Source organism: Agrobacterium sp. CFBP 3001 (genome assembly GCF_027871605.1).
GTDB lineage: Bacteria > Pseudomonadota > Alphaproteobacteria > Rhizobiales > Rhizobiaceae > Agrobacterium > Agrobacterium leguminum.
Window position 1 is genome coordinate 1 of the sequence record NZ_JAQAHD010000027.1, and the last position, 48897, is coordinate 48897.

Annotated in this window: 49 protein-coding genes, 1 tRNA gene and 1 pseudogene; 29 read left to right on the forward strand and 22 right to left on the reverse strand. The window is 58.8% G+C overall.

Annotation, left to right across the window (positions count from 1 at the left end; all coding sequences use genetic code 11):
- Positions 1-250 precede the first annotated feature (250 nt).
- The 8 genes from era to rpoZ form a co-directional block, all read right to left on the reverse strand.
- Entirely contained in the window at positions 251-1201 is a 951-nt protein-coding gene (gene era, locus PH605_RS22640; RefSeq protein WP_161987998.1) for a GTPase Era, read from the reverse strand.
- Between the two features lie 77 nt (positions 1202-1278).
- Complete coding sequence (rnc, locus tag PH605_RS22645; RefSeq protein ID WP_078054122.1) at positions 1279-1998, reverse strand: ribonuclease III; 720 nt, start codon at positions 1996-1998, stop codon at positions 1279-1281.
- Positions 1995-2741 (reverse strand): signal peptidase I, encoded by a 747-nt coding sequence (lepB, locus tag PH605_RS22650; RefSeq protein ID WP_003496938.1) that lies wholly within the window; start codon positions 2739-2741, stop codon positions 1995-1997. The genes rnc and lepB overlap by 4 nt, the downstream gene beginning before the upstream one ends.
- A 209-nt stretch (positions 2742-2950) precedes the next feature.
- Positions 2951-3355, reverse strand: a complete 405-nt coding sequence (acpS, locus tag PH605_RS22655; RefSeq protein WP_142846288.1) for a holo-ACP synthase — start codon at positions 3353-3355, stop codon at positions 2951-2953.
- Positions 3352-3930, reverse strand: a complete 579-nt coding sequence (locus tag PH605_RS22660; protein WP_142846286.1) for a DUF2062 domain-containing protein — start codon at positions 3928-3930, stop codon at positions 3352-3354. Before PH605_RS22660 ends, acpS begins: the two co-directional genes overlap by 4 nt.
- Positions 3931-4373: 443 nt before the next feature.
- A complete protein-coding gene (locus tag PH605_RS22665) occupies positions 4374-4520 on the reverse strand; it encodes a hypothetical protein (protein ID WP_003496944.1) in 147 nt (48 codons plus the stop codon).
- A gap of 197 nt (positions 4521-4717) precedes the next feature.
- A complete protein-coding gene (locus tag PH605_RS22670) occupies positions 4718-6952 on the reverse strand; it encodes a RelA/SpoT family protein (RefSeq protein ID WP_142846284.1) in 2235 nt (744 codons plus the stop codon).
- A gap of 132 nt (positions 6953-7084) precedes the next feature.
- A complete protein-coding gene (gene rpoZ, locus PH605_RS22675) occupies positions 7085-7474 on the reverse strand; it encodes a DNA-directed RNA polymerase subunit omega (RefSeq protein WP_003521126.1) in 390 nt (129 codons plus the stop codon).
- A 392-nt stretch (positions 7475-7866) separates the two neighbouring features.
- Between rpoZ and PH605_RS22680 the strand changes: the two genes are divergently transcribed.
- Positions 7867-8436, forward strand: a complete 570-nt coding sequence (locus PH605_RS22680; protein WP_004440903.1) for a LabA-like NYN domain-containing protein — start codon at positions 7867-7869, stop codon at positions 8434-8436.
- 215 nt (positions 8437-8651) lie between these two features.
- Positions 8652-10151: a globin-coupled sensor protein gene (locus PH605_RS22685; protein WP_142846283.1), complete on the forward strand. Its 1500-nt coding sequence runs from the start codon at positions 8652-8654 to the stop codon at positions 10149-10151.
- Between the two features lie 194 nt (positions 10152-10345).
- On the opposite strand, the gene smpB is transcribed toward PH605_RS22685, so the two are convergent.
- Complete coding sequence (smpB, locus tag PH605_RS22690; RefSeq protein WP_003524122.1) at positions 10346-10828, reverse strand: SsrA-binding protein SmpB; 483 nt, start codon at positions 10826-10828, stop codon at positions 10346-10348.
- A 161-nt stretch (positions 10829-10989) separates the two neighbouring features.
- Positions 10990-11874 (reverse strand): 4-hydroxy-tetrahydrodipicolinate synthase, encoded by an 885-nt coding sequence (gene dapA / locus PH605_RS22695; protein WP_003524121.1) that lies wholly within the window; start codon positions 11872-11874, stop codon positions 10990-10992.
- Between the two features lie 465 nt (positions 11875-12339).
- Between dapA and PH605_RS22700 the strand changes: the two genes are divergently transcribed.
- Complete coding sequence (locus PH605_RS22700) at positions 12340-14412, forward strand: lytic transglycosylase domain-containing protein (protein ID WP_161987997.1); 2073 nt, start codon at positions 12340-12342, stop codon at positions 14410-14412.
- Between the two features lie 333 nt (positions 14413-14745).
- On the opposite strand, the gene PH605_RS22705 is transcribed toward PH605_RS22700, so the two are convergent.
- Positions 14746-15792, reverse strand: a complete 1047-nt coding sequence (locus tag PH605_RS22705) for a porin (protein WP_142846281.1) — start codon at positions 15790-15792, stop codon at positions 14746-14748.
- A 602-nt stretch (positions 15793-16394) separates the two neighbouring features.
- Positions 16395-17507, reverse strand: coding sequence for a porin (locus tag PH605_RS22710; protein WP_142846279.1), 1113 nt, complete (start codon positions 17505-17507; stop codon positions 16395-16397).
- Positions 17508-18339: 832 nt separating this feature from the next.
- Here PH605_RS22710 and PH605_RS22715 point away from each other — a divergent pair.
- The 12 genes from PH605_RS22715 to PH605_RS22765 all read left to right on the forward strand — a co-directional run bounded on the left by PH605_RS22715 (position 18340) and on the right by PH605_RS22765 (position 28228).
- Positions 18340-19509 carry a tyrosine-type recombinase/integrase gene (locus PH605_RS22715; protein ID WP_142846275.1) on the forward strand — a complete coding sequence of 390 codons (1170 nt, stop codon included), beginning with the start codon at positions 18340-18342 and terminating at the stop codon, positions 19507-19509.
- Positions 19510-19741: 232 nt separating this feature from the next.
- Entirely contained in the window at positions 19742-19942 is a 201-nt protein-coding gene (locus tag PH605_RS22720) for a helix-turn-helix transcriptional regulator (protein WP_142846273.1), read from the forward strand.
- A 2-nt stretch (positions 19943-19944) separates the two neighbouring features.
- On the forward strand, positions 19945-21042 hold the full coding sequence (locus PH605_RS22725) for an AAA family ATPase (protein WP_142846271.1): 1098 nt from the start codon (positions 19945-19947) through the stop codon (positions 21040-21042).
- A 188-nt stretch (positions 21043-21230) separates the two neighbouring features.
- Complete coding sequence (locus PH605_RS22730) at positions 21231-21488, forward strand: hypothetical protein (RefSeq protein ID WP_078052976.1); 258 nt, start codon at positions 21231-21233, stop codon at positions 21486-21488.
- A gap of 604 nt (positions 21489-22092) precedes the next feature.
- Positions 22093-23757, forward strand: coding sequence for a terminase large subunit (locus tag PH605_RS22735; RefSeq protein WP_142846269.1), 1665 nt, complete (start codon positions 22093-22095; stop codon positions 23755-23757).
- 183 nt (positions 23758-23940) lie between these two features.
- On the forward strand, positions 23941-24192 hold the full coding sequence (locus PH605_RS22740) for a hypothetical protein (protein ID WP_142846267.1): 252 nt from the start codon (positions 23941-23943) through the stop codon (positions 24190-24192).
- Between the two features lie 218 nt (positions 24193-24410).
- Positions 24411-25571 carry a phage major capsid protein gene (locus PH605_RS22745; RefSeq protein WP_161987996.1) on the forward strand — a complete coding sequence of 387 codons (1161 nt, stop codon included), beginning with the start codon at positions 24411-24413 and terminating at the stop codon, positions 25569-25571.
- A 1-nt stretch (position 25572) separates the two neighbouring features.
- A complete protein-coding gene (locus tag PH605_RS25415) occupies positions 25573-25851 on the forward strand; it encodes a head-tail connector protein (RefSeq protein WP_142846263.1) in 279 nt (92 codons plus the stop codon).
- Entirely contained in the window at positions 25848-26387 is a 540-nt protein-coding gene (locus PH605_RS22750) for an HK97 family phage prohead protease (RefSeq protein WP_237680958.1), read from the forward strand. Before PH605_RS25415 ends, PH605_RS22750 begins: the two co-directional genes overlap by 4 nt.
- A complete protein-coding gene (locus tag PH605_RS22755; RefSeq protein WP_142846261.1) occupies positions 26374-27579 on the forward strand; it encodes a phage portal protein in 1206 nt (401 codons plus the stop codon). The genes PH605_RS22750 and PH605_RS22755 overlap by 14 nt, the downstream gene beginning before the upstream one ends.
- Positions 27576-27920 carry a phage head completion protein gene (locus PH605_RS22760; protein WP_142846259.1) on the forward strand — a complete coding sequence of 115 codons (345 nt, stop codon included), beginning with the start codon at positions 27576-27578 and terminating at the stop codon, positions 27918-27920. The genes PH605_RS22755 and PH605_RS22760 overlap by 4 nt, the downstream gene beginning before the upstream one ends.
- Positions 27917-28228 (forward strand): hypothetical protein, encoded by a 312-nt coding sequence (locus PH605_RS22765; protein ID WP_142846257.1) that lies wholly within the window; start codon positions 27917-27919, stop codon positions 28226-28228. The genes PH605_RS22760 and PH605_RS22765 overlap by 4 nt, the downstream gene beginning before the upstream one ends.
- Positions 28229-28602: 374 nt before the next feature.
- Here the strand turns inward: PH605_RS22765 and PH605_RS22770 are convergent.
- Positions 28603-28693, reverse strand: a tRNA-Ser gene (locus tag PH605_RS22770).
- A 162-nt stretch (positions 28694-28855) separates the two neighbouring features.
- Here PH605_RS22770 and PH605_RS22775 point away from each other — a divergent pair.
- Positions 28856-29197 (forward strand): hypothetical protein, encoded by a 342-nt coding sequence (locus tag PH605_RS22775; RefSeq protein WP_142846255.1) that lies wholly within the window; start codon positions 28856-28858, stop codon positions 29195-29197.
- Between the two features lie 89 nt (positions 29198-29286).
- On the forward strand, positions 29287-29463 hold the full coding sequence (locus PH605_RS22780) for a hypothetical protein (protein ID WP_162856870.1): 177 nt from the start codon (positions 29287-29289) through the stop codon (positions 29461-29463).
- Position 29464: 1 nt separating this feature from the next.
- On the opposite strand, the gene PH605_RS22785 is transcribed toward PH605_RS22780, so the two are convergent.
- A complete protein-coding gene (locus tag PH605_RS22785) occupies positions 29465-30265 on the reverse strand; it encodes an aldolase/citrate lyase family protein (RefSeq protein WP_127758296.1) in 801 nt (266 codons plus the stop codon).
- Between the two features lie 7 nt (positions 30266-30272).
- Positions 30273-31490 (reverse strand): NAD(P)/FAD-dependent oxidoreductase, encoded by a 1218-nt coding sequence (locus PH605_RS22790; RefSeq protein ID WP_142846253.1) that lies wholly within the window; start codon positions 31488-31490, stop codon positions 30273-30275.
- A 306-nt stretch (positions 31491-31796) separates the two neighbouring features.
- On the opposite strand from PH605_RS22790, the gene PH605_RS22795 reads away from it, so the two are divergent.
- The 3 genes from PH605_RS22795 (at position 31797) to PH605_RS22805 (ending at position 33726) form a co-directional block, all read left to right on the forward strand.
- Positions 31797-32144: a hypothetical protein gene (locus PH605_RS22795; RefSeq protein WP_035240153.1), complete on the forward strand. Its 348-nt coding sequence runs from the start codon at positions 31797-31799 to the stop codon at positions 32142-32144.
- Positions 32145-32302: 158 nt separating this feature from the next.
- Positions 32303-33415, forward strand: a complete 1113-nt coding sequence (locus tag PH605_RS22800) for a pyridoxal phosphate-dependent aminotransferase (RefSeq protein WP_142846251.1) — start codon at positions 32303-32305, stop codon at positions 33413-33415.
- Between the two features lie 116 nt (positions 33416-33531).
- Positions 33532-33726: a hypothetical protein gene (locus PH605_RS22805; protein WP_161987995.1), complete on the forward strand. Its 195-nt coding sequence runs from the start codon at positions 33532-33534 to the stop codon at positions 33724-33726.
- 123 nt (positions 33727-33849) lie between these two features.
- Here PH605_RS22805 and PH605_RS22810 read toward each other — a convergent pair whose 3' ends face one another.
- On the reverse strand, positions 33850-34113 hold the full coding sequence (locus PH605_RS22810; protein WP_003524109.1) for an SEL1-like repeat protein: 264 nt from the start codon (positions 34111-34113) through the stop codon (positions 33850-33852).
- Between the two features lie 599 nt (positions 34114-34712).
- Between PH605_RS22810 and PH605_RS22815 the strand changes: the two genes are divergently transcribed.
- The 6 genes and pseudogenes from PH605_RS22815 (at position 34713) to vapC (ending at position 38628) form a co-directional block, all read left to right on the forward strand.
- Positions 34713-35051 (forward strand): DUF2147 domain-containing protein, encoded by a 339-nt coding sequence (locus tag PH605_RS22815; RefSeq protein WP_003524108.1) that lies wholly within the window; start codon positions 34713-34715, stop codon positions 35049-35051.
- A 161-nt stretch (positions 35052-35212) separates the two neighbouring features.
- Positions 35213-35807 (forward strand): annotated as a pseudogene (locus PH605_RS22820) (hypothetical protein).
- Positions 35808-35965: 158 nt separating this feature from the next.
- Positions 35966-36148, forward strand: a complete 183-nt coding sequence (locus PH605_RS22825) for a hypothetical protein (protein ID WP_020809511.1) — start codon at positions 35966-35968, stop codon at positions 36146-36148.
- 291 nt (positions 36149-36439) lie between these two features.
- Positions 36440-37945, forward strand: a complete 1506-nt coding sequence (gene amn, locus PH605_RS22830; protein WP_142846249.1) for an AMP nucleosidase — start codon at positions 36440-36442, stop codon at positions 37943-37945.
- A gap of 66 nt (positions 37946-38011) precedes the next feature.
- The gene (locus PH605_RS22835; RefSeq protein WP_003524105.1) at positions 38012-38242 is read left to right on the forward strand and encodes a type II toxin-antitoxin system VapB family antitoxin; all 231 of its coding nucleotides are present in this window, start codon (positions 38012-38014) and stop codon (positions 38240-38242) included.
- The gene (gene vapC / locus PH605_RS22840) at positions 38239-38628 is read left to right on the forward strand and encodes a type II toxin-antitoxin system VapC family toxin (protein WP_142846247.1); all 390 of its coding nucleotides are present in this window, start codon (positions 38239-38241) and stop codon (positions 38626-38628) included. The genes PH605_RS22835 and vapC overlap by 4 nt, the downstream gene beginning before the upstream one ends.
- A gap of 3 nt (positions 38629-38631) precedes the next feature.
- Here the strand turns inward: vapC and PH605_RS22845 are convergent, their stop codons facing one another.
- The 3 genes from PH605_RS22845 to PH605_RS22855 all read right to left on the reverse strand — a co-directional run bounded on the left by PH605_RS22845 (position 38632) and on the right by PH605_RS22855 (position 41728).
- The gene (locus PH605_RS22845) at positions 38632-39102 is read right to left on the reverse strand and encodes an OsmC family protein (protein WP_142846245.1); all 471 of its coding nucleotides are present in this window, start codon (positions 39100-39102) and stop codon (positions 38632-38634) included.
- A gap of 59 nt (positions 39103-39161) precedes the next feature.
- Entirely contained in the window at positions 39162-40538 is a 1377-nt protein-coding gene (locus PH605_RS22850; protein WP_161987994.1) for an aspartate aminotransferase family protein, read from the reverse strand.
- A gap of 281 nt (positions 40539-40819) precedes the next feature.
- On the reverse strand, positions 40820-41728 hold the full coding sequence (locus PH605_RS22855; protein WP_142846242.1) for a diacylglycerol/lipid kinase family protein: 909 nt from the start codon (positions 41726-41728) through the stop codon (positions 40820-40822).
- A gap of 235 nt (positions 41729-41963) precedes the next feature.
- On the opposite strand from PH605_RS22855, the gene PH605_RS22860 reads away from it, so the two are divergent.
- Together PH605_RS22860 and mgtE are read left to right on the forward strand one after the other, a co-directional pair.
- Positions 41964-43208: an MFS transporter gene (locus PH605_RS22860; RefSeq protein ID WP_142846240.1), complete on the forward strand. Its 1245-nt coding sequence runs from the start codon at positions 41964-41966 to the stop codon at positions 43206-43208.
- 248 nt (positions 43209-43456) lie between these two features.
- Entirely contained in the window at positions 43457-44833 is a 1377-nt protein-coding gene (gene mgtE / locus PH605_RS22865; RefSeq protein ID WP_065654152.1) for a magnesium transporter, read from the forward strand.
- 232 nt (positions 44834-45065) lie between these two features.
- Here mgtE and PH605_RS22870 read toward each other — a convergent pair whose 3' ends face one another.
- Positions 45066-45902 carry an undecaprenyl-diphosphate phosphatase gene (locus PH605_RS22870; RefSeq protein WP_065654153.1) on the reverse strand — a complete coding sequence of 279 codons (837 nt, stop codon included), beginning with the start codon at positions 45900-45902 and terminating at the stop codon, positions 45066-45068.
- A gap of 120 nt (positions 45903-46022) precedes the next feature.
- Entirely contained in the window at positions 46023-46412 is a 390-nt protein-coding gene (locus PH605_RS22875) for a winged helix-turn-helix transcriptional regulator (RefSeq protein ID WP_142846238.1), read from the reverse strand.
- A gap of 103 nt (positions 46413-46515) precedes the next feature.
- On the opposite strand from PH605_RS22875, the gene PH605_RS22880 reads away from it, so the two are divergent.
- The gene (locus tag PH605_RS22880; RefSeq protein ID WP_142846236.1) at positions 46516-47532 is read left to right on the forward strand and encodes a zinc-binding alcohol dehydrogenase family protein; all 1017 of its coding nucleotides are present in this window, start codon (positions 46516-46518) and stop codon (positions 47530-47532) included.
- Positions 47533-47619: 87 nt separating this feature from the next.
- On the opposite strand, the gene PH605_RS22885 is transcribed toward PH605_RS22880, so the two are convergent.
- A complete protein-coding gene (locus PH605_RS22885) occupies positions 47620-48360 on the reverse strand; it encodes a pentapeptide repeat-containing protein (protein WP_020808663.1) in 741 nt (246 codons plus the stop codon).
- Between the last annotated feature and the right edge of the window lie 537 nt (positions 48361-48897).

Sequence of the window (48897 nt, forward strand, 5' to 3'; positions counted from 1 at the left end):
GGAAAACCCTTCAAACTAGCCATCGTCGCAACAATCCGGAAGCTCGTCACTATCCTCAACGCCATCGCAAGGACAGATCCAGCATTTGCTTGATCATCCACGGTTGCTTGAGCCGGAATCCAGTCGACGCGCGTCGGCGCGGCGAGAGGCCCTCTTTTCAGCCCAAGGACTTGGGCTGGCTGGATTCCGGCTCAAGGCCGGAATGACGGAAGCGGGTGTGGTTTCGCGCCGCGCATATCGTGCCTGCGCGTTACCCCCGCGGGAACTCCAGTCCCATTTCACGGAAGCGCTCGGGGTCGTCGCCCCAGTTCTCGCGCACCTTGACGAACAGGAAGAGATGCACCGGCTGCTCTAGGATTTCCGACAGCTCCTTGCGCGAGGCGGTGGAGATGGCCTTGATCGCATCGCCGTTCTTGCCGAGCGCAATCTTTTTCTGGCTGTCGCGCTCGACATAGATCACCTGCTCGATGCGCACGGAGCCGTCCTTGCGTTCTTCCCACTTTTCGGTCTCGACATGCGAGGCATAGGGAAGCTCCTGATGCAGGCGCAGGAACAGTTTTTCGCGGGTGATTTCGGCGGCGAGCTGGCGCATCGGCAGATCGGAAATCTGGTCTTCCGGATAATACCACGGGCCTTCCGGCAGTTCGGCGGCCAGATAGTTCATCAGGTCGGCGCAGCCCGAACCGTTGGTCGCCGAGATCATGAAGGTGCGGTCGAAAGCGACCGTCTCGTTGGCGGCGGCGGCGAGTTTCAGAAGGTCTTCGCGCTTCACCTGGTCGATCTTGTTGAGGCAGAGGATCTTCTTCTGCGGGACATCCTTCAGACCTTCGAGAATGGTTTCCGCGTCGCCTTTCAGGCCACGTTCGCTGTCGATCAGCAGCAGGATGAGATCGGCATCCTTCGCGCCGCCCCAGGCGGAGGTGACCATGGCGCGGTCCAGCCGGCGGCGCGGCTTGAAGATGCCGGGCGTGTCCATGAAAACGATCTGGGCATTGTCGTGAATGGCGATGCCGCGCATCACGGCGCGCGTCGTCTGCACCTTGTGGCTGACGATCGAAACCTTGGCGCCCACCAGACGGTTCACCAGCGTCGACTTGCCGGCATTTGTGGGGCCGATGAGGGCCACGAAGCCGGAGCGGGTCGGAAGGGTTGCATCTTCGCCAGTGATGGCGGGGTTTTCGTGATCGGTCATGATATCCATTCAAGGTCAGAGGTATTCAACATGCGGCCAAAGGGCCCGTCATGCGCTCGATGTTCAGCATCCGGTTCGCCGGGCGCTCAGTTCCGGGTGGAGGTCTTCTGCCAGACGCCTTCGCGTTCCAGCAATCTTGTTGCCGCCACCTGCTCGGCCGCGCGCTTGGAGCGCTCGACACCGGTTTCCGGCTTCACGCCGGGAATTTCGACAGTTACCGTAAAGCGGGGATCGTGATCCGGTCCCGAGCGATCGTCAACCCGGTAAGAGGGCGTCACCGCAAATCTGGCATGCGCCCATTCCTGCAACTCGGTCTTGGCGTCGCGCCGACCGGCATCCACGCTGGTTGCGCGGCCCTGCCAGTATTTCAGAATGAATTTGCGCGATGCTTCCAGCCCGCCATCCAGGTAGATGGTGGCGATCAGGCTTTCGACGACATCGGCGCGCACGTTCAGCATCGCCTTGCCGGTCAGTTTCTTCACATCCGAGCCCGTGCGAATGAAATTATGCAGGCCCATCTCGTCACCGATCGCGGCGCAGGATTCGGCGCTGACGAGCTGGTTCAGACGCACCGAAAGCTCGCCTTCGGTGGCGTTGCGGAAGGTGGAGAACAGCAATTCGGCAACGCAGAGACCGAGAACACGGTCGCCTAGAAATTCCAGCCGCTCGTAATTGCCGGCCGCCGCCGAGCGGGCACTGGCATGGGTCAAGGCCCGGTCGAGCCGGGCCTTTTCCTTAAATTCATATCCGATCAACGCTTCCAGACGGGAAATCTCGTCCGCCGAAAGCGGCTTGGTCTTGCTCATTCCACAACCTTGAAGAGGCGGTCCCAACGCATGTTGGCCGGCCATTCCCAAATGCGGCTGAACGGCGTGTCATTGCCCAGCGAGAAGAAGATGACGCTGGCGCGGCCGATCAGGTTTTCTTCCGGTACGAAACCAACGTCGAAACGGCTGTCGAGCGAATTGTCGCGATTGTCGCCCATCATGAAATAATGGCCTTCCGGCACCACGAATTCGCGGGTGTTGTCGCCACGCGAATCAGGCGACTGGTCGAGCGTGTCGTAGGTGACGCCATTGTCGAGCGTTTCGCGGAAGACAGGTACATTGGCGCCTGGATCGGCGCGATAATCTGATGTGAAGGTGCCGTCGGGCTGCTTTGGAACCGGCTGGCCGTTGATGAACAGCACGCCGTTCGTCACCTGGATGCGATCACCCGGCAGGCCGACGAGGCGCTTGATATAATCGACTTCAGGATTGGGCGGCAGGCGGAAGACCACGACATCGCCGCGCTTGGGCTTGCTGAATTCCAGAATGCGGCCCGAAAACAGGTTCGGCGAGAAAGGCAGCGAATATTTCGAATAGCCGTAGGAGAACTTGTTGACGAACAGATAGTCGCCAACCAGAAGCGTCGGCATCATCGAGCCGGACGGGATCGTGAAGGGCTGAAACAGCACGGTGCGGATGACCATGGCCAGCAGCAGCGCCTGAATGATGACCTTGACGTTCTCCCAGAGGGCGTTCTGCTTCTTTTCAGCTTTTTCCGACACTTAAAGACCTGCCTGATTGTTTCCCGGCTTCTTCGGTTTCACGAAGGCGGCCGGGCCGTTGTTTTATCGCATATGCGGCGGGCAAGCGGTTTTTACGCAGCCGGCAACGCTTTCATATTTCTGCGACTTCTCTAGAACCTTTCCAGCCCGAAGGGAAGCGCTTCTGTGACACGTCCGCAAATAGGACGCCAATGCGGCTTCACCGGGTCTTACCCGTTCACGGGAAGCGCCTCGATAATCACGAATGCCTGAGCGTAAGGAAAATCGTCCGTGATCGTCAGGTGAATATTGGCGCGGTGGCCGGCGGGCAGCAGCGCCGCCAGCCTGTCCCCTGCCCCATTGGTCAACACCATGGTCGGCTTGCCGCCCGGCAGATTGACGACGCCCATATCCTTCCAGAAAACGCCGTTCGCAAGGCCTGTTCCCAGCGCCTTGGAACAGGCTTCCTTGGCGGCGAAACGTTTGGCATAGGAAGCGGCGCGGTTCTTGCGGCCATCGGATTTGGCGCGCTCGATATCGGTGAAACAGCGATGGGTGAAGCGCTCGCCGAAACGTTCGATCGACTTTTCAACGCGGCGAATATCGATCAGGTCGCTGCCCAATCCAATGATCATTTCAACATCTCCAGAGAAGCATTCTTGTTGGCGGCGCGATGCGCGAGGTTTTCCATCTTGCGGCGCTGGAAACCGCTGATGAGACCATAAACCGCGATATAGGCGATGATTGCGCTGATAACGGCAGGAAGCAGCGCACCGATGGTCATGGGTTCCAGCACCGGCGTCCATATCTGCCGGAATTCGAGATGGCTGAATAGCGCCACGAAATCCACATGCGCAGCGCTTTCCGTCTTGTGCCGACCGAGGATGAAGTGCCCCAGTTCCCAGGTGGATGCCCAGATGAAGGGAAATGTCAGCGGATTGGCGAAGGTGGTGCCGAGCGCTGCCGCCACGAGATTGACGCGCATTAGAAAACCCAGCGCCATGGCGATGATGATGTGAACGCCGAGAAACGGTGTCCACGCCACGCCGACACCGAGAGCGACACCGGCGGCAACCGAATGCGGAGAGGCGGAAAGCCGCAGAAGGCGCAGCTTCATATAGCGCAACGAACGGGAAAAACCCGTACGCGGCCAGAAGAGGTCGCGAATCTTCTCTGAAAAACCAACGGGTTCACGGCGGCGAAAGGGCATGGGGGCAGTCTATTTCATCGCCCCGGCCGCGCCAAGAGCATCATAGACGGCACAGGGATTTCTTTTGCAGGTGTATTCTCCGCGTCCGTCATTCCGGCCTTGGGCCGGAATCCAGCCGACGTGCGTCTGCGCGGCGAGAAGACTCTTTCCAGCCCAAGGACTTGGGCTGGCTGGATGCCGGATCAAGTCCAGCATGACGGACGCGGGATGTCACGAATAAAGTGAATATCGAGCCTTCGATATCAGTCCCAATTTAGTGTCGTCTATTGTGACAGGGGACTGAACCGGGATTTTTCGCGACGTATTTGTCAACCAGTTTGGGACAACCGCTTGAAGCGCGCATTCACAAAGTTTTGCAGGATACAGGGGCGAGCGTGCCAACAACGGCCATGCACCCTTCGAGTCTCATACGCATGGCAATGGACTGCCATGCGCTGAGTGCATTACCGGCGGAACAGGCCGCGGTCGATTTCGCGCTGGCGGAATTCCAGGTCGACATTCGATACCGAGCCGCTGAGATATTCGAATTCGCGTTCCTGGGTGGTCTTGCCACGAACGGCACGGGCGATCTTGCGAAGCGGAGTAAACATGATTTTCGGTCCTTTCGGTTTGGAACTGGCGTTTCTCATCGGTGTTCATCCACCGGCACGCCGCGTTTCCTTCTCTTCAATTTCTGAGAAGAAAATAGTCACAAACCGCCTCCACCACCAGAGACAGGAAAAGGCCGCTGCCATGCGTTCAATGCATAACAGCGGCCTTTTAGTATTTGCAAAGGATCAAAAATGCCTCAATCGAAGGCACGCGTCACGGTCGAGACGCAATCGAGATCCTTGAGCTGCGACAAAAGCTGGTTCAGCTGCCTGAGATCCCAGACTTCGACATCCAGCGCCAACTCGGAGAAATCCGTGCCGATGCGGACCATGTTGAGGCCGCGAATATTGACGTCCAGCGTGGCGATGGACTGAGCCACCGAGGCGAGCGTGCCCGGCTCGTTCAGCGCATTGATCATCACCCGCGCCATGAAACGCGACTTGTTCGCCTCATCGAGATCCCAGCGCACATCGATCCAGCGCTCCGGCTCGTCGTCGAAGCGTTGCAGCGCCGGCGCCTGAATCGGATAGATGGTGATGCCCTTACCTTTTTCCATGATGCCGACGATGCGGTCACCCGGAACGGCGCCGGCAGCACCGAAATGCACGTCGACATTGCCGGAGAGACCACGGATGGGCAGCGGGTCCGGTCCATCCAGCATCTCGGCCGCACCGTCGTCCTCAAGCACCGAGCGCGACTTGCCGGGGATCTTGAAGACCATGCCGGAGGCGCTGCGCATGTTGAACCAGCCATCGTCGCCGGTCATCTTCACCGTGACACGCTCGTCCTGATAATCCGGGAACACCGCGCGCAGGACATCGAGCGAGGAAACCTCGCCACGGCCGACGGCGGCGATGGCATCTTCCACGTCCTTCTGCGCCAGACGATGCAGCACGGGCTTTAGCGCTTCACGGGAGAAGGCCTTGCCGGCGCGCTCGAAGGTGCGCTCCAGAATGCGATAACCGAGGCCGGAATATTGCTTGCGGATGGCCATGCGGGTGGCGCGGCGGATAGCCGAGCGCGCCTTGCCCGTCACCACCACCTCTTCCCATGCGGCAGGCGGCACCTGCACGCCGGAGCGGATAATCTCCACCTCGTCGCCGCTATTCAGGCGAGTGACGAGCGGCATGATCCGGCCGTTGATCTTCGCGCCAACCGTGGTGTCACCGATATTGGTGTGCACCGCATAGGCGAAATCGATGGGGGTTGCGCCGCGCGGCAGGGCAATCAGCTTGCCCTTCGGCGTAAAGCAGAACACCTGGTCCTGGAAAAGCTCGAGCTTGGTGTGCTCGAGGAATTCTTCCGGGCTGTCGCCTTCGGCCAGCGATTCGATGGTGTGGCGCAGCCAGGAATAGGCGTTCGATTCTGGCGAGAGCAGATCGCCCTCCCCGTTTTCGCCATCCTTGTAAAGCGCATGGGCGGCGATACCGAATTCGGCGATCTCGTGCATGCGCTTGGTGCGGATCTGCAGCTCGATACGCTGGCGCGACGGGCCGACGATGGTGGTGTGGATGGAGCGATAATCGTTCTGCTTGGGTGTCGAGATATAATCCTTGAAGCGGCCCGGCACGACGCGCCAGCGGGTATGCACGACACCCAGCGCCCGGTAGCAGGATGGAATGTCATCCACCAGAATGCGGAAACCGTAGACATCGGAAAGCTGCTCGAATGAAAGCGACTTCGACTGCATCTTGCGGAACACCGAATAGGGTTTCTTCTGCCGCCCTTTGACATTGGCGCCGACCAGACCATTCGCCACGAGAAGCTCGCGCAGCTCGTCCTCGATCTTTTTGATCAGCCCCTCATTGCGCGTTTCCAGTTCCTGCAGGCGGTTCGTCACCGTGCCATAGGCTTCCGGGTTGAGATATCGGAAGGACAGGTCCTCCAGCTCGTCGCGCATATCCTGCATGCCCATGCGGCCGGCGAGCGGCGCATAGATTTCCATGGTTTCTTCGGAAATGCGGCTGCGCTTGTCGGCCGGCATATATTCCATGGTGCGCATATTGTGCAGACGGTCGGCGAGCTTCACCAGAAGAACGCGCACGTCGTCGGAAATGGCGAGCAGCAGCTTGCGCAGGTTTTCCGCCTGCTTGGCCTTGCGGGTGACGAGGTCGAGCTTCTTGAGCTTGGTCAGCCCCTCCACCAGCCGGCCGATATCTTCGCCGAACAACTCGTCGATTTCGGCGCGGGTGGCGGTGGTGTCCTCGATCGTATCGTGCAGCAACGCCACCGCGATGGTCGATTCGTCGAGATGCATTTCGGTGAGGATCGCGGCAACTTCCAGCGGATGCGAAATATAGGGGTCGCCATTGGCCCGCTTCTGCTGGCCGTGTTTCTGCATGGCGTAAACATAGGCCTTGTTCAGCAGGGCCTCATTCGCATCCGGTTTATATTTTTGAACCCGCTCGACGAGTTCGTATTGCCGCATCATGCGATATTCCACAAAAAGAAAGCGCGCCAACCTGAGGGTCGGCGCACAATGCTGCATCAATAGGGATCAGATTATGACGGCAACTATTGACAGACGGTAACCGCCGCCTGCCAAAGGCATCATAAAATCCTATCAATAGTCGTCATTTTTTTCCGGCGGCACAAGGCCTTCGATACCGGCCAGCAGTTCTTCTTCCGACATCTGGTCGAAAGTAACGGTTTCCGGCTGATCGTCTTCTTCGCTGTCGGCAGCGGCGGCGGCGAGCGTGACCGGATCGGGCTCGGGCTCGTCCACTTCCACATGCTTCTGCAGCGAGTGGATCAGGTCTTCCTTCAGATCGTCGGGAGACAGCGTCTCATCGGCGATTTCGCGCAGCGCCACAACCGGGTTCTTGTCGTTGTCGCGGTCAACCGTGATGGAGGACCCTTGAGAAATCTGGCGCGCACGGTGGCTGGCGAGAAGCACCAGCTCGAAACGGTTGTCTACTTTATCAATGCAATCTTCAACTGTGACGCGGGCCATTGCCTGTCCTTTGCGGGTCGTAATGTCGTGGATCAGAGCGCCGTGCGGTGTTCGGGGTGCACAAGGGTTGCTCTAACCTATTGAATCTGCGCTTCGTGCCTTGCGAAAAACATTCAAGATTTCTCGCGACGATGCTTTCCAGCTTCCGATACAGCCATTGGCCGCGGAATTCAAGTTTTTCCTGTCTTTGGCGTCTTTTGGCACCTTATTGCCCACCTTTGGCGTCTGATGAACAAAATGTCTAGAAGAATTGTCTTGGAATAAGGGGGAAGGTAGCTTACTTAAAACGCAACGGCGGTACGCAAAGCTCGTTGATACGACATGTTTTTTTGCGTTATCGACCGGAAATAAAAGCCAGATAATGGCCTTTCCAAAAAAAGGAATGGGATGGAATGTTCGATCCACGGGAGAAAATTGCGCTCTTCATAGACGGAGCCAATCTTTATGCAGCATCGAAAAGCCTGGGATTCGATATCGACTACCGCAAGCTCCTGAAGGCGTTTCAAAAGCGTGGATACCTGCTGCGCGCCTATTATTACACCGCGCTCATCGAGGATCAGGAATATTCCTCGATCCGCCCGCTGATCGACTGGCTGGATTATAACGGCTACAAGGTCGTGACGAAGCCGGCGAAGGAATTCACCGACGCTCTCGGCCGCCGCAAGATCAAGGGCAACATGGACATCGAACTGGCAGTCGATGCCATGGAACAGTCCGAGACGGTCGATCATCTGGTGCTCTTCTCCGGCGATGGCGATTTCACCACGCTGGTAGACGCGCTGCAGCGCAAGGGCCGCAAGGTTTCCGTGGTTTCCACCATGGCCACGCAGCCCGCCATGATCGCCGACGACCTGCGCCGCCAGGCCGATCACTTCATCGATCTGATGACGCTGAAGGCCGAGATCGGGCGCGACCCGAACGAGCGCCCTGCCCGGCACGCCGAGGGTCCTGAGACGGTCTGATCCCAGCTTTTGCTGCGAAGACATCATCAACGCGTCCGTCCAACAGACGGGCGCGTTTTTGTTTGGCGAGACGCCGGCGCGTTAAAAATTCTTTGTAGAATTAACAAACATCAAATTCGATAAGTCAAAATTATGACTTGGTTAATTTTAGAGGTGTCTAAAAGATGTAACGGCGCCAACGATATGATTTCGGTGCCAAATCAGGATGTTTAGACATGCATGGCCAAGCAAAAACCGACCGACAACTCGACGAAAGACTGAATTTTCTGGGGCTCGGCCACGAGCAACGGAAAAATCTCTCCGAGATGAAAGGTGTTATCACCGGCTCTCTCGATGCGTCTCTCGATCGTTTTTATACGAAGGTTCGCTCGGTGCCGGAGACGGCAAAGTTTTTCTCCAGCGAGGCCCATATCCACCACGCCAAGAGCATGCAGCTCAAACACTGGGAGAGGATCGCCTCCGGCACATTCAATGCGGATTATACCGACGCCGTAACCGCCATCGGCCGCACCCATGCGAGGCTGGGGCTGGAGCCGAGATGGTACATCGGCGGTTATGCCCTGATGCTCGACGGCATCGTCAAGGCCCTGATCGAGTCCGAATTGAAGGGCTTTTTCGTGGAAAAGAAGGCCAAAAAGGTGAAGGACGCCCTGTCGGCCACCATCAAGGCCGCTCTTCTCGACATGGATTATTCGATCTCCGTCTATCTCGACGTGCTGGCCGCCGAGCGGCAGAAGGTGGAAGCCGAACAGGCGCAGATGAAGAAGGAACAGGAGCACGTTCTCGCACTGCTCAACAGCGCCCTCGACAGGCTGGCCAATGGCGACCTCACCTCCAGCATCGGCGAAAATACCGCACCGCAATTCGAAGGGCTGGTCGCCAATTTCAACGCGGCGGTCGGCAATCTCTCCGGCGCATTTGCGCAGATCGTCGAAGAGGCGAACAAGATTTCCGGCAATACGCGCGAGCTGACATCCGCGACCGACGACATGGCCCGCCGTACGGAGCAGCAGGCCGCCGCCCTTGAGGAAACCGCCGCCGCCGTCGAGGAAATCACCACCATTTCCAAATTGTCGGCGCAGCGTTCAGAAGAAGCCAAGGCCATTGTCGAAAGCTCGGCCGTTGAAGCCGCGCGCTCACGCGATGTTGTGACGGAAGCGGTGAAAGCAATGGGAGCCATCGAGGACTCATCGCAGAAGATCACCCAGATCATCTCCGTCATCGACGAGATTTCTTTCCAAACCAACCTTCTGGCGCTGAATGCCGGTGTGGAGGCCGCGCGCGCCGGCGAGGCCGGCAAGGGTTTCGCCGTCGTCGCCCAGGAAGTGCGTGAACTCGCACAGCGCTCCGCCACCGCCGCCAAGGAAATCAAGACGCTGATCGCCAAGTCTTCGGAAGACGTGATGCAGGGTGTTTCGCTGGTCAACAAGACGGGCGAATCCTTGAATACGATCGGCAACAAGGTGGATCATATTCAGGAACATATCGCCTCGCTGACCAAGGCAGCGCAGGAACAGTCCGTCGGCATTCAGGAAATCAATGCCGCCATCAACAGCATGGACAATCTGACCCAGAAGAATGCGGCCATGGTGGAAGAGACGAATGCGGCGACGCATAATCTGAGCGATGTCAGCGCCAATCTGGCGGCGCTTGTCAGCCGGTTCAGCGTTTCGACGACGAAGGCGCATGTGGAACGGACGTACCGGGCGGCGTGACGGGCGCAGCGGGCAGCAACACACTCCCGTCATCCCGGCCTTGAGCCGGGATCCAGCCAGCCCAAGTCCTTGGGCTGAAAGGACTCTTTCCACGGCGCAGACGCGCCGTGGCTGGATGCCGGATCAAGTCCGGCATGACGGAAGAACAAGTGGCGAAAGGCCGCTACCCTCTACGCAGCGAAATCTCCTGCCGCTTAGGCGTTGCCACCCTTCAGCAACCGCGATTTCTGCCGGTTCCAGTCGCGTTCCTTCTCCGTCTCGCGCTTGTCGTGCAGTTTCTTGCCCTTGGCGAGCGCCAGTTCCAGCTTCGCGCGGCCCCTGTCGTTGAAATAAATCTTCAAGGGCACCAGCGTCATGCCTTCACGGTTGATGCCGGCGCGCAGACGGTTGATCTCGCGCTTGCTCAGGAGCAGCTTGCGGCGGCGGCGCGGCTCGTGGTTGAAGCGGTTGGCCTGCAGATATTCCGGCAGGTGGGAATTGATGAGCCAGATTTCATCACCCTCGTCCGATGCGTAGGATTCGGCGATATTCGCCTTGCCTTCACGCAGCGACTTGACCTCGGTACCAGTCAGCACGAGCCCTGCCTCATAGGTGTCGATGATTTCGTAGTTGAAGCGAGCCTTGCGGTTTTCCGCAACGATCTTGTTCACCACGCGCTGGCTGCCTTTGGGGGCCATGATATTTCAATCCCTTGTTTTTCTTATTGCGCCTTCGGCTTACCGCCGAGAGCGGTTTTCGAACCCCTATTTAATGTTGTCGCCGCGAAAAGAAAAGGCGCGCCGAACGGCTTCTGTTGCGAAGCGGTTCATGGCGCGCCTTAAACGCTTTCGGGCCTGTCTCAGTTCATCAGGCCGGCGTGCTTCAGCGCCGCATCGATGGCCGCCTCCGTTGCCGGTTCCAGCGTGCTCATCAAGGGCGAGCGGACCCGGCGATTGCCGCCGCGCGTCTTCGACAGCGCATATTTGGTGCCGCAAACACCGGGCTCCATGAAGATCGCCTTGTGCAGCGGCATCAGGCGATCCTGATAATCCAGCGCCTTGGCATAATCGCCGGCGAGCATCGCCGCCTGGAACTCCGAACAGAGGCGCGGCGCAACGTTAGCGGTAACGGAAATGCAGCCGACGCCGCCATGGGCGTTGAAACCGAGCGCCGTGCCATCCTCGCCCGAAAGCTGGATGAAATCCTTGCCGCAGGAAATGCGCTGTTCGGAAACGCGGTCGATCTTGCCCGTCGCATCCTTGACGCCGACGATGTTCCTGTGCGCCTTGACCAGTGCACCCATGGTTTCCGGCGACATATCCACCACCGAGCGCGGCGGGATATTGTAGATGACGATAGGCAGCTTCACCGCTTCGGCGACAGCGGAGAAATGGGCGAACAGGCCCTTCTGGGTCGGCTTGTTGTAATATGGGGTGACAACCAAGAGCGCATCCGCGCCGGCTTCCTGCGCGTGCAGCGCAAGCTCGATCGCCTCATCGGTATTGTTGGAGCCAGCGCCCGCAATGACCGGAACCCGTTTCGCCGCTACCTCGATGCACAGCTCGACGACACGTTTGTGCTCGTCGTGGGACAGGGTTGGAGATTCCCCCGTCGTGCCCACGGGCACAAGTCCGTTGCTGCCTTCGGCGATCTGCCATTCCACATGGGCGGCAAATGCCTGTTCGTCCACGGCGCCATTGTCCGTGAACGGGGTAATGAGGGCGGGAATTGATCCCTTGAACATGCAAAGCTCCTGGCGCCGAGCCGGTTCATGCTTCGGCCGCATTCGATGGTTAAAACCGGCACACATTAGAGCCAGCCCTTGGCGCCGACAAGCGCAAAGGCAGGGTATTTTGTCCGAAATTGTCGGAAGTGTGACAGTCTCCGGGCCGCAATCGGCAAGCAAAAAAAGCAGGCGCCGAAATGAGACGCCGCTCGCGGGACGGTGAATAAAAGTTGATTGAATTGCAGGGCGGCGATTAACATTTCATTAAGCCTGAAATCCCAAGATTTCCGGGTGGGACATCAGACCGTTTTCGGCAATCCCGCTGCAATGAAATGATATTAGAGCATTTCCAGTAAAAGTGCGTAGCGGTTTTACGTCCGGAAAATGCGGAAAAACAAAGAGCCAGAGCATGTCGAACGATTCCGTCTAACAGGACGTGCTCTGGAAGAAAGTCGGCAACTCCGTTACACGATGAAGAACGGCATGAAAAAGACAGTCTGGGGATTGATGGCGGCGGGCCTTGCCGCAACCGTTTGGAACGCATTGGCCGGGCCGCTGCCGGAAGGTGCGGCACCGCTTCCCTATGTCAAGCCGAATGCGCCGACCGTTCCGGCTTTCATGCCGGCCTCGCCCGAGATCACCGGGGCCATACCCCGCCTCGACCGCCCCGATGATACAAGCCAGTTGAAGGCCGGCCTCGACGCGCTTTCCAGCCGCGATGCGGCCCGGGCGATTGCGTTGCGCAACACCATGCCGACCGGCAGCCTCGACCGCCATATCCTCACCTGGGCCATCGCCGTTTCCGGCCAGAAGGACGTCGCTTCGGCCGAAATCGCCGCAGCCCAGCGCGAGCTCTCCGGCTGGCCGGGTGCCGCCACCCTGCGCGCCAATTCCGAAAAAGCGCTTTACCGCGAAGATCCACCGGCATCGCAGGTGCTTGCCGCCTTCGGCAATAGCCGGCCGGAAACCGCGGAAGGCAGCGTGCTGCTCGCCAAGGCGCTCGCCTCCTCCGGCAAGGGTGCGGAATCGCAGCGTCTCATTCGCCAGCTCTGGGTGAGCGAAGGCATGGACAAGGACATGGAAGACCGTGTGCTTGCCGAGTTTCCCACTTATCTGACTCCCGCCGACCACAAGGCGCGCATGGATTATCTGATGTATCGCAGCCGCATCAGCCAGGCGAAGCGTTTCGGCGATCTCGGCAAGGCGCAGTCGCTTTACAATGCCTGGGCGGCCGTGTTGCAGCGATCCACAACTGCGACTGCGCTGCTCGGCAAAGTCGACGCCTCCTGGCGCAGCGACCCCGCCTATCTTTTCGCGCGGGTGGAAAACCTGCGCAACCAGCAGAAATATTCCGAAGCCGCCGTGCTTTTGCGGCAGGCCCCGAAGGAAACGGCCAAGCTCGTCAATCCGGGCGAATGGTGGAACGAGCGGCGCATCATCGCGCGCGGCGTCGCCGATCTCGGCGATTTCGCCGAGGCCTATCGCATCGTCGCCAATCATTCGGCCACCTCTGCCGTCGATACCGCAGATGCGGAATTCCATGCCGGCTGGTATGCGCTAAGAGCGCTGCGCGATCCGGCCACGGCTTCACGTCACTTCAACACGCTGCTTCAGACTTCGAACCGGCCGCTTTCGGCGTCGCGTGCCTATTATTGGCTCGGGCGGGCGGCGGAAGCGGGCGGACCGGGGGATGCCCGCGATTTTTTCACCAAAGCCGCCGCTCATCCCGGCACGTTCTATGGCCAGCTTGCCGCCGCGCGAATCGGCGCCAAGACACTGAATGTCACCTATCCAAGCCCCAGCAGCGGCGACCGCGAACGTTTCGCCGGCCGCGAAGCAGTGCGCGCCATCGACCGGCTGGAAGCAGCCGGTTACGGCTGGCGAGCCGACAGCCTTTACCGGTCGCTGGCGGAACAACTCGACAGTCCCGGCGAGCTTGCCATTCTGGCGGCGCGGGCGGAGGGCAACGGCAATCATCAGGTTTCGCTGCAGATCGGCAAGACGGCTTTCAGCCGCGGCATCGATGCGGCCGCACTCGCCTATCCGCTCGGCGTCATTCCCGCCAGCGCTAATATTGCCGGCTCCGGCAAGGCACTTGCTTATGCGATTGCCCGGCAGGAAAGCGCCTTCAACCCGGCCGCCGTCTCCGCCGCCAATGCGCGCGGTCTGCTGCAACTGCTGCCCGGAACCGCCAAGGGTGTGGCGGGACGCCATGGCCTGCCCTATACCCAGGCGCGACTGACCACCGATGCGGGTTATAACGCCACGCTCGGCGCGCATTATCTCGGCGAGCAGATCGACAGTTTCGGCGGTTCCTACATCCTCACCTTCATCGCCTATAATGCCGGGCCGAAGCGCGTGCCGGAATGGATCTCCCGCTATGGCGACCCGCGCGGCAAGCCGATCGACGAGGTGGTCGACTGGATCGAGCGCATCCCCTTCCCTGAAACCCGCAATTACGTGCAGCGGGTGATGGAGAATTATCAGGTTTACAAGACGAGGCTCGGGCAACAGGCCGATATCGTTGACGACCTGCGCCATGGGCGTGCGGGGTAAAGGCCGCTTCCCCGGCTGACGAGCGGAGCATTCAAGCGCCTGCCGGCCAGCGCTTCTGACCGCTGAAAAAGCCTGAAGTTCTCTTCCGTTATGCTCGGGCCTGTCCCGAGCATCTGCGACGTTTAGATTTCATGCGACGTGATTGGATCACTGGGACGAGTCCCGGTGATAACGTCGACGGCTTGGGCAGATTTGCCGATAAGCGCGAGGCCGGCTGGTGGATGCTTCAAAGCATAAGCAATTCCCGAAAGACTTATATTTCCACCCGAGCTTCAAAACGAAAAACCCCGGCATTTCTGCCGGGGTTTCCATCACTGACAATGTCAGATCAGATTAGAACGAACGCTGAAGGCGAACGAAACCGGTCCAGCTGTCGCCATTCGGACCATCGATGTCCTGATAGTTGGCAGCAACCTTGGCAGCCAGACCCTGGGTGATCTGGTAGTCAACCGTCAGACCAGCGCGCCATGCGTCGCGGTCGCCCGTGAAGTCACCGTCCGGAGCGATATCGATCGTGCCGAGGTACTGAGCGCCGGGGGTGATGGTCAGCTTGTCGGTAGCCTTGATGGCGTATTCAGCAGCAACGGCCCACTCGGATTCTTCGTAGTAGTAGTTCGCGCCAGAAGCCCAAACGCCGGAGATACCGAAGGTGCCCGGACCGATGTCAGCCGTAACGATTGCACGGATTGCACCATTTTCCTGGTCGGTGTCGTAGGAGCCGAGCAGGTTTGCGCTGACAGCACCGAACTTGGCACCGATGATACCGCTTACGCCAACGTTATTCGGGCCTTCAAAGAAGCCGCCCTTTACGATGCCGAGGTTCGACCTAACATCGCGGGTGGCGTCAAGCTCTTCAACGCTGATACCTGCGTAGAACGAACCGGCGTCGTAGGTGTAACGCAGAGCATTGCCACGAGTGGTGTTCGAAGACAGGATATCGGTTTCGCCGGAGAGATCGTCATCCCACCAGGTGTACATGTAACCGACCTTGAGGCCGCCGAGCTCGATGAAAGCCTGATCGACGTTGACGCCACGGTCGCTATCGTTGTTGGCTTCGCCACGCAGACCAATGTAGCCACGCAGAGCGCCGAGCTCGGTGTCGGTGCGGGTGTCGATGTTGAACTGGGCGCGCGTGAACGAGTTCCAGTCAGACGTGCCGGACTTGTCACGGCCGAAGTCGGTCTGGAAACGGATGTAACCGTCGAACTTCAGGCAGGTTTCGGTGCCGGGGATGTAGAAGAAGCCGGTGCCGAAAGCGTCGCAAACGCGAACGTATTCCAGGGGCTCGGGCTCAGCAGCGACGATAGCGTCAGCGGCCTGTGCGCCGGATACTGCTGCGAGAGCCGCAGCGGAGCCGATGAGAAGGCTCTTGATGTTCATGGTTGACCTCCAGTCAAACGCTTAATCTTCTAAGCAGCGGGTGGGAAAGCACTTCAGAAATGCGTGCCGCTTATGAAGATGATTAGAGCCAAAACCGGTCGCTCAGGCAATCGTAATCATGACAGAAGGAAGACAGTAAGGTGTCCTTAGTTTTTCATTGTTGCGAAATAGCTACAATTCTAACCGACGCGACCCCATTCGTTAAAAAATCGTTAATAACTTATGTTTTTCAGTCACTTAACAATAGGCTCGAAAAATCGGCCGTGAGAAAACCTACGAGATCACCTCAATCTGGACACGATCAGGCCACTGGAAATTGTTCAAAAGACGATTGCAATATGCATAGTATCCTACTTCTGCAAGAAAAAACCGACCGAAAGCAAAAACCACATCCTCGGATTCGTTAAGCGACTCAAGGCTCCCGATACCGAGCGAATCGATGGGCATGTGTAGCGGTCTGCTCCGAGCATCAACCCGCGGAAAATCGGAACGCCGCCACGATCTCGTCACCTGTAGCGATGCCTGCCCTATCAAGATGCCATTCAAACAAAAAAGCCCGGCTCGAGAGCCGGGCTTTCCATCACTGACAATGTCAGATCAGATTAGAACGAACGCTGAAGGCGAACGAAACCGGTCCAGCTGTCGCCACCGCCGTTAACACCTTCGGTGCCATCGACGTCCTGGTAGTTAACAGCAACCTTCGTGGAGAGACCCTGGGTGATCTTGTAGTCAACCGTCAGGCCAGCGCGCCATGCATCGCGGTCGCCGGTGAAGTCGCCGTCCGTACCGATGTCCAGCGTACCGAAGTACTGGAAGCCGGGGGTGATGACGAGCTTGTCGGTTGCCTTGATGGCGTATTCTGCAGCAACTGCCCACTCAGACTCTTCGTAGTAAGCGTTTGCGCCAGAAGCCCATACGCCAGAGAGACCGAAGGTGCCGGGGCCGATGTCGGCCGTCAGGATGCCGCGGATAGCGCCGTTTTCAGCGTCGGTGTCGTAACCGCCGAGAACGTTGAGGTTCACGCCGCCGAACTTGGCGCCGATGATTGCGCTCACGCCAACATTGTTGTCGCCTTCGCCGTTCAGGGCGGTCCAGTTCAACTGGTTCACACCAAGGTTGTTGCGCTGAATGGTTACAACGCCGCCAGACGTCGTGATCGAGTTACCAGCGATAACGCCTTCGAGTTCTTCAACAGCAACGCCAACGTAGAAGGAGCCAGCGTCGTAGGTGTAACGGATGGCGTTCAGACGAGTGGAGTTCGAAGAAAGGATATCGGTTTCGCCAGAGAGACCGTCATCCCACCAGTTGTAGTAGTAACCAACCTTCAGGCCGCCGAGCTCGATGAAAGCCTGGTCAACGTTCACACCACGGTTGCTGTCGTTGTCAGCATCGCCACGGAAGCCGATGTAGCCACGCAGAGCGCCGAGCTCGGTGTCGGTGCGGGTGTCGATGTTGAACTGGGCGCGGGTGAACGAATCCCAGTCAGACGTGCCGGACTTGTTGCGGCCGAAGTCGGTCTGGAAACGGATGTAACCGTCGAACTTCAGGCAGGTTTCGGTGCCGGGGATGTAGAAGAAGCCGGTGCCGAAAGCGTCGCAAACGCGAACGTATTCCAGGGGCTCAGGCTCAGCAGCGACGATAGCGTCGGCAGCGTGAGCGCCGGATACTGCTGCGAGAGCCGCAGCGGAGCCGATCAGAAGGCTCTTGATGTTCATGGTTGACCTCCAGTCAAAGTTTTTAAGTGGGTCTGGGTACTTTCGCTGAAGGACAGCATTCCCTGCCCCATTCCCGTGTTCTTAGAAGCCAAACGATCCACCGCCTCGCTTCTGGTGGTGAAAATACAAAAGGTTTCGCCGCTTGCAATCGCCAACATCCGATAAATAGCATTTACGTATATGCTTCATTTCGGTTTGTTGCGGAAACAACACACAGTGCGCAGCCGGCCCGCAGTCGGCTTTACCATGCGTTAAGAAATTGCTTGAAAATCCGTTAGTTAGCGAGGTTAACAAGGTCTTTCTAAACTAGCGGCTTTTTCGGCGAAGCCTTGCCTCGCCGGGCAAGGATGATGGAAACTTTTGCTTCCTCACACCCCTGCACCTGACACTCCTTCGCAGCGCGCATGAAGAACGATGGAAAAACCCATGCCGTTTGCCGCCCGATTCCCCGCAGAACGATTCGAAAGACTCGCCGCATGTCGGTTACGATACCGATACGCCGCCACCCGCCCGGTTTGCCGTGAGAACTGATTTGATGACGTGACCTCGCGTTTGACGATTGTCCGTCAATATCGGCAGCAGCCGATTTGTCGCGCGTGTCAATTCGAAACAGACGGAAGAACAAGCGACATGCGGAGACCGTCGCCAAAGCGCTCCGGCGGTGGCTTGGTACTGGGAACGATGGGGCTTTGATTTTCCGGTCTTGCGCCGAAGTGGCGGAGAGGATGTCCGCTTGTTCCCGTAAGATATTGAAATTACGTATGCATTAGACTTGTAAATGGCCATAATTTCCGTATTTTTCATACTCAAGTTATGACGATGGGAAACGGCAATGGCTATCAACAAGCTCACAGAGACCAAAATCAAGAAGCTGGACAAGCCCGGTATTTATTCTGATGGAGGCGGTCTGTTTCTGCGAGTGCGTGCCGGTGGGTCTAAGAATTGGGTCTTTATATACAAGCGTGAAGGCAAGCGCACAGAGCTTGGCCTTGGCGGGTATGCTGGCAACTCAACGGCCCCGGTGTCGCTGGAAATTGCCAGAGAAAAGGCACAGGCGATTCGTGATAGGCTTGCAAGGGGTGAGCAGCTATCCAAGGGCAAGACCTTCGCGGACGTCATGGAGGACGTAATAGCGGTAAAGCTTGAGGGCTTCCGCAATGAGAAGCACAAGGCGCAATGGCGCATGACGCTCGATACATATGCCGCGCCCCTCCATAATAAGCCGATTTCCACGATCACGCGCGATGACGTGGTTGAGACGCTCAAATCCATCTGGACAGAGAAGCCCGAAACCGCCGACCGGACTCGCATGCGCATTGCAGCCGTGATCGACCATGCCAAGGCGCGCGGCCTATATACCGGCGATAATCCTGCCGACTGGCGCGGAGGCCTGAAAGAGTTGCTCCCGGCCCGCAACAAGCTTTCTCGCGGCCATCATGCGGCGGCTGCATACAAAGACATGCCCGCCATCATGAAGCACCTACGAGCCAGTGACGCCGTTTCCGCTGCCGCTGTGGAATTCACGGCATTGACGGCTGCTCGCTCTGGCGAGGTCCGTGGTGCTGTATGGGATGAAATCGATTTCGCGGCGGCATTGTGGATTGTTCCGGCTGTCCGCATGAAGGCGGGACGTGAACATAGAGTACCGTTGACGAAGCGCATGATTGAGATTCTTGAAGCCCGCAAGGAATTGGCAACGGGTGCGCTAGTCTTTGAAGGTGGCAAAGAAGGTTCGGCCATTTCAGATACGGCAATGACAAAAAGCCTTCGGGCAGCTTCAACGGATAAAACCATCACCCTTCATGGACTTCGATCCAGTTTCCGTGATTACGCCGGAGATCATACAGAACATCCCCGTGACGTGGCTGAAGCCGCCCTCGCCCATTCTGTTGGTGACGCAGTAGAAAAAGCCTATCGACGTTCTGATGCGCTGGAAAAAAGACGCCAGCTTATGCAGGATTGGTGCGATTATTGCCAATCAACGCCCGCCAATCGGAAATAACAAAGTCTTTTCAACGAAATTTCTAAATTTTTCTTCGGGCATCAAAACGTCAAGCAATAAACGTAAAAATATACATTGGCGTATTTTGCATTTTTTGGTTGCTGAGTTGAAATACTTGGAGTTATAACCCCGTTGTCGCCAGCGAATGGCGGCATTCCATAACAATCAGGCGTTTTCGCACCGGCCAAGGAGGTCCGGTAATAGCGAAGTGCGTCCATCGAGAGGAGATTACATGTCAAAAGAACTTCCGCGCCTCATGTCGCCAAAGGAGGCTGCCGCCGAAACCACATTTTCCGCGATGCAGCTTGGTATTCTAAGCGCGACCGGCCATTTCCCTAAGCCGGTCCAACTATCGGCGCGCCGCATCGCTTACGTTCGGTCCGAAGTGACGGCTTGGCTTGATGAACGCATTGCATCGCGCACCACGCATTAAAGATGGAACCGCATGCAGAAGACGAGTCCCCCGGTTGGGGCGGGAAGTTCAATTTCGAGAAGATTGGTAGAAGGCGGGCCGCCTTTAGCGCGCCAGCGCGAAAATCAAAGCCAAAGCCGGAATCGGAACCGGAAGACGAGCCTGAAGAAGTCAGACTGACAGCAAAGCAGTTGATGCGGCGGCGATTTGAGAGGCCGCGCCAGATTGTGGAGGGCTTGTTCCCTGCCGGTTGCCTTCTTCTTGTCGGTCCTCCGAAGCAAGGGAAATCTTGGCTCTCTCTACAATTGGCCCGTTGCGTGGAAGCCGGAATCCCGTTCATGGGGCATCGAACCGAACAAGGTGACGTTCTGTATCTGGCGCTGGAAGACGGTTTCATTCGCCTTCAGGACCGCTTGGGAAAGCAGGAAATCGAAGGCGCGGAATCCTTCACCGATGCGCTGGATTTCCAAATCCAGATACCCACGGCGGAAAAGGGCGGCCTGAAGGAGTTGGAGGAATGGCTGATAGCTCACCCCGATGCATCCTTGGTAATTGTCGACGTTCTGAAAATGTTTCGAGAGCCGCGCAAGGGCAAGGTTGACCCCTATGAGCGTGATTACGGCGATGTGCGGCCTTTGACGAAGCTGGCGAACAAGTATCGGGTGTGCATCGTCATCGTCCACCATACGAACAAGGGTAGCGCCAGCGCGGTCGATCCTTTCGACCGTGTGAGTGGCACGGGGGGCATTTCGGGTGCGGCAGACGGGACGATTTTGCTTGTCCCAAATGAAGACGGCGATTTGGGGCTTTATGGCCGTGGGCGCGACTTTCAGGAGTTTGACTTCAGGGTGCGGTTCGACCCCGATGCTTGTGTTTGGGAGATCGACACCGAAAGCGACGAAAGCGACCGCCAAGGCTACGGTGACGTGACCGGCAAGATATTGCAGCAGCTTGGATTCATGAATGGCAATCCTATTGGCCCTAGCGAACTGGCGGCAGTCATCCACGAAAAGCCGCTTGACGTTTCGAAGAGCCTGAAACGGTTGAGTGCCAGCCGGAAGGTTACGAGGATCGGGCGCGGCAAATGGGTTCTTCGGGGCCTAGAGCCGAAAAGCTCATGACGAACGAAACTACCATACCATGCAGTAGCAACGGTAGTTACGGTAGTTTCGCAATTGCTAATATGAGGACAGTCTAGCTAAGTCCTTCTAGCATCACATTAAATAGTATCGGTAGTAAGGGTATTTCGGTTTGTGCAAACTACCGAAACTACCGTTTGTACCTATCATATAGACGAAGGGAGAAACGAATGAACGAAAGGACACACACCGAAAATATGCAGGTCATCAACGCGCTGGTAGGGAAGCCGGTCGCATGGAGTGGTTTGCCAAAGCCAGACGAAAAGGTTCTTGCCCTCCTACGGAAGCGGTCAATACCGGCAGCACCTATGATCTTGTCACGGCTGACGGGTTACGGGCGTCACGAAGTCAATGAGGTGCTGCTGCGCCTGAAGCGCCATGGTCTGGCCAAAGCCGTTGGACACGGTGAATGGGTGGCAGTGCAATGAAACTGATGCACCAAAACCGGCAGGTGTTTGCACGTCTGAGCCGTATCGATCCGGTGCGGAAACAGCCTATCCCGGTCAAGCCGCAGGTTGTTAAGGCTCGGCCCTTGGCCTCGGCTGCCCGCCCCTCATGAGCAGATGGCCGTATAACACGGCTCAGTGGCAACGGCTGCGCATAGCCAAGCTGATGGAATGCCCAGTCTGTGAGCCGTGCCGTGCGCGTGGTGTGATCGAACTGGCAAATACGATTGACCACGATCTAGCCATCAACGCAGGCGGCTCAGCCTTCCCACCATTGGAAGGTTTAACCAGCATGTGCAAGGGTTGCCACGATAGGAAGACAGCAGCCAAGGACCGCCCCAATAGTCGGACAGGTAAGAGCAGCGGCTTCAGGCGGGCGTGGGCTGGCTTTGACGTGGAAGGAAACCCTATCGACCCTGAAGGCTGGACCGACCGCCCCTGACCTTCTGTGAGGCCGGGGGGGCATCGAAAGACGGGCGTCAACGTCTCAGGGATCGATGAGGGGCAATTGGAGATACTAAGTTTCAAATATTGAACGACGAAAAGGAAATCGTCATGAAAAAATGAACAATGAAAGGAGGCATTAATGGGCCGTCGTGGACCCGGCGCGAAGCCGAAAGCATCCCGTAAGACCGGGGATATTATGAGTGGGGCGGGCAGCAAGCACCGTCAGGTGCTCCCTTGGGAGGTCGAAGGCCTCACAAGACTTGAAGCCGTCGTCGCATTCGTCAATGACATGAAAATTACGCAGGGCAAACTTGCGGGCCAAAACATGCAGTTGCGTGACTGGCAGATAGAAGAGTTTCTTGCGCCGATCTACGCCACGGACGAACATGGACGCCGCCCGGTGCGAACCGCCGTCCTATCTATGGGCCGCAAGAACGGAAAGACAGGACTGAGCGCGGCGCTTGCCCTTTGCCATCTGGTAGGCCCTGAAGCCGAGCAGCGCGGCGAATTGTACTTCGGTGCGATGGATAAGATTCAGGCCGGTAAGGCTTGGGCGGAATGCAAAGCCATGCTGGAGGCTCATGTCGAGCTTTCGGAACGTGTGAACATTATCAAGTTCTCAAAGGAAATCGAAGTCGAGGCCGGTTATCCCGGTGAAGGGTCTGTTCTGAAGGCTGTAAGCGCGGATGCTGATTCCAAGCTTGGTTTGTCGCCATCATTCTTCCTTGCCGATGAAGCGGGCTACTGGCCGAAGCGCGACCTATTTGACGCGATGGATTCCGCCCTTGGTGCGCGTGATGAACCTCTAGTAGTGGTCATTTCCACACAGGCTAAAGACGACACGCATTTCTTTTCGGAGATGATCGACTATGGCTTGAAGGTCAAGACGGGCGAGGTAGAGGACGAAACCTTCCATCTGGCCTTGTTCACGACTGAACCGGATGACGATCCTTGGTCCTACGATACGTGGATTAAAGCAAACCCGGCGCTAGGCGACTTCCTGCAACTGGAGCAAGTCGAGCGCATGGCAGGACAGGCAAAGCGCATTCCATCAAAAGAAGCCGATTTCCGAAACAAGATTCTCAACGAGCGAATTGACGGCACCGTGCGCTTCATCGCGGCGCGAGAATGGAACGATTGCGATCTAGGCCCGATTGACGAAGACGCCCTTGAAGGCCGGGAATGCTACGGCGCTCTTGACCTGTCGGCAGCGCGAGATTTGACGGCGTTCGTGCTGGTTTTCCCGGAAGAGGATGGCCGCTTTACGGTGTTGCCCCGGTTCTTTCTGCCGGATTTCGATATTGATGGCAAATCGGAGAATGACCGTGTGCCGTACAATGTTTGGGCGCGCCAACCCGCTTCACGGCTTACGCTCCTGCCGGGCAAGGTTATCGATCCACAGCTTGTTGCGGAACACATTGCCGATGAGGCCAGCCGGTTCGATATCAAGGAAATTGCATATGACCGTTGGCGGATTGAAGACCTACGGCGTGAGCTAGCCAAGGCTTCGATTGATTTGCCGCTCCAGCCATTCGGGCAAGGCTACAAAGATATGTCGCCAGCCGTTGACATGCTGGAGGTCGCGGTGGCGCAACAGAAAGTCAATCATGCCGGGAACCCGCTCTTGCGCATGAACGCGGCCAATGCGGTAATCACGAAAGACCCCTCAGGCGCAAGAAAGCTTGATAAGTCGAAGGCTTCAGGCCGCATTGACGGCCTTGTGGCTCTGGCAATGAGTCTTGCAGTAGCTGCGCGACATGAGGAGGACAGTTCGCTCCCTGCGTGTCTTCTAGAAGAAGCGTAAATTTTTCGGAAGGCGCTGTTTTGTCAAGCGAAAGTGAAGAATAAAAATATCCTTTACTTTCGCAAAAACATGTGGACAGCCGTTTATACTTCGGTCTATAAGACACTCAGCCGATCAACAGAGGAACGAACTGAATGAAGAAAGAGCAATCGGGCAGTGCCTGAAGAGAAGAAGGAGGACGAAATGTACAAGAAGTATAAGAAACTCAATCAAGAACGCGACCAGATCGCCACGCGGTGCGAGCGCCTACGCTCCCAAATCGCAAATACAGGCAATGACAGTGTTGCCCGTTTACTCGCTGCCGACCATAAGCTTCAGCAGCAATCGCTTGACCGCCTTGACGGTCAGATCGCGGAACTCAGTCGAAAATACCAAACCCAAATTTTGAATGGTATCGCTGCGGACGCGAGAGCTAGGGCAGAAAAGCCTGAATAAGCGGCGCTAAGTTCCGCTATAACACCACTACAATTTGCCCGTTTCTCACCGCATTTATGAGCGCGGGCAGCATGCCGTAAGGCATCCGTGCGCAGCACGGAATAAAGCAGCAGCTCCACGCGAGCGGCACCAACCAACCATGACATTGTTGCGCCTACCCAACCGAGCAATTCCGCATCGGCATGGCTCTTTGCGCGTTTACCAGAAAAGGAGACTATATGAATCTGTTCCATCTTCGCGAGACCCGTGCATCCAAGCTCGCTGAAATCAAGGCCCTTGGCGACAACCCGGATACCGCGAAGTTTACAGCTCTTGAAAGCGAAATCCGCTCTCTGGACGGCCAGATCAAGAACGCCGCGACCATTGCCGAGTTTGAGCGCCACGAAGCCGCACCGCAGGGTGACAACAAGACCGAGACTCGCAGCTACAACCTTGCCAAGGCCATCCGCGAACAGGCAGAAGGCCGTCTGACCGGCATCGAAAAAGAGCTTCATGACGAGCTTTCCAAGAATGCGAAGGAAACCCGTGGCGTCCGCGTCCCGGCCTCGTTGTTCTTCGGTGGCGAGAAGCGCGAAATGACCGTCGCCAATGCCGCTGCCGCTGGCAACACCGTCCCGACCGTCATGGGTTCGCTCATCGACCGTCTGAAGCCCGCTTCCAAGGTTCAGGGCATGGGCGCAACCGTCCTGTCCGGCCTCGTGGGCAATGTCGAGCTTCCGCGCCACCTGACCGGCCCGACCGCCTATTGGCTGGCTGAATCTGGCAAGCCGACGGAAAGCAACAGCACGTTCGACAAGGTTGCTCTGACGCCGCGCACCGTCGCCGCCGAACAGAAGCTTTCCCGCCGCCTGATCCTTCAGAACGGTGTGGCACTGGAAGACGTACTGAAGCAGGATTTGAACTATGTTCTTTCGAACGCTCTCGACACGGCCATCCTTACCGGCACTGGCGCGAATAACCAGCCCACCGGCATCCTTACGGCCATCCCGGAGAACGACACCACGTCCACCGAGATTTCCGACATTGCTGCCGACCTGATTGGTGACATCGTTCTGGAGAACAACGGCACCGGCGCGTTCCTCGTGTCTTCGGCTCTCATGAACCGGATTCGCAAGATCAAGGACGCCGACGGTCATCCGATTTCGGTCTCTGAAATCTTCCACGGCCAGCCGGTCGTTGAAACGAACCAGATTGCTACGCCGACCATGGTCTACGGCATCTGGAGTGATGCCCTGATTGGTACATGGTCTTCGGTTGATCTGCTGGTCGATCCGTACACATACGGCAGCGAGGGAGCTTTGAAGCTGGTAGCTTTCCTTGATGCGGACGTTCAGACCCGTCACGGCGCGAAGTCCTTCCAGTGGAAGACCGTCGCCTAATATGGCAGCGGTCACTTTGGCCGAAGTCAAGACGCACGTCAGAGTCGACTATGACTCTGACGATGCGTATCTGACCGGCCTAACCAACGCAGCGGAGTCCTACCTTTCGTCAATCGGCGTTACTGCCGACAAGCTGACGGAAGACTCCGTGAAACACGCAGCCCTTCTCCTAGTCGGCCACTGGTTCGCATATCGCGAAGCTGCCGCAGAGAGGGTTCCTCAAGCCATCGCATTCGGGGTCAACGCCCTTGTCGCACCATTCAGGGAGGTATCGTTTTGACCATCGAAAAACGCGCAGCTACCGACGTAACGGCCTCCGGGCGCAAGCTCACGGGCTACGTCGCCACGTTCGGCACCGAAACCCGCATTGCCGATTTCCGGGAGACGATCCGGGCCGGTGCTTTCGCGGACAGCCTTCGGAGCAACCCTGACGTGCTCGGGCTTGTCGATCATGACCCCGGCAAGGTGTTGGCTCGTACCAAGTCGGGCAGCCTAGTCCTCGCAGAGGACGCCCGTGGGCTTCGGTTCGAACTGGAACTGCCCGACACGCAGCTTGGTCGAGATATCGCAGCACTGGCGGCCCGTGGTGACGTGGGCGGCATGTCCTTCGGCTTCAATGTCCCCGACGGCGGTGATGAGTGGGCCGGGGAACTGCGCACGCTCAAGGCTATCGATCTTCGCGAAATCAGCGTGGTTCAGGCGTTTCCAGCCTATGACGGCACGTCGGTTTCGGTCCGGTCTCGCAAGCCCATGACGGACGCCGAGCGCCGTATTCGCATTCTTGAACTGGAAGGAGGCGCGCATGTGGCCGTTTAAATCGAAAGAGACTCGGGCCGTATCGTCCAGCGACCCGTATCTTGGCGAGTTCCTTGGCGCTCGCTGGCAGGCACGGGCCGACATTGAGAAAGCGAGCGGCCATGCCGTGGCTCATAGGTGCATCCAGCTTATCGCGGAGCAGCTTTCGTCTGTGCCGCTGAAGGTGTACCGCAGAGAGGCGGACGGCGGGCGTGTGTCGGCTTCAGAACATGCACTCTACAGCGTGCTGCAAGACTCGTTCTCGCCGCTCCTGACCGCGTTTGAGGGCCGGGAATGGCTACTTGTCTCCGCATTAATGTATGGCAACGCCTACGCCCGCATTGAGCGCAATGGCCGCAGCCAGATCGTTGCCCTTCATCCGTTCAAGACTCCGAGTGTCACGGTGGAGCGGCTGATGTCGGGCCGGTTGCGTTACAAGGTGGCGACGGCGAACGGCGGCACCGATATCTACACTCAGGACGAAATCCTGCACATCCGCTACCGCACGGCTGACGGCGTATTGGGTCTTTCGCCAATCCAGATTGCAAGCGCCACGTTCGGCCTTGCCATCTCTCAACAGGATCAGGCAGGCGCGGCGGCTGAGAACAGTTTCCGTCCCGCTGGCGCTCTGGTGTTCCCTGACAAGCTTGGCGGCGCGGGCAAGGATGACGCTATCAAGAAGTTCAAGGAGCGCTTCGTGGGCCAGCTTAAGGCGAACGAAGTCATGGTGCTGGATGGCGGAGCGGACTTTAAGACGTTCCAGTTTAGCGCGAAGGACTCGGAATTCCTTGAAAGCCGGAACCTGTCGAACCTCGATATTGCTCGCGTATATGGCGTGCCTCCGTCTGCGGTCGGAATCACGGCGGACGCCACTTATAGCAACATCGAAAGCGAATCCCGCGCTCTGGTCAATCGAGTCCTTGCCCCTTGGGCCAAGCGTATCGAGTCGGTGCTTAACGCGACCCTGCTTTCGCCTGAGGCTCGCAAGACGCATTACATCGAACATGATTTGTCCGGGCTTCTCCGTGGCGATCTGGCTACCCGCTATGAGGCTTACCGCGTGGGCCGCGAGGCGGGCTTCCTGTCCGTTGATGAAATCCGTGGCTTCGAGAACATGTCGAAGGTTCCGGGCGGCGATACCTACATGCAGCCGTTGAACATGGCGGCGCTAGGCGTGGCACAAAATGCCCAGGCATCGGAGGTGCAGCAATGACGGGAGGCGGCGACTTACGCGGAATTTTCGAATTTCGGCGGAAGACGGACGGCAATGACGGTTTCGGGGGCGTGATCCCCGGAGCCGGTCCCGTCACCACGATCTTCACCACGTCGGGCAGGATCGAGGTTCGTAGCGGCGATGAAATGGTCTTGAACAACGTACCGCGAGGCGTTTCAACGGTGGAAATCACTGTCCGTCAGCAGCCCGCCATTAAGGCCGTCAACACAACATGGAGCATCCGGGAGAAGCGTTCCGGGCGCTCTTACAACGTCAAAATGATGAAGCCAGACCAGAAAGGAGCTTTCATCACGTTCACAGCAGAAGGAGGAACACCGTGAAGGTAAAGACTATCAGCATTGAGCCTATCAGTAAGGGCCATGACCGTGAAACGGGTTTCCGCAAGCTGGCAAAGGTTCAATTCTTCTTGCCCGATATGCAAATGACGATCCGCGATGTTGTGTTGACGCATGATCATGAACACGGTTTTGCTGTGGCCCACGTCAAGCCGAAAGAAGGACAGTCAACGCTCCAATGGGTGCGAAACTCGCCATTCGCCAAATGTCTGGCGGAAGCGGCGGCAACGGCTTACAGCGCCATGCTTGCTGAAGACTTGGAAGAACTGAAGGCGCTATATAAGGCTGCCTGACCAAAGCCCTACGGTTGACGCCGTGGGGCTTTTCTTCGTTTACGCAAAAGAAAACCCGCCGCGCTGATGAAAGCGAGACGGGCCACAGAAAAGAAGAGCGAAATGAGCAAAGAAGATTTCCCGCAATGTCGCACAGGATCGGCAAAACCACAATGAACTTTACCGCCAGAGCGGGCGGGTAGCCTGCCGCGTAGCGGCAAAAGGAATCGTTGGTAGACAGGAAAGCGCCTTCGAGAATATCAAGGATATGGGCCTGACGGCCTCAAAGCTGCCCGCCCTGCCGGACAAAAGGCCAGTAAACAGGACCATTCAAAACATTCTAAGTTATGACAGGGGGATAAAACTGGCCATAAACCATTGATTTCATTGGTTTATGGCGGAGAGGATGGGATTCGAACCCACGATACGCTTTTGACGTATACTCCCTTAGCAGGGGAGCGCCTTCGACCACTCGGCCACCTCTCCGGTGCGGCCTGATTATTGCGTAAAAAAAATGATTGCAAGGCTTTTTCGCCAAGAAGCACAAAAACCTGTTGGCTGAACATCTTCCTGCGAAACTTTGCGGGCCTTTCGGGAACTTCTTGCAGGTCGGCACGTTCTGCCTTCGGTAACAAAAGAGGTGTTCTAATGGCTCAGACCAAACTGAATGTTGTCGAAGACACGATCGAAAACCAGATTGCGGAGTTGCGTTCGCAGATCTCGTCCCTCTCCAAATCCGTCTCCGCCCGCGCGGAAGGTGTGAGCGAGGATGCGTCCGAATTTCTGGATGAGGCGCGCGGGCGCGTGCGCAAGGCCGCGCATAATGTCCGCGCCCAGGGCCAGAATGTCGTGGAAGCCGTCAAGGAAAATCCCGGAACGGCGACTTCCCTGCTGACGATCGTTGGCGCACTCGGTTTTGCCATCGGTTATGCAGTTGGCGCGGGCACGCAGCAGAACTCGTCGAACAGCAGCCTTTATCGCTGGCGCTGATCGCCTGACCGAATTAAAATTGAGGCAAGGCGGGTCTATCCTGCCTTGCCTTTTCTTACTGGTTTGAAATGTGATGAATGGGGGCGGATATGCAATTCACCGACGATATTGAAGCGGCTCTGTCGGATTTTGCGAGGGATCATGGCGTCGAAAGGGATGAGGCCATCCAGCGCATCATTCGCGCCGCCCTTATCAATAGCGGTTATCTCGCCTCCGGCGAAGAAGGCATTCCGCCGGAAAAGCTGAACGCCAGCAACGACGACTGAATTAATAGCCAGACCGTGATGGTGCAGGCGCTGCTCCGCCCTTGTAACGGGCCGACAGCGCACGCAGGGTACTGGCGAATTCCGTCACATCCGCGCCGACGGCCACGAAGGACGCGCCGAGTTCAAGATAGCGGCGATTATAGGTTTCGTTGAAGGTGAGAATGCCGGCGGCCTTGCCCGCCTTGACGATCTTGACGATGGCCGCCTCGATCACCGCCTGCACTTCCGGCTCGTCTATCCTGCCGAGATAGCCCATATCGGCAGCCAGATCCGCCGGGCCGATGAAGACGCCGTCCACGCCCTCCACCGCAAGAATATTGTCGAGATCGTTGATCGCCGCGCGCGTTTCGGCCTGCACCAGCAGGCAGACGCTGTCCGAGGCGCTGTCGGCATAGTCGGTTATCGTGTTGAAGGCGGAAGCGCGGGCAACGGCAGCACCCATGCCGCGAATGCCGCGCGGCGGATAGTGCATGGCGCTGACCAGATCCTTCGCCTGGTCAGCCGAATCGACCATCGGCACCAGAAGCGTGCGCGCACCCGCATCCAGAAGCTGCTTGATCATCCAGCTTTCGCCGACCGGCACGCGCACCACCGGTTCGGCAGGCGATGTGGCAAGGGCGCGCAGCTGATCGATGATGCTGCGCAGATCGTTCGGCCCATGCTCGCCGTCGATCACCAGCCAGTCGAACCCCGCCGTACCGGCGATTTCCGCCGTGATCGCCTCGCCCATATCGAGCCAGAGGCCGATCTGCGGCTTGCCGGCATGGATGGCGGTTTTAAAACGGTTTTCGGGAGCAGGCATGACGTCCTCAGGAAAGCAGTAATTTCAGATCGGCGGAAGCATCCGCCAGGATGGCGCGATCCGGCTCCGCGCCGGTCTCGAGCAATTTCTTGCCCGCGACATAGGCCTTGGCATCGTTGACGGCATCCACCGCCACGAATCGACCGTCGCGGAAATACCATACGGACCAGCTGCTCTCACGCGCGCCCTGCCTCAGCATCGTCTCGTCGTAACCCAGGTTGAAGCCGGCAATCTGCAGCTTGGCGTCATATTGATCCGACCAGAACCATGGCTTCGGATCATAGGCGGCTTCAGCCCCGGTAAGCACGGCAGCGGCCGCCTCGGCCTGATCGACTGCGTTCTGTACCGATTCGAGACGCACATGCTGGCCGCGCCACGGCAGCAGCGCGCAATCGCCCACCGCATGAATGGCGTTGTCGGAGGTGCGGGTGTGGTCGTCCACCACGATGCCATTGCCGACATCAAGGCCCGATTCGCGGGCGAGGCGATCATTCGGCGTCACGCCGATGCCGACAATCACAAAGTCCACATCCAGCGTCGAGCCGTCGGAGAGTTCGGCGGCGGCCACCCGGCCGTCCATGCCGACAAGGCGCACAAGGCCGGTCTTTTCGCGAATGGAAACGCCGTGGGCCTGGTGGATGCCGCGCATGATATCGGCGGTTTCCTTCGCCGCCACACGCTGGAGAATGCGGTCGGCCATTTCGATCAAGGTCACTTCGAGGCCGAGCTTGCGCGCGACGGCGGCTGCTTCTAGACCGATATAACCGCCGCCGATCACCAGCAGCCTGCGGCCCGGCTTCATCTCCTCCATAAGCCGGTCGGCATCGCGCTTGTCGCGAACGGTCAGAACGCCTTCCAGATCGCCGCCAATGCTGGCGGGCAGCAGGCGGGGAGCAGCCCCGGTCGCCAGCACCAGCCTGTCATAGGAAAGCGTGCTGCCGTCCTGCATGCGCAGGAATTTGGCGGCTCGGTCTATCTCCTCGACCCAGGTGGAAAGCCGGATATCGACATTGTTTTCGGCGTACCATTCCTCCGGCCGGAACATCAGCCGGTCGAAGCTCATCTCGCCGAGAAGGTATTTTTTGGAGAGCGGCGGCCGCTGATAGGGATAGGCATCCTCGGAGCCGATGATGGTGATGGGGCGCTCATCCTTCAGCGCCCGAAGCTTCGACGCCAGCGCGAAAGCGGCCTGCCCCGCCCCGACGATTACCAGCCTTCCCGTCACAGTCCACTCCCAGAAGAATCACGAAGCGCCGGTCCTGCCGGGTCCCGCGATGCGATATTGCAAGGTTCAGGCGTAACGCCAAGTACGGCCCCAGTCAACACCAGCCCCGTGCAAGCGTGACGCAGTATCAGCACAGGCTGCAACCGGATGGGGCCGAATGCATTTCCATAGCGGAAACATCGGCTTCCGAAGGGAAGATTGGTCGAGATCGAGACACAGAACAGACAATTGCGCGGATTTCCTTCATGCCCTGGCAAGGAACCGGCGTTAAAATCGGCATCAAAAGAGGCAATCCGGGAGGTTGTCATGGCTTTGCATATGGATCCCCGTCAGAACGTCCCCCAGGACGAAATGTACGAGAAATTTCAGATCGACCGGCCCGGCAAGATCACCTTCATCGGGCATCATCTCAGCGCCAAGGACACCATGCGCTGCCTGGTGCGGACCATTTCCCTTTACGGCGCGGAACTGGATGTCAGTCCCGATCTGGAAATGCCGGCCAATTTCTATCTGGAAATTCTCGGTATCCGCGACGAGATCGGCTGCACGCTGATCCGCCGCGAAGAGGAAAAAGTGACGATCGGCTTCAATATGCTGATCGATGCGGAGTTCCTGCACCATGTGCGACGCCTGAGCTTCGAGACCAACGCGTGATCCTGACATGACAGGCCGATGGCTTTTCCGTCTCCTCGCCGGGACGTAAAATTCTGCTCCAAAACAGTCGTGCTGCAACCGGCTGCGCCTTGCGTCCGGTTTTTTTGCACCTATTGTGAGCCGGGTTTTAAACACACAGGTACCGGAACTCTCAGCCAATGTCAGCCTTTTCCCGCCTCACGCCGCTTGCCGCTTCGCTTCCCTCAACCGTTCCCTTCGTCGGCCCCGAAGCCATCGAGCGCAACCGCGGCCTGAAGGTTGAAGCGCGTATCGGCGCCAATGAGAGCGGCTTCGGCCCCGCCCCTTCCGTGCTTCTGGCCATGCGCGATGCGACGGCCGAGACCTGGATGTACAGCGATCCGGAAAATTATGAGCTGAAGGAAGCGCTTGCCATCCACCATGGCGTTGCACGAGGCAATATCGCCATCGGCAGCGGCGTCGATGGGCTGCTGGGTGAGATCGCGCGGCTGATCGTCGAGCCGGGCACGCCTGTCGTAACATCCCTGGGCGGCTATCCCACCTTCAATTACCATGTGAACGGTTTCGGCGGGAAACTCGTGACCACGCCCTATGTCGACGATCACGAAGACCTTGACGGGCTTCTCGATCTCGTCATCCGGGAAAATGCGCCGCTCGTTTATTTCGCCAATCCCGACAATCCGATGGGAAGCTGGTGGGAAGCGAGCGAAGTGATCGCCTTTGCCCGCGCGTTGCCGGAAACCTGCCTGCTCATTCTGGATGAGGCCTATTGCGAAACCGCGCCTGCGAGCGCCGTTCCGGCCATCGATGCGCTGATCGGCCAACCGAACATCCTGCGCATGCGCACCTTCTCGAAAGCCTATGGGCTGGCTGGGGCGCGCGTGGGTTACGCTATCGGCACGCTTGGCAATGCCGAAGCCTTCGACAAGATTCGCAACCATTTCGGCATGGCGCGCATTTCGGTCGCCGGCGCTTTGGCGGCCCTGAAGGATCAGGCCTATCTGCGTGAAGTCGTTGGTAAAATTTCTGACGCCCGTGAGCGCATTTCGGCAATCGCGCGCAATAACGGCCTTTCCCCGCTCCCCTCCGCCACCAATTTCGTCACCATCGATTGCCACCTCGACGGGGCTTATGCCCGCGCCATCGTCGATGGGCTGATGGAACATGGCGTCTTCATCCGCATGCCGGGCGTCGCCCCGCTCAACCGCTGCATTCGCGTGAGCGTGGGGCCGGGTGACAAGCTCGATCTTTTCGAGGAGGCGCTGCCGAAGGTCCTCAAGGCGATCGGCTGATATCGAGTGCCGTCATTCCGGCCTTGAGCCGGAATCCAGCGCGATCAAGTCCTTGATCGCGAAAGACCCTTTCACGCCGCAGACGCGGCGTGGCTGGATGCCGGATCAGGTCCGGCATGACGGAAGAAGGAAGCGATTCGAAAACCGCACCTGTCATGCCTGCCGTAGCGGTTTCATCCTCATCACAGGATGATGCGAATGCGATTCAACATCCGCCCGCAAGCCCCTGCCCGCGAATCGTTTTCCGGCGAAGCGACATCGCCAAACATAAGAAAACCGCGCCGGCCTTGTTCCTGCCGGTCGCGGTTTGATGTGTCAGCGCAAAAGCCCTTTTCAGGGCCCTCGCCGCGTTCCCCTTCGGGTTTACTTTCGTTTGCGCCGGTCATCGGGACTGGAGGGAACCGGGCCGGCAATCTCAATAATGGCTGGGTCGATCAGTGCATCGTCATCCAGTCGCGGGCGGCGCGCAGCGCTTCGGCCAGTTCCGATTTGGTCATGTTGCGGGCGAGATCGGCGCGCAGCGAAGCGGCTCTTTCCGATCCGCGGATCGCGGCGATGTTGAGCCATTTATGGGCGGCGATCAGGTCCACCTTGCAGCCCCGGCCGGTCGCATAGACCAGGCCGAGATTGCAAAGAGTGTCGGCGCGGGTTTCGCCACCGGCAGCCATTTCGATATCGCGAATTTCAAAGCGTGCCATTGTTTTAATCCCTGTCCTTCTGCCTGTTTCATCATTCGCCTTCTTGTCGAGGCCATCGTCCGGACCTGCCGTCTTTTGCGGCTTTTTTGTCCTTTCGTCCGGCAGGTTTTCCCTGCGCTTTTGATGAGTTCACTATGCCACGGGGCCTTCAACGGTCGCTTAAAAGGCATGATTAATGGGCCGCAAACAAACTGCAAACGATTGGTAAAATTGGGTTTTCGTTAAATATCACGAGCCGCGGAAATTAAGGACTTTGCGGCGAATTTTACGAAAAGTTTAGAATTGGATTTAAACCCTTCCTTCACCACGATCAAAACAGCGATTTTCCAATTCTCCCTCTTTCGCTCCTCCCGCCGCTGCAAATGCCGCGCCGGGGCCGCAAATTTCTGTTTCCTTTTACGTGAACGTCAAATACTATCCGTCCTGCCCGTCATGAGGATGAAACGGGCACAGGATAACGCGGTGCAAGGAGCAATCGTTGCGCCGCAGGCGGCTTGGGCCAGAGATGGCGCATTCGCACGCCAAAAGGGTTTGATCTGCGCATTACGTCTTTGGGCCGCCGGCTCGAGAAAGCCTGCGCGCATTTCGGGAGGAATTTTATGAAGCGTATAATGACGATTGCCGCCGCCCTCATGCTGAGCGGCAACCTTGCCTTCGCCGCCGAGGCAATCGAAGGCAACTGGAAGACCGCCAGTGGCGAAACCGCCGTGATCGGCCCCTGCGGCGGCGCCTTCTGCGTGACGCTGAAGACCGGCAAACACGCCGGAAAACAGATCGGCAAGCTTTCCGGCAAGGGAAACAGCTATTCGGGTGAAATCACCGATCCCGCCAATGACAAGACCTATAGCGGCTCCGGCACCGTTTCCGGCAACTCGCTGAGCATGAAGGGCTGCGTGCTGAAGGTTCTGTGCAAATCGCAGACCTGGACGCGGCTGTAATCGACAGGGCGGCGGGCGGGCTTCTGTCCTGCCGCCTGCGGTCCCGCGCCTGACGGGACGGTGCGCTGCCAAGGATTTTGCCCGAGACTGCGGGCGCACGCCGCATGGAAGCCATATATCCGTTGATGTATCGTTGCGCCCAACACCAACGAGAGCGACGCATGCGCCCCACCCTTTCGACAATCCTTTGCGGGCACCTCGCATGTCGGCAAAAGCACCCTTGCCGGCCTGCTGAGCGAAAGGCTGCGCTGCGAGGCAATATCGACCGACAGTCTCGCCCGCCATCCGGGCAGGCCATGGCCGGGCATTCCGGCACCGGTGGAAGAATATTACGCGCGGCTCTCGGCGGAAACAATCCACTGGTTCCTGAAGATACATCATCAGAACATCTGGCCGCTGATCCGCACGATGATCGACAGCAGGTCCGGCACCGGCACTCCCACGATCTTCGAGGGCGCGGCGCTGCGGCCGGAATTCATCTCGCCCCTGCTTGGCGGCGAGGTCGCCGGTGTCTTTCTCCACGCCGGCAATGATTTTCTTCTCGAGAGAATGCGCTCTCACGCCCGCTATGAAGATGCAGCGGCTGAGAAGCGGCGGATCATCGACGCCTTTATCGAGCGTTCGTTGCGGGAAAATACGGACATGCTGGCATCCGCGCGGGAGCACCGCGTGCCGGTTGTCGATGTGACGCAGCCTCAGGCATTCGAGACCCTGCTGACCGATCTTGCTGCACGTGCGGAAGCCCCTCTGTCCTGATCGAAAATCGGGTGGCCCGCGAGATGCCCGGCGCCATTGCGGCATCAATCTGCCATGTCACCGCCTGTTAACATCCCTGAATGCCATATGAACCGGGGTCTCAGGGTCCGTTCAGTCCGAGTGTGGCAAAACTCTGTCCATCAACTCCAATAAGGGGAATGGACATGGCAAAGCTGATCAGCCGACTGGCAATCTTCGCGTTTCTCATGGCGATCTTCGCCATGTCCTTCGCCTCGCTCGTCGTTAATCCGAACCGCAGTTTCCAGCGGGTGAATGCAGGCGCGGCGATCGCCTGCCAGCACAGCCCCTCGCCCGCCGCCAATTGCCCCGTCGTGTTGTGAGGACAGGCCGATGACGACAAGTTTTTCCAACGGCCTGTTTTCCGCGCTGCGGCTGGTGCTGATGGCCTCGATCTTTCTCGGTCCGGTCGCCGGACTTGCGGTTTAGAAGGCCGATCCCCGCCCCGCCTCCAAGGGCGCCGGCTTCGTGCTTTTGATGAGCCTGCAGCGCGGCGCGCTCGGCTGAAATTTTCCGCCGACCCGCCGTTATTCGAACTGCCCTTTTTGCGTTTCTTTTCAGTTTCTTCGTATTTCTGTCGCTTGCCTGTCGAAATTGGCCTCTTATAATGGGCCATGACAATAGCAAAACGAACGATTCCGCCCCTCACCTTCATCAGCCCCGAGCCTTTCGCGCCGCAGTCCTTCACGGACCCGAAAGAAGCTGTGGCGGCTTTGACCGCGCTTTACGAACGCAATACGGCGTTCCTGATCAATTCCTTTACCGAGCTTGCCAAGGGCGCGCCGATTGCCGGGCGCTACCGCGCCTGCTATCCGCAGGTGAGCCTTGAGACCGCCACCTTCGGCCATGTCGATTCGCGTCTCTCCTACGGCCATGTCACCGCCCCCGGCGTTTACACGACGACCATCACCCGGCCGGAGCTTTTCCGCCATTACCTTAAGGAACAGCTGGGGCTTCTAATGAAGAACCACGGCGTTCCGGTCACGGTTTCGGAATCGGCCACGCCCATTCCGCTGCATTTCGCTTTCGGCGAAGGCGCCTATGTCGAGGCGGCGGCGGCCTCCTCACTGTCCGACGTGCCGCTGCGCGATCTGTTCGATACGCCAGACCTCAACAATACCGACGATCTCATCGCCAATGGCGAATATGATCAGGTACCCGGCGAACCCGCGCCGCTCGCCCCCTTTACCGCGCAGCGCATCGATTATTCGCTAGCGCGCCTCAGCCACTATACGGCGACGAGCGCCAACCATTTCCAGAACTTCGTGCTGTTCACCAACTACCAGTTCTATATCGATGAATTCGCCGCATGGGCGCGTCAGTTGATGAAGAATGGCGGCGAGGGTTACACGGCTTTCGTGGAGCCGGGCAATATCGTCACCCCCGCCGGTTGCGACAAGCCGGAAACGGATGCCGTGCTCGCGCGCCTGCCGCAGATGCCCGCCTATCACCTGAAGAAGAAGGGCCATGCCGGCATCACGCTGGTCAATATCGGCGTCGGCCCCTCCAACGCCAAGACGATCACCGACCACATCGCCGTGCTGCGCCCGCATGCCTGGCTGATGGTTGGCCACTGCGCTGGCCTGCGCAACAGCCAGCGGCTTGGCGATTATGTTCTGGCGCACGCCTATGTGCGTGAGGACCACGTTCTGGATGACGACCTGCCGGTCTGGGTGCCGATCCCGGCGCTTGCCGAAGTGCAGCTGGCGCTGGAAGGCGCCGTTGCGGAAGTTACCGGCTACGAAGGCTTCGAGCTGAAGCGCATCATGCGCACCGGCACCGTCGCCACCATCGACAACCGCAACTGGGAGCTTCGCGATCAGGCAGGTCCCGTCAAGCGCCTGTCGCAGTCGCGCGCCATAGCACTCGACATGGAATCGGCCACCATCGCCGCCAACGGCTTCCGCTTCCGCGTGCCCTACGGCACCCTGCTCTGCGTCTCCGACAAGCCGCTGCATGGCGAACTGAAACTTCCGGGGATGGCGACGGAGTTTTACCGCAGCCAGGTCGCCCAGCATCTGCAGATCGGCATCCGCGCCGTGCAGAAGCTCGCCGCCATGCCCACCGAAACGCTGCATTCGCGCAAGCTTCGAAGCTTTTACGAGACGGCGTTCCAGTAAAAACAGATATCGCGGAAAGCGTCCTTGGTGTATTGTTTCGAAAATCGATACACCAAGGAGTTTTCGATGCGCACCAACATTGAACTCGATGACGCCTTGCTCGCCGAGGCGATGGAAATCACCGGCCTTTCGACAAAAAAGGCAACGGTGGAAAAGGCGTTGCGCGATCTGGTGCGCATTCATCGTCAGATGCGCGCCCTCGATGCGTTGGAGGGCATGGGCTGGGAAGGTGATCTGGACGAGATGCGGACGGATTGGGATGCTGAGACGGACTGGGATGTGAAGAACGCCAAATGATCGTAGCAGATAGCTCTGCCTGGATTTCATTTATTCGAAAAGACGCGCCTACCCTATCCGCCAAGTTTCGCGCCTTAATGGCGCAGGGCGAAATTCTGATCGGCGATATCATTCTTCTTGAGGTGCTTAGAGGCGCGCGTGACGGTCATCATGCGCGCCGACTTGAGCAGATGCTGGGCGAATTTCCCTGCGTCGCGATGATGTCGCCCCAGCTCGCCATCAAGGCCGCCGCCAGTTACAGCTTCCTGCGGGAGCGCGGCTATACGATCAGAAAAAGCAACGACCTCATTATCGGTACCTACTGTATCGAGCACGGGCACAAGCTGTTGCAAAATGACCGAGACTTTCAGCCGATGGCCGATCATCTCGGTCTACGACTGGCGTGAGCCTCAAACCACCTTCACCGTCCCCTCCACCCGCACCGGAAAATTCACCGAGCGTGCGATGAAGCATTTCTCGTGTGCATCATGGTGCAGCTCATCCGCCCGGGCGGCATCCCCCTTTGAAATGGTGATGACCGGCTTCAGCACCACTTCGCTGAATTGCCCCGCGCCATCCTTTTCCATCACCAGCGTGCCTTCGGCATTGTCGACATAGTCTTCAACGATGATGCCGTTGACCGAGCAGAAATGCAGGTACCACAGCTTGTGGCAGGCCGAGAGCGAGGCGACCAGCAGGTCTTCCGGGTTCCAGCGGGAGGGATCGCCACGAAAGGCGGGGTCGGAGGAGCCGGCGATGTCAGCCTTTCCCGCCGTGGAAATCGTGTAGTCGCGTTCATAGTCGCGATAGCCCGACGTTCCCTTGCCGCGATTGCCCGTCCATTTCACCTGAACGGCGTAATGATGTTCCTGTCCTGCCATGTTAGTCCTCCCTAAGAGTTTTTCGTCGCATTTTCCGGACGTAAAACCGCTACGCCGATTTACTGGAAATGCTCCCGCGTATCGCGCAGGTGGTCGAGCCCCTTGCGCAGCGTTTCTATGATCTCATCCACCTCCGAGCGGCTGATCGTCAGTGCCGGTGAGGCCAGCATGCGGTCGCCAGTGGCGCGCATGACGAGGCCGTTTGCCAAGCAATGGTTGCGCACGGCGGTTCCGATGTCGTCCGGCTTGGCGAAACGCCGGCGCGTCGCCTTGTCGGCGGTAATCTGAAGGCCGCCCATCAAGCCGACGTTCACCACCTCGCCGACCAGTTCGTGATCCGTCAGGCTTTTCCAGCCCTCGGAGAAATAAGGGCCGATATCGTCGCGTACCCGTTCCACCAGTCCCTCCTCCTCGATGATGCGGAGGTTTTCCAGGGCGGCGGCGGCGCAGACGGGATGGCCGGAATAGGTGAAACCGTGGTTGAAGTCACCGACCTCGGACAACATCACCTCCGCCACACGATCCGAGACGATGACGCCGCCAATCGGCAGGTAACCGGAAGACAGGCCCTTGGCGACGGGCGCAAAATCCGGCTCCACGCCGAAATGCTGGTAACCGAACCAGGAGCCGAGACGGCCGAAACCGCAGATCACCTCATCGGAGACGAGCAGGATGTTGCGCGCCTTGCAGATGCGGGCGATTTCCGGCCAGTAGGTTTCCGGCGGCACGATGACACCGCCGGCGCCCTGAATGGGTTCGGCCACGAAAGCGGCGACATTCTCTTCGCCGAGTTCATCGATCTTCGCTTCCAGTTCGCGCGCCACCTTCAGTCCGAATTCGGCCGGTGAAAGATCGCCGCCCTCGGCATACCAATAGGGCTGGCCGATATGGGCGACGCCCTCGATCGGCAGGTTGCCCTGCTCATGCATCCATTTCATGCCGCCGAGCGAAGCGCCCGCCACCGTCGAGCCGTGATATCCGTTGCGTCTTGCGATTACCCTGGTCTTCGTCGGATGGCCGAGCGCCTTCCAATAAACGCGCGCCATGCGGAACCAGGTATCGGTCGCTTCCGAACCGGAATTGGTGAAGAAGACATGGTTCATCTTCGGCCCGGCGCGCGAGGCGATCTTCTGCGCCAGCAGCGTCGCAGGCGGCGTGGTGGTGCCGAAAAACGCGTTGTAATAGGGCAGTTCGTTCATCTGGCGCTGCACGACATCGGCGATCTCGCGGCGTCCGTAACCGATATTCACGCACCAGAGCCCGGCAAAGGCGTCGAGATATTTCTTGCCGGTGCTGTCATAGATGAACACCCCTTCGGCGCGCTCGATGATGCGGGTGCCGGCGGCGTTGAGCTTGCCCATGTCGGAAAAGGGGTGGAGGTGATGAGCGGCATCGATGGCGGCGAGATTGGACATCGGCTTGGAGATTTCATTCATGACAGATCGCACTCCCATAAAGGTAGCGGCGCTCACGCCACCGCGCCCGCCGAACATGGCCGGGCGGCTTCGATTTGGCAAGGCTGGCGTTTTTTAGGGGGCGGCTTGGACGAGCGGGTGCGGCTGGGTTTCTTCTCCCCGCCGGGGAGAAGGTGGCCCGAAGGGTCGGATGAGGGGGCGACAGCAGAGATAAACCGAGAGCTTGCCCCCTCATCCCGCTGCCGCGGACTTCTCCCCCTCGGGGAGAAGAAACAAGCGGCAACCGCCCAAAGGCGGTCACGCTATGCGAAGAACGACCGACCCACCAGCACCTTCAATTCGCCGGCATGGACTTCGAGCGCCACATCCCGCTCCATCGGCAGCAATTCGCCATCGATGACGCAGCGCAGGTCATGGCGTCTCTTCGGAAAATGCAGTTCCACATCCGTCACCGTCATGGCGGTCACGGCGGCGTTTTCCTTCAGCCTGCCGCGCAGAATGTCGAAAGCGAGCTTCGCGACACCGGAAGGACGCAACGGATCGGTGAGATAAAAGCCGAGATGGCCGCCCGAGACATTATCCGCCACCAGCAGCGAGCTCTGGCCGAATTCATTGTTGGAGACGGAAATGGCCGAGACCTTGCGATGCTGCGTTTCGCCGTTGACGGTATATTCCACTTCGAAGACCGGCGGATTGAGGATGACGTTGATGGCGGCGCGGATGCTTGCCTTGATCTTGCCGAGGCGGGAGGCAAAAGCGAGATTGTTGCGATAGCGCACCATGCGCGAATGCAGGCCCGCGGAAAACTGGTGGACGAAGAGGCGGCCATTGGCGCTTGCGATGTCGACACTGGCAATCTCGCCATTCGCCAGCGTCTCCAGCACCTGGCGAATATCGAGCGGCAGCTTCAGCGAGCGGGCGAAGAGGTTCATGGTGCCGGCCGGAACGATGCCGAGCGCGATGCCGTGTTTCCAGGCGATGGCGGCTGCTGCGGAAATCGTGCCGTCACCGCCGCCGGCAATGATGCCTTCAATGCCCGGCTCATCGGCGGCGCGCTCCATTTCCTCAACGATATCCTTTCCGGAGACCAGACGGCAATCGATGGCGTGGCCGGCGCGGGTGAAGACCTCGCGGGCATGGTCGCAATAGGCCTCCATGTCGGTGGTGCGAAACGTGCCGCCGTCACGATTGAAAATTGCAATGAGCTTCATGTTTCCAACCCGATCCATTGAGGCAGCCGCGCGTAAATGCCTGACCCTATATAGGGTTCCGAACACCATCGCGTGAAGATGCTCTTTTGCCGAGAATCGCTCTACCGCAACGCATCATTTCATGTTAGGGATCACTTAAGGTCATTTTCATGACCGCGCATCTCCAGTCAGGGCAGACCGCTCCCATACGGTCTTGCCCTTTTTTCTGTGGGCCCTTCCCGCTTTTCAGGTCACGATGAGCCAGTCGAATATGTCCGAAGCCCGCCCTGGCGCGGAGAATGAAACCGTTTACACGGACGCTCCTGCCGTGGCCCTCTCCCCGCTTGCCATCGCGCTCATCGAACTGGCGCTTTCCGCCGGCGGCTTCGGCATCGGCACCGGCGAATTCGCCATCATGGGCCTCCTTCCGGACGTCGCCACCACCTATGGCGTCACCGTTCCGCAGGCGGGTTATGTCATCACGGCCTATGCGCTCGGCGTCGTCATCGGCGCGCCGATCATCGCGGTTCTCGCCGCGCGCATGACGCGCCGCACCCTGCTTCTCGGCCTGATGGGGCTTTTTGCGGCCGGTAATATCTTGAGCGCCGTCGCGCCGGATTTCCTGAGCTTCACCGTTCTGCGCTTCATCACCGGCCTGCCGCATGGGGCTTATTTCGGGGTTGCGGCGCTGGTGGCGGCCTCCATGGCGCCGATCCACAAGCGCGCCCGCGCCGTTGGCCGCGTCATGCTCGGCCTCACCATCGCCACCCTGCTCGGCACGCCGCTCGCCACCTTCTTCGGCCAGCTGCTTTCCTGGCGCGCGGCCTTCATGCTGGTCGGCGGCATCGCGCTTTTGACGGTGGCTCTGCTCTGGTTCTTCCAGCCGCGTGACAGGGTGGAGGAAGGCGCCAGCGTGTGGCGCGAACTCGGCGCTTTCCGCCGCGTGCAGGTGTGGCTGACGCTCGCCATCGCCGCTGTCGGCTTCGGCGGCATGTTCTCGGTCTTCAGCTATATCGCCAAGACCACCACCGATGTGGCGATGATGCCGGTTTCCACCGTCTCCATGGTGCTGGCGCTGTTCGGCATCGGCATGAATGTCGGCAATGTGGTCGGCTCGCGGCTGGCCGATATCTCGCTCAATGGCACGATTGGCGGCATGCTCGCCTTCAACGTGCTTGTCATGACCGTGTTCGGCATGACGGCGGACAATCCTTTCATGCTCTGCCTCTGCGTCTTCCTGATCGGCTGCGGTTTCGCCGCCTGTCCGGCCGTGCAGACGCGGCTGATGGATGTGGCGCAGGATGCGCAGACGCTGGCCGCCGCCTCCAACCATTCCGCCTTCAACATCGCCAATGCGCTCGGCGCCTGGCTCGGCGGCCTCGTCATCGCCATGGGTTTCGGTTACGCCTCCACTGGTTATGTCGGCGCGGTTCTTTCCCTTCTCGGGCTTGGCGTTTTCCTTGTTTCCGTCACCGTCGAACGGCGCGAAAAGGCGGCCTGAGCCGGCCCTATCGCAGCTTACGGAAATTTCACAATCGGGTGCTTGACTCTTTTCGGTTTCAGGCGCAACACGGCCTTACGCGCATGCCGACCGGCACGGCGCGGATTTCAACGGAGCATCATTGGATGTCTAGCGACAGTAGCAGTCGATTGCCTTTGCCGAGACCGGCGAACGTGAACTGATCCGACCGCTGTCGGCTCACCACCGCGTTCGCCGTGATCGGCGAATCGACGGAAAGGTGAGCAATCATGAACTTCCACAACCTCTCCCAGAGGGCCAGCAAGGCCGCACGTCTTCTTCGTAGCGGAAACGCCGGTTCCTCCACCACCATTGCCGAACGCGTCGAGCACCTCAACACGCTGGATGTCGCCGAGGCCGTAACCGCCCTCCTCGCCATGCCGCAGGCAAAGGCCGTCGCCATTCTCGACCGGCCGGAACTGCATGGCGCAGCCGCCATCATCGCCGATATTCCGGTCGAACAGGCCGCCCGCCTCGTCAACCTGATGTCCGACGACCGCGTGGCCGACGTCATGGCGGAAATGGCCGAAGAGCCGCGCGCAAAGCTGTTTTCCCGGCTGGACCGAACGACGGCGCTCTCCATCCAGCACCTGATGGGTTATCCGCCGCGTACCGCCGGCTCGATCATGACCACGGAATTCGTCAGCGTGCCGGACAATTGGACGGTGGAACAGACCCTTTCGCACATCCGCGTCGTCGAGCGGTCGCGTGAAACGGTCTATGCCATCTATGTGCTGGCTGAGGACGGAACGCTTTCCACCGTCGTGACGCTGCGTCGCCTGCTGACCGGCGAAGCCGGCGCCTCCATCCTCTCCGTCGCATCGAAGGAAGGCATCGTCTGCGCCAGCCCCCTGATGTCGCAGGAGGATGTCGCCCGGCTGATCCGCAAGCACGATCTTCTGGCGCTTCCCGTCGTCGATGACCGTTCGCATATCCTCGGCATCGTCACCGTCGATGACGTGATCGACACCATGATCGCCGACACGACGGAAGACGCCCACAAGTTCGGCGGTATGGAAGCGCTCGGCAAGCCCTATATGACGATCGGCTTTCCGGACATGATCCGCAAGCGCGCCGGCTGGCTCGCAGCACTCTTCCTCGGTGAAATGCTGACGGCCAGCGCCATGCAGCATTTCGAGGGCGAACTGGAAAAGGCCGTGGTGCTGACGCTGTTCATTCCGCTCATCATGTCGTCGGGCGGCAACTCCGGTTCGCAGGCCACCTCGCTCATCATCCGGGCGCTGGCGCTCGGCGAACTCAAGCTTTCCGACTGGTGGCGGGTGCTGCTGCGGGAAATCCCGACGGGCCTGACGCTCGGCTGCATTCTGGGCGCCATCGGCTTCCTGCGCCTGAGCCTCTGGCAGCAGGCCGGCTTTTATGACTATGGCGAGCACTGGCTGCTGGTGGGCGCCACCGTTTTCGCGGCGCTCGTCGGCATCGTCACCTTCGGTTCGCTCGCCGGTTCCATGCTGCCCTTCGTGCTGCAACGCCTGCGGCTCGATCCGGCCAGCGCATCGGCCCCCTTCGTCGCGACGCTGGTGGATGTCAGCGGGCTCATCATCTACTTCTCGGTGGCGCTGGTGATCCTCAGCGGTACGTTGCTCTAAAAGACGAAAGGCCCGCTCGGAAGAGCGGGCCTTCAACTTTTTAGGGCACAGAATAATTTTTCCTCCGTCACGCCGGACTTGATCCGGCATCCAGCCACGGCGCGTCTGCGCCGTGAAAGAGTCTATTGCGATCAAAGACTTGATCGCGCTGGACCCCGGATCAAGTCCGGGGTGACGGAGTGCGAATGATGCAACTTTGCCAAAAGCGTCGTTTCAATCGACAAAGCCCTAATCACCCACCCGCGTTGATCACGCCCGTTCCCAGCAGCCCCAAAAGAATAACGCCAATGACCACGCGGTACCAGACGAAGGGCATGTAGCTCTTGGTGGAGACCAGTTTGAGGAAGACGACGATCACGGCATAACCGACGACGAAGGCGATCAGGGTTGCGAGCCCCGTCGGGCCCCAGCCTACCGGATTGTCTTCGCCGATGCTCTTGAAGAGCTGGTAAAAACCGGAACCGAAGACGGCGGGAACGGCGAGCAGGAAGGAATAACGTGCGGCCGCCTCGCGGGTATAGCCTAAAAGCAGGCCGGCGCTGATGGTGCCGCCCGAGCGCGAAACGCCGGGGATAAGCGCCATGGCCTGCGCGAAACCGAACAGGATGCCGTCTCGCCAAATGAGCTGGTTCAGCTTGTAACGCTTCTCACCGATTTTATCGGCAACGCCGAGAACGATGCCGAAGACGATCAGCATCACGGCGGTGATGTAAAGGTTACGCAGCGAGTGCTCGATGGCATCCTTGAAGATCAGGCCAAGAAGGACGATCGGCACGGAACCGATGATGATGAGCCAGCCGAGCCGGGCATCGGCCTTGTTATACTCGCCAAGGCGAAAGTTCTGCCGGAGCCAGGCGATGGCAATGCGCATGATATCCGACCAGAAATAAACCAGCACGGCCGCTTCGGTGCCGATCTGCGTAATCGCGGTGAAGGCGGCTCCCGGATCCGCGCCGGAGGGCAGGAACTCCCCGGCGATCCTCAGATGCGCGCTTGAAGAAATCGGAAGAAATTCCGTAAGCCCTTGCAAAAAGCCGAGAAATGCGGCCTCCAACCAACCGATGCTCATGTGTCCTGATGTCCCTGCTGCGAATCGAGATCGCAGCATTATGCATCAATCGGGGCAAATACATGTTGCATCGCACCATGAAAAAGGCGCACGGAGGGGTGCGCTTTTACCTGTGATTTTTCAGGCGGCCTTTTCCTTCGCCTCGGGAAGGCGGGTAAATTTCGCGCCGTTCCTGCACACGACATGCGCGTCGCCCCAGCTTTTTAGCGCCGAAATCACCGGTATCATCGTCTCGCCGAGCGGTGTCAGCGCATAGTCCACGCGCGGCGGCACCACCGGGAAGACGGTGCGGGAAATCAGGCCGGCCTCTTCCAGTTCGCGCAGCTGCTTGGTCAGCATGCGCTGGGTGACACTCGGAATATGGCGGCGCAGCTCGTTGAAGCGCAGCGTGCCCTCATTGATGAGGTGATACAGGATCACGCCCTTCCATTTGCCATCGAGGAAACTTAAAGCCGACTCCACCGGGCAGCCGGGAAAGTTGCCGGTGAGCTTGGCGCGCGGTCGCGACATCCCAGTATCCTTTTTGTATGTATCATCACAAAATGTGCATTCTTGCGATCGATGTTCATATGTATCAAGTAAGAGGCACGCAAACAAGCAAAGGAGACTGTTCATGCGCGCCATCGGTTACAGGACCAGCCAGCCCATCACCGCGAAAGACGCCCTCGTCGATATCGACCTGCCCCAGCCGGAAGCGAAGGGGCACGATATTCTGGTGGAAGTGAAGGCCGTTTCGGTGAACCCCGTCGATACCAAGGTGCGCCGCAATCAGTCGCCGGAAAACGGCGAACCCCGCGTGCTCGGCTTCGATGCGGCGGGCGTGGTAAAGGCCGTCGGCGACAAGGTCTCGCTGTTCAAGCCGGGCGACGAGGTGTTTTACGCCGGTGTCATCAACCGCCCCGGCTCCAACAGCGAGTTCCATCTCGTGGACGAGCGCATTGTCGGCGCAAAGCCGAAGTCCCTGAATTTCGAGGAAGCCGCCGCGCTGCCGCTCACCGCCATCACCGCTTACGAGACGCTGTTCGACCGGCTGCGGGTGAAGGAGCCGGTTCCGGGCGCGGCCAACGCCATTCTGGTCATCGGCGGCGCGGGCGGCGTCGGCTCCATCGCCGTCCAGCTTCTGCGGGCGCTGACCGATCTCACCGTCATTGCCACCGCTTCACGGCCCGAGACGATTGCGTGGGTGAAGGAACTCGGCGCGCATCACGTCATCGATCACAGCAAGCCGATCGCCCCGCAGGTGGAGGCGCTCGGGCTCGGTGCGCCGGGCTTTGTCTTCTCCACCACCCACAGCGACATTCATGCCGCCGACAGCGTGGCGACCATTGCGCCGCAGGGTCGTTTCGCGCTGATCGACGATCCGGCCGGCGGTTTCGACGTCATGGCTTTCAAGCGCAAATGCATCTCGATCCATTGGGAAATGATGTTCGCCCGCGCGGTTTTTCAGACGCCTGACATGATCGAACAGCACAGGCTGCTCAACCACGTGGCGGAACTGGTCGATGCCGGCAAGATCAAGACGACGCTGACCGAGGTTTTCGGCACCATCAATGCCGCAAATCTCATCAAGGCGCATGCGCTGATCGAGAGCAACAGGGCCAAGGGCAAGATCGTGCTTTCGGGCTTCTGATCAAAGGTGAGGCGTCCGCATCGCGGACGCTTCTCTTCCGCTTATGGAAATGTTTGGGCCGAGCGCAAGACCGCGCGGCTATTCCTGTCAGTCGTCGTCCGGATCTTCCGGGCACGGCCAGGAGGCCGGCGCGGTGAGGCCGTTCGGCAATTTGGTCTTGGCGTCGCCGCAGGCAATGTCGATCTGCTTCTGATCAAGGCCGGTGGCCATGGAAAGATCGAGCCCTTCGATCCTCGTCAGCAGCAGGAATGCGCTGGTGAAATCCACCGGGCCGCCGAGCTTGGCGCCGCCGAAACGGGCCCGCGACAGATTGGTCAGGGAGAATTTCGAGCCGTTCAGTGTCGCGCCCTCGAAATCGGCGCGGCCGAGTTCAGCCTTGGTGAAATCCGTGCCGTCCAGCTTGGTGTTTTCGAATTTGGTCCGCTGCATTTCAGCATTGACGAATTTGGCGTTGGTGGCGTCGGCGGCGGAGAAATCGCTGCGATAGGCTTCCACCTTGGTCAAATTGGCGCCCTGCAGGTTCGCCTCACCAAGGGCCGTGCGGATAAGCTTGGCCTTCTCGAGATTGGCGCCCTTCAGCGACGAACCGCGCAGGTCGGTATAGGTGAAATCCGTGCCGTAAAGCATTGCCGAATCGAGATTGCTGCCACCCAGCATCAGCAGACGCTTGTTGCATTCGCGCCAGTCGATGCCGGCCATGGCGTCGGTACGGCAGCTTGCGGCCACCAGCGGACCGCCGCTGAAAGAAACGGCAATCATCGCAAGCGCCGCCACACCGGCAACGAACCCTGTCTTCCGCACGATATTCAGCCTTTGAAAGCCGGACATTCCTTCACTCCCTGCCGTCGGGCGACGGTACCTAGGACCATATGCACATTCAAGGCGTTACCGCATCGCTGAACCACAATCCACGGGCCACGCGACCACGCAACACCCCAACATCCTATATGTAGGAAATCGAAGAGCAATCCACAAATACTGACGGGGAGACGGGCTGTGGACGCCGCTCTCTCATCCCGGGCTAGACACGACAACCGTTAACGACGCGTCTGCTTCGCGGGAAATTGGCCCTTCGATCAGAGGTCTGCTCGTTCCGCAAATGTCGTCACTCTCGGCCGTATGACACAACGGCTGAGAGTGATTGCGAGCGGTCTTCCCACGCTCGGCATCATCCTCGGGCCTGTCCCGAGGACCTATCCACGTATCGTGAAATCAATCCGTTGCAGATGCTCGGGACAGGCCCACTACTGTCCAGTTTAAATTTGCGGCCATTGGAAGGCCATCTGGATTTGGTTTCTGGGTTTGTCTGGTGGCGGGTCGAGAAGCCGATCGGTGCGTCGCCGGTGCATGAGGTTTGCGCGTACC

Excerpts from the sequence above, each read along its gene's own strand:
- era (WP_161987998.1), bottom strand. The coding sequence starts at position 1,201 with ATGGATATCATGACCGATCACGAAAACCCCGCCATCACTGGCGAAGAT.
- rnc (WP_078054122.1), bottom strand. The coding sequence starts at position 1,998 with ATGAGCAAGACCAAGCCGCTTTCGGCGGACGAGATTTCCCGTCTGGAA.
- acpS (WP_142846288.1), bottom strand. The coding sequence starts at position 3,355 with ATGATCATTGGATTGGGCAGCGACCTGATCGATATTCGCCGCGTTGAA.
- PH605_RS22660 (WP_142846286.1), bottom strand. The coding sequence starts at position 3,930 with ATGCCCTTTCGCCGCCGTGAACCCGTTGGTTTTTCAGAGAAGATTCGC.
- PH605_RS22665 (WP_003496944.1), bottom strand. The coding sequence starts at position 4,520 with ATGTTTACTCCGCTTCGCAAGATCGCCCGTGCCGTTCGTGGCAAGACC.
- PH605_RS22670 (WP_142846284.1), bottom strand. The coding sequence starts at position 6,952 with ATGATGCGGCAATACGAACTCGTCGAGCGGGTTCAAAAATATAAACCG.
- rpoZ (WP_003521126.1), bottom strand. The coding sequence starts at position 7,474 with ATGGCCCGCGTCACAGTTGAAGATTGCATTGATAAAGTAGACAACCGT.
- PH605_RS22680 (WP_004440903.1), top strand. The coding sequence starts at position 7,867 with ATGTTCGATCCACGGGAGAAAATTGCGCTCTTCATAGACGGAGCCAAT.
- PH605_RS22685 (WP_142846283.1), top strand. The coding sequence starts at position 8,652 with ATGCATGGCCAAGCAAAAACCGACCGACAACTCGACGAAAGACTGAAT.
- smpB (WP_003524122.1), bottom strand. The coding sequence starts at position 10,828 with ATGGCCCCCAAAGGCAGCCAGCGCGTGGTGAACAAGATCGTTGCGGAA.
- dapA (WP_003524121.1), bottom strand. The coding sequence starts at position 11,874 with ATGTTCAAGGGATCAATTCCCGCCCTCATTACCCCGTTCACGGACAAT.
- PH605_RS22700 (WP_161987997.1), top strand. The coding sequence starts at position 12,340 with ATGAAAAAGACAGTCTGGGGATTGATGGCGGCGGGCCTTGCCGCAACC.
- PH605_RS22705 (WP_142846281.1), bottom strand. The coding sequence starts at position 15,792 with ATGAACATCAAGAGCCTTCTCATCGGCTCCGCTGCGGCTCTCGCAGCA.
- PH605_RS22710 (WP_142846279.1), bottom strand. The coding sequence starts at position 17,507 with ATGAACATCAAGAGCCTTCTGATCGGCTCCGCTGCGGCTCTCGCAGCA.
- PH605_RS22715 (WP_142846275.1), top strand. The coding sequence starts at position 18,340 with ATGGCTATCAACAAGCTCACAGAGACCAAAATCAAGAAGCTGGACAAG.
- PH605_RS22720 (WP_142846273.1), top strand. The coding sequence starts at position 19,742 with ATGTCAAAAGAACTTCCGCGCCTCATGTCGCCAAAGGAGGCTGCCGCC.
- PH605_RS22725 (WP_142846271.1), top strand. The coding sequence starts at position 19,945 with ATGGAACCGCATGCAGAAGACGAGTCCCCCGGTTGGGGCGGGAAGTTC.
- PH605_RS22730 (WP_078052976.1), top strand. The coding sequence starts at position 21,231 with ATGAACGAAAGGACACACACCGAAAATATGCAGGTCATCAACGCGCTG.
- PH605_RS22735 (WP_142846269.1), top strand. The coding sequence starts at position 22,093 with ATGGGCCGTCGTGGACCCGGCGCGAAGCCGAAAGCATCCCGTAAGACC.
- PH605_RS22740 (WP_142846267.1), top strand. The coding sequence starts at position 23,941 with ATGTACAAGAAGTATAAGAAACTCAATCAAGAACGCGACCAGATCGCC.
- PH605_RS22745 (WP_161987996.1), top strand. The coding sequence starts at position 24,411 with ATGAATCTGTTCCATCTTCGCGAGACCCGTGCATCCAAGCTCGCTGAA.
- PH605_RS25415 (WP_142846263.1), top strand. The coding sequence starts at position 25,573 with ATGGCAGCGGTCACTTTGGCCGAAGTCAAGACGCACGTCAGAGTCGAC.
- PH605_RS22755 (WP_142846261.1), top strand. The coding sequence starts at position 26,374 with ATGTGGCCGTTTAAATCGAAAGAGACTCGGGCCGTATCGTCCAGCGAC.
- PH605_RS22760 (WP_142846259.1), top strand. The coding sequence starts at position 27,576 with ATGACGGGAGGCGGCGACTTACGCGGAATTTTCGAATTTCGGCGGAAG.
- PH605_RS22775 (WP_142846255.1), top strand. The coding sequence starts at position 28,856 with ATGGCTCAGACCAAACTGAATGTTGTCGAAGACACGATCGAAAACCAG.
- PH605_RS22780 (WP_162856870.1), top strand. The coding sequence starts at position 29,287 with ATGCAATTCACCGACGATATTGAAGCGGCTCTGTCGGATTTTGCGAGG.
- PH605_RS22785 (WP_127758296.1), bottom strand. The coding sequence starts at position 30,265 with ATGCCTGCTCCCGAAAACCGTTTTAAAACCGCCATCCATGCCGGCAAG.
- PH605_RS22795 (WP_035240153.1), top strand. The coding sequence starts at position 31,797 with ATGGCTTTGCATATGGATCCCCGTCAGAACGTCCCCCAGGACGAAATG.
- PH605_RS22800 (WP_142846251.1), top strand. The coding sequence starts at position 32,303 with ATGTCAGCCTTTTCCCGCCTCACGCCGCTTGCCGCTTCGCTTCCCTCA.
- PH605_RS22805 (WP_161987995.1), top strand. The coding sequence starts at position 33,532 with ATGACGGAAGAAGGAAGCGATTCGAAAACCGCACCTGTCATGCCTGCC.
- PH605_RS22810 (WP_003524109.1), bottom strand. The coding sequence starts at position 34,113 with ATGGCACGCTTTGAAATTCGCGATATCGAAATGGCTGCCGGTGGCGAA.
- PH605_RS22815 (WP_003524108.1), top strand. The coding sequence starts at position 34,713 with ATGAAGCGTATAATGACGATTGCCGCCGCCCTCATGCTGAGCGGCAAC.
- PH605_RS22825 (WP_020809511.1), top strand. The coding sequence starts at position 35,966 with ATGGACATGGCAAAGCTGATCAGCCGACTGGCAATCTTCGCGTTTCTC.
- amn (WP_142846249.1), top strand. The coding sequence starts at position 36,440 with ATGACAATAGCAAAACGAACGATTCCGCCCCTCACCTTCATCAGCCCC.
- PH605_RS22835 (WP_003524105.1), top strand. The coding sequence starts at position 38,012 with ATGCGCACCAACATTGAACTCGATGACGCCTTGCTCGCCGAGGCGATG.
- vapC (WP_142846247.1), top strand. The coding sequence starts at position 38,239 with ATGATCGTAGCAGATAGCTCTGCCTGGATTTCATTTATTCGAAAAGAC.
- PH605_RS22845 (WP_142846245.1), bottom strand. The coding sequence starts at position 39,102 with ATGGCAGGACAGGAACATCATTACGCCGTTCAGGTGAAATGGACGGGC.
- PH605_RS22850 (WP_161987994.1), bottom strand. The coding sequence starts at position 40,538 with ATGAATGAAATCTCCAAGCCGATGTCCAATCTCGCCGCCATCGATGCC.
- PH605_RS22855 (WP_142846242.1), bottom strand. The coding sequence starts at position 41,728 with ATGAAGCTCATTGCAATTTTCAATCGTGACGGCGGCACGTTTCGCACC.
- PH605_RS22860 (WP_142846240.1), top strand. The coding sequence starts at position 41,964 with ATGAGCCAGTCGAATATGTCCGAAGCCCGCCCTGGCGCGGAGAATGAA.
- mgtE (WP_065654152.1), top strand. The coding sequence starts at position 43,457 with ATGAACTTCCACAACCTCTCCCAGAGGGCCAGCAAGGCCGCACGTCTT.
- PH605_RS22870 (WP_065654153.1), bottom strand. The coding sequence starts at position 45,902 with ATGAGCATCGGTTGGTTGGAGGCCGCATTTCTCGGCTTTTTGCAAGGG.
- PH605_RS22875 (WP_142846238.1), bottom strand. The coding sequence starts at position 46,412 with ATGTCGCGACCGCGCGCCAAGCTCACCGGCAACTTTCCCGGCTGCCCG.
- PH605_RS22880 (WP_142846236.1), top strand. The coding sequence starts at position 46,516 with ATGCGCGCCATCGGTTACAGGACCAGCCAGCCCATCACCGCGAAAGAC.
- PH605_RS22885 (WP_020808663.1), bottom strand. The coding sequence starts at position 48,360 with ATGTCCGGCTTTCAAAGGCTGAATATCGTGCGGAAGACAGGGTTCGTT.